Annotated in this window: 56 protein-coding genes, 1 pseudogene and 1 other annotated feature (1 of these 58 running past the window's edge); of the genes and pseudogenes, 24 read left to right on the forward strand and 33 right to left on the reverse strand. The window is 57.8% G+C overall.

Translation table 11 applies throughout. The annotated features are described in order from the left end of the window. From USF70_RS20010 to USF70_RS20030, 5 genes are all read right to left on the reverse strand, one after another. Positions 1–444, reverse strand: a 444-nt coding sequence (locus USF70_RS20010; protein WP_320735950.1) for a POTRA domain-containing protein, incomplete at its 3' end; no start/stop codon positions are given. 183 nt (positions 445–627) lie between these two features. After that, positions 628–1581: a GlxA family transcriptional regulator gene (locus tag USF70_RS20015; RefSeq protein ID WP_182072110.1), complete on the reverse strand. Its 954-nt coding sequence runs from the start codon at positions 1579–1581 to the stop codon at positions 628–630. Positions 1582–1607: 26 nt separating this feature from the next. Then, positions 1608–2387, reverse strand: coding sequence for an MBL fold metallo-hydrolase (locus tag USF70_RS20020; protein WP_320735951.1), 780 nt, complete (start codon positions 2385–2387; stop codon positions 1608–1610). Between the two features lie 123 nt (positions 2388–2510). Then, positions 2511–3311 (reverse strand): lipoprotein NlpA, encoded by an 801-nt coding sequence (gene nlpA / locus USF70_RS20025; RefSeq protein ID WP_320735952.1) that lies wholly within the window; start codon positions 3309–3311, stop codon positions 2511–2513. A 147-nt stretch (positions 3312–3458) separates the two neighbouring features. Further along, the gene (locus USF70_RS20030; RefSeq protein WP_320735953.1) at positions 3459–3878 is read right to left on the reverse strand and encodes a GNAT family N-acetyltransferase; all 420 of its coding nucleotides are present in this window, start codon (positions 3876–3878) and stop codon (positions 3459–3461) included. A 186-nt stretch (positions 3879–4064) separates the two neighbouring features. On the opposite strand from USF70_RS20030, the gene USF70_RS20035 reads away from it, so the two are divergent. From USF70_RS20035 to USF70_RS20055, 5 genes are all read left to right on the forward strand, one after another. After that, on the forward strand, positions 4065–4634 hold the full coding sequence (locus tag USF70_RS20035; RefSeq protein ID WP_033144322.1) for a TetR/AcrR family transcriptional regulator: 570 nt from the start codon (positions 4065–4067) through the stop codon (positions 4632–4634). A gap of 148 nt (positions 4635–4782) precedes the next feature. After that, positions 4783–5904 (forward strand): efflux RND transporter periplasmic adaptor subunit, encoded by a 1122-nt coding sequence (locus USF70_RS20040; RefSeq protein ID WP_320735954.1) that lies wholly within the window; start codon positions 4783–4785, stop codon positions 5902–5904. Next, positions 5904–9014: an efflux RND transporter permease subunit gene (locus USF70_RS20045; protein WP_320735955.1), complete on the forward strand. Its 3111-nt coding sequence runs from the start codon at positions 5904–5906 to the stop codon at positions 9012–9014. Before USF70_RS20040 ends, USF70_RS20045 begins: the two co-directional genes overlap by 1 nt. Beyond that, complete coding sequence (locus USF70_RS20050; RefSeq protein ID WP_320735956.1) at positions 9014–10378, forward strand: TolC family protein; 1365 nt, start codon at positions 9014–9016, stop codon at positions 10376–10378. The genes USF70_RS20045 and USF70_RS20050 overlap by 1 nt, the downstream gene beginning before the upstream one ends. Before the next feature lie 121 nt (positions 10379–10499). Then, complete coding sequence (locus USF70_RS20055) at positions 10500–10796, forward strand: YicS family protein (protein WP_023309843.1); 297 nt, start codon at positions 10500–10502, stop codon at positions 10794–10796. A 61-nt stretch (positions 10797–10857) separates the two neighbouring features. On the opposite strand, the gene USF70_RS20060 is transcribed toward USF70_RS20055, so the two are convergent. Beyond that, positions 10858–11808, reverse strand: a complete 951-nt coding sequence (locus tag USF70_RS20060; RefSeq protein WP_023293714.1) for a LacI family DNA-binding transcriptional regulator — start codon at positions 11806–11808, stop codon at positions 10858–10860. A gap of 293 nt (positions 11809–12101) precedes the next feature. Between USF70_RS20060 and USF70_RS20065 the strand changes: the two genes are divergently transcribed. The 6 genes from USF70_RS20065 to USF70_RS20090 all read left to right on the forward strand — a co-directional run bounded on the left by USF70_RS20065 (position 12102) and on the right by USF70_RS20090 (position 18025). Then, complete coding sequence (locus USF70_RS20065) at positions 12102–12416, forward strand: PTS sugar transporter subunit IIB (protein WP_039260376.1); 315 nt, start codon at positions 12102–12104, stop codon at positions 12414–12416. Between the two features lie 11 nt (positions 12417–12427). Beyond that, the gene (locus tag USF70_RS20070) at positions 12428–13753 is read left to right on the forward strand and encodes a PTS sugar transporter subunit IIC (protein WP_320735957.1); all 1326 of its coding nucleotides are present in this window, start codon (positions 12428–12430) and stop codon (positions 13751–13753) included. Between the two features lie 17 nt (positions 13754–13770). Continuing rightward, a complete protein-coding gene (locus USF70_RS20075; RefSeq protein ID WP_320735958.1) occupies positions 13771–15147 on the forward strand; it encodes a glycoside hydrolase family 1 protein in 1377 nt (458 codons plus the stop codon). Between the two features lie 5 nt (positions 15148–15152). After that, positions 15153–15455, forward strand: coding sequence for a PTS lactose/cellobiose transporter subunit IIA (locus tag USF70_RS20080; protein WP_029741865.1), 303 nt, complete (start codon positions 15153–15155; stop codon positions 15453–15455). Positions 15456–15591: 136 nt separating this feature from the next. Then, complete coding sequence (locus USF70_RS20085) at positions 15592–16971, forward strand: carbohydrate porin (RefSeq protein WP_033144328.1); 1380 nt, start codon at positions 15592–15594, stop codon at positions 16969–16971. Between the two features lie 148 nt (positions 16972–17119). Continuing rightward, positions 17120–18025, forward strand: a complete 906-nt coding sequence (locus USF70_RS20090; RefSeq protein ID WP_126797230.1) for an EamA family transporter — start codon at positions 17120–17122, stop codon at positions 18023–18025. Positions 18026–18136: 111 nt separating this feature from the next. On the opposite strand, the gene nepI is transcribed toward USF70_RS20090, so the two are convergent. The 11 genes and pseudogenes from nepI to USF70_RS20145 all read right to left on the reverse strand — a co-directional run bounded on the left by nepI (position 18137) and on the right by USF70_RS20145 (position 28711). Then, positions 18137–19327 carry a purine ribonucleoside efflux pump NepI gene (gene nepI / locus USF70_RS20095; protein WP_033144329.1) on the reverse strand — a complete coding sequence of 397 codons (1191 nt, stop codon included), beginning with the start codon at positions 19325–19327 and terminating at the stop codon, positions 18137–18139. Between the two features lie 102 nt (positions 19328–19429). Then, positions 19430–19882 carry a DUF1198 domain-containing protein gene (locus tag USF70_RS20100; RefSeq protein ID WP_320735959.1) on the reverse strand — a complete coding sequence of 151 codons (453 nt, stop codon included), beginning with the start codon at positions 19880–19882 and terminating at the stop codon, positions 19430–19432. Between the two features lie 110 nt (positions 19883–19992). Then, entirely contained in the window at positions 19993–21384 is a 1392-nt protein-coding gene (gene uhpT / locus USF70_RS20105; RefSeq protein WP_023333957.1) for a hexose-6-phosphate:phosphate antiporter, read from the reverse strand. A gap of 140 nt (positions 21385–21524) precedes the next feature. Then, positions 21525–22844 carry an MFS transporter gene (locus USF70_RS20110; protein ID WP_236902755.1) on the reverse strand — a complete coding sequence of 440 codons (1320 nt, stop codon included), beginning with the start codon at positions 22842–22844 and terminating at the stop codon, positions 21525–21527. After that, a pseudogene (uhpB, locus tag USF70_RS20115) lies at positions 22837–24341 on the reverse strand (signal transduction histidine-protein kinase/phosphatase UhpB). Before uhpB ends, USF70_RS20110 begins: the two are co-directional and overlap by 8 nt. Further along, positions 24338–24931, reverse strand: coding sequence for a transcriptional regulator UhpA (gene uhpA, locus USF70_RS20120; protein ID WP_022646555.1), 594 nt, complete (start codon positions 24929–24931; stop codon positions 24338–24340). Before uhpA ends, uhpB begins: the two are co-directional and overlap by 4 nt. A 98-nt stretch (positions 24932–25029) precedes the next feature. Further along, the gene (gene ilvN, locus USF70_RS20125; protein ID WP_033144334.1) at positions 25030–25317 is read right to left on the reverse strand and encodes an acetolactate synthase small subunit; all 288 of its coding nucleotides are present in this window, start codon (positions 25315–25317) and stop codon (positions 25030–25032) included. A gap of 3 nt (positions 25318–25320) precedes the next feature. Continuing rightward, a complete protein-coding gene (gene ilvB / locus USF70_RS20130; RefSeq protein ID WP_064673035.1) occupies positions 25321–27009 on the reverse strand; it encodes an acetolactate synthase large subunit in 1689 nt (562 codons plus the stop codon). Between the two features lie 106 nt (positions 27010–27115). Next, a complete protein-coding gene (gene ivbL / locus USF70_RS20135) occupies positions 27116–27214 on the reverse strand; it encodes an ilvB operon leader peptide IvbL (protein ID WP_057979964.1) in 99 nt (32 codons plus the stop codon). Positions 27215–27321: 107 nt separating this feature from the next. Next, positions 27322–27801 (reverse strand): Hcp family type VI secretion system effector, encoded by a 480-nt coding sequence (locus tag USF70_RS20140; protein WP_320735960.1) that lies wholly within the window; start codon positions 27799–27801, stop codon positions 27322–27324. 196 nt (positions 27802–27997) lie between these two features. After that, the gene (locus USF70_RS20145; RefSeq protein WP_221703318.1) at positions 27998–28711 is read right to left on the reverse strand and encodes a hypothetical protein; all 714 of its coding nucleotides are present in this window, start codon (positions 28709–28711) and stop codon (positions 27998–28000) included. 719 nt (positions 28712–29430) lie between these two features. Between USF70_RS20145 and tisB the strand changes: the two genes are divergently transcribed. The 4 genes from tisB (at position 29431) to emrD (ending at position 32287) form a co-directional block, all read left to right on the forward strand. Further along, positions 29431–29520 carry a type I toxin-antitoxin system toxin TisB gene (gene tisB / locus USF70_RS20150; RefSeq protein WP_023309830.1) on the forward strand — a complete coding sequence of 30 codons (90 nt, stop codon included), beginning with the start codon at positions 29431–29433 and terminating at the stop codon, positions 29518–29520. A 64-nt stretch (positions 29521–29584) separates the two neighbouring features. Next, on the forward strand, positions 29585–30031 hold the full coding sequence (locus USF70_RS20155; protein WP_214539129.1) for a GNAT family N-acetyltransferase: 447 nt from the start codon (positions 29585–29587) through the stop codon (positions 30029–30031). A 62-nt stretch (positions 30032–30093) separates the two neighbouring features. Then, on the forward strand, positions 30094–30927 hold the full coding sequence (locus USF70_RS20160) for an EamA family transporter (protein ID WP_045888268.1): 834 nt from the start codon (positions 30094–30096) through the stop codon (positions 30925–30927). 175 nt (positions 30928–31102) lie between these two features. Beyond that, positions 31103–32287, forward strand: coding sequence for a multidrug efflux MFS transporter EmrD (emrD, locus tag USF70_RS20165; protein ID WP_237845223.1), 1185 nt, complete (start codon positions 31103–31105; stop codon positions 32285–32287). Here emrD and USF70_RS20170 read toward each other — a convergent pair. Then, positions 32190–33278 (reverse strand): cellulase family glycosylhydrolase, encoded by a 1089-nt coding sequence (locus USF70_RS20170; RefSeq protein WP_023309826.1) that lies wholly within the window; start codon positions 33276–33278, stop codon positions 32190–32192. The two genes, emrD and USF70_RS20170, sit on opposite strands and share 98 nt — an antisense overlap. Positions 33279–33362: 84 nt before the next feature. After that, on the reverse strand, positions 33363–34289 hold the full coding sequence (gene dsdC / locus USF70_RS20175; protein ID WP_069303447.1) for a DNA-binding transcriptional regulator DsdC: 927 nt from the start codon (positions 34287–34289) through the stop codon (positions 33363–33365). 204 nt (positions 34290–34493) lie between these two features. Between dsdC and dsdX the strand changes: the two genes are divergently transcribed. Both dsdX and dsdA read left to right on the forward strand, forming a co-directional pair. Beyond that, complete coding sequence (dsdX, locus tag USF70_RS20180) at positions 34494–35831, forward strand: D-serine transporter DsdX (RefSeq protein ID WP_023309824.1); 1338 nt, start codon at positions 34494–34496, stop codon at positions 35829–35831. Positions 35832–35848: 17 nt separating this feature from the next. Continuing rightward, on the forward strand, positions 35849–37135 hold the full coding sequence (gene dsdA / locus USF70_RS20185) for a D-serine ammonia-lyase (RefSeq protein WP_196355195.1): 1287 nt from the start codon (positions 35849–35851) through the stop codon (positions 37133–37135). A gap of 34 nt (positions 37136–37169) precedes the next feature. On the opposite strand, the gene USF70_RS20190 is transcribed toward dsdA, so the two are convergent. The 4 genes from USF70_RS20190 to USF70_RS20205 form a co-directional block, all read right to left on the reverse strand. Next, a complete protein-coding gene (locus USF70_RS20190) occupies positions 37170–37517 on the reverse strand; it encodes a DUF202 domain-containing protein (RefSeq protein ID WP_047059222.1) in 348 nt (115 codons plus the stop codon). Continuing rightward, a complete protein-coding gene (locus tag USF70_RS20195; RefSeq protein WP_039260367.1) occupies positions 37507–37854 on the reverse strand; it encodes a YidH family protein in 348 nt (115 codons plus the stop codon). Before USF70_RS20195 ends, USF70_RS20190 begins: the two co-directional genes overlap by 11 nt. 92 nt (positions 37855–37946) lie before the next feature. After that, on the reverse strand, positions 37947–39269 hold the full coding sequence (locus tag USF70_RS20200) for a 6-phospho-alpha-glucosidase (protein WP_033144346.1): 1323 nt from the start codon (positions 39267–39269) through the stop codon (positions 37947–37949). Next, positions 39266–40888, reverse strand: a complete 1623-nt coding sequence (locus USF70_RS20205) for an alpha-glucoside-specific PTS transporter subunit IIBC (protein ID WP_045888265.1) — start codon at positions 40886–40888, stop codon at positions 39266–39268. The genes USF70_RS20200 and USF70_RS20205 overlap by 4 nt, the downstream gene beginning before the upstream one ends. Before the next feature lie 221 nt (positions 40889–41109). On the opposite strand from USF70_RS20205, the gene USF70_RS20210 reads away from it, so the two are divergent. Further along, positions 41110–41856 (forward strand): GntR family transcriptional regulator, encoded by a 747-nt coding sequence (locus tag USF70_RS20210; RefSeq protein ID WP_033144348.1) that lies wholly within the window; start codon positions 41110–41112, stop codon positions 41854–41856. On the opposite strand, the gene USF70_RS20215 is transcribed toward USF70_RS20210, so the two are convergent. From USF70_RS20215 to ibpA, 3 genes are all read right to left on the reverse strand, one after another. Then, on the reverse strand, positions 41824–43485 hold the full coding sequence (locus USF70_RS20215; RefSeq protein ID WP_039260365.1) for a putative transporter: 1662 nt from the start codon (positions 43483–43485) through the stop codon (positions 41824–41826). The two genes, USF70_RS20210 and USF70_RS20215, sit on opposite strands and share 33 nt — an antisense overlap. Before the next feature lie 165 nt (positions 43486–43650). Next, entirely contained in the window at positions 43651–44079 is a 429-nt protein-coding gene (gene ibpB, locus USF70_RS20220; RefSeq protein ID WP_032662053.1) for a small heat shock chaperone IbpB, read from the reverse strand. A 136-nt stretch (positions 44080–44215) separates the two neighbouring features. Then, positions 44216–44626 (reverse strand): small heat shock chaperone IbpA, encoded by a 411-nt coding sequence (gene ibpA / locus USF70_RS20225; protein WP_008500162.1) that lies wholly within the window; start codon positions 44624–44626, stop codon positions 44216–44218. Beyond that, positions 44620–44691, reverse strand: a sequence feature (ROSE (Repression Of Heat Shock gene Expression) occurs in the 5'-region of heat shock genes and acts as an RNA thermometer to modulate expression.). (Overlaps the previous gene by 7 nt.) 248 nt (positions 44692–44939) lie before the next feature. On the opposite strand from ibpA, the gene USF70_RS20230 reads away from it, so the two are divergent. Beyond that, positions 44940–45272 (forward strand): YceK/YidQ family lipoprotein, encoded by a 333-nt coding sequence (locus USF70_RS20230; RefSeq protein WP_033144351.1) that lies wholly within the window; start codon positions 44940–44942, stop codon positions 45270–45272. Here USF70_RS20230 and USF70_RS20235 read toward each other — a convergent pair. From USF70_RS20235 to USF70_RS20245, 3 genes are all read right to left on the reverse strand, one after another. Further along, positions 45269–46498: a DUF3748 domain-containing protein gene (locus tag USF70_RS20235; protein WP_320735961.1), complete on the reverse strand. Its 1230-nt coding sequence runs from the start codon at positions 46496–46498 to the stop codon at positions 45269–45271. The two genes, USF70_RS20230 and USF70_RS20235, sit on opposite strands and share 4 nt — an antisense overlap. 50 nt (positions 46499–46548) lie before the next feature. Beyond that, entirely contained in the window at positions 46549–47361 is an 813-nt protein-coding gene (gene yidA, locus USF70_RS20240; protein WP_033144353.1) for a sugar-phosphatase, read from the reverse strand. 115 nt (positions 47362–47476) lie between these two features. Then, positions 47477–48502: an NAD(P)-dependent alcohol dehydrogenase gene (locus USF70_RS20245; protein ID WP_320735962.1), complete on the reverse strand. Its 1026-nt coding sequence runs from the start codon at positions 48500–48502 to the stop codon at positions 47477–47479. A 110-nt stretch (positions 48503–48612) separates the two neighbouring features. Between USF70_RS20245 and USF70_RS20250 the strand changes: the two genes are divergently transcribed. Further along, complete coding sequence (locus tag USF70_RS20250; RefSeq protein WP_087822895.1) at positions 48613–49548, forward strand: LysR family transcriptional regulator; 936 nt, start codon at positions 48613–48615, stop codon at positions 49546–49548. Between the two features lie 34 nt (positions 49549–49582). Here the strand turns inward: USF70_RS20250 and gyrB are convergent, their stop codons facing one another. The 4 genes from gyrB to dnaA are packed head-to-tail and all read right to left on the reverse strand — an operon-like array spanning position 49583 to position 55595. Beyond that, complete coding sequence (gyrB, locus tag USF70_RS20255; RefSeq protein WP_087822896.1) at positions 49583–51994, reverse strand: DNA topoisomerase (ATP-hydrolyzing) subunit B; 2412 nt, start codon at positions 51992–51994, stop codon at positions 49583–49585. A 28-nt stretch (positions 51995–52022) separates the two neighbouring features. Further along, the gene (recF, locus tag USF70_RS20260; RefSeq protein ID WP_023309805.1) at positions 52023–53096 is read right to left on the reverse strand and encodes a DNA replication/repair protein RecF; all 1074 of its coding nucleotides are present in this window, start codon (positions 53094–53096) and stop codon (positions 52023–52025) included. Next, positions 53096–54196 (reverse strand): DNA polymerase III subunit beta, encoded by a 1101-nt coding sequence (gene dnaN, locus USF70_RS20265; protein WP_023309804.1) that lies wholly within the window; start codon positions 54194–54196, stop codon positions 53096–53098. The genes recF and dnaN overlap by 1 nt, the downstream gene beginning before the upstream one ends. 4 nt (positions 54197–54200) lie before the next feature. Then, on the reverse strand, positions 54201–55595 hold the full coding sequence (dnaA, locus tag USF70_RS20270; RefSeq protein WP_010426558.1) for a chromosomal replication initiator protein DnaA: 1395 nt from the start codon (positions 55593–55595) through the stop codon (positions 54201–54203). Positions 55596–56191: 596 nt separating this feature from the next. On the opposite strand from dnaA, the gene rpmH reads away from it, so the two are divergent. The 4 genes in view from rpmH to yidC are tightly spaced (at most 16 nt apart) and all read left to right on the forward strand, a layout consistent with a single transcriptional unit that may run on beyond the window. Then, positions 56192–56332 carry a 50S ribosomal protein L34 gene (gene rpmH / locus USF70_RS20275; protein WP_000831330.1) on the forward strand — a complete coding sequence of 47 codons (141 nt, stop codon included), beginning with the start codon at positions 56192–56194 and terminating at the stop codon, positions 56330–56332. A 16-nt stretch (positions 56333–56348) separates the two neighbouring features. After that, entirely contained in the window at positions 56349–56708 is a 360-nt protein-coding gene (gene rnpA, locus USF70_RS20280; protein ID WP_032640303.1) for a ribonuclease P protein component, read from the forward strand. Next, positions 56672–56929 carry a membrane protein insertion efficiency factor YidD gene (gene yidD, locus USF70_RS20285; protein ID WP_001307474.1) on the forward strand — a complete coding sequence of 86 codons (258 nt, stop codon included), beginning with the start codon at positions 56672–56674 and terminating at the stop codon, positions 56927–56929. Before rnpA ends, yidD begins: the two co-directional genes overlap by 37 nt. A gap of 2 nt (positions 56930–56931) precedes the next feature. Beyond that, a protein-coding gene (yidC, locus tag USF70_RS20290) for a membrane protein insertase YidC (RefSeq protein WP_033144356.1) crosses the window boundary here: on the forward strand, positions 56932–57029 show its start. Its footprint extends 1546 nt past the window's final position; only the first 98 of its 1644 coding nucleotides appear in the window; the start codon lies at positions 56932–56934; the stop codon falls past the right edge of the window.

Below are 57029 nucleotides of genomic sequence, written 5' to 3' on the forward strand. Positions count from 1 at the left end.
GCCGGAGAGATCCTGCTCGGTAAGAAAGGCGCGGCTGGTGATATATCCCCGGCTGATATACCAGTCAGAAATACGGGCGAGAAGCTCCGTTATTTTCGCCATATCCAGACACCGGCCCTGCCACGGCGCAACCAGGGCCTGCCGGGTTTTCGGGGAAATGAGGGTCGTGCCGGAAAGGGTAATGGTATCAATGGTGAAGCAGGGCCCGGCGCCGGCTGCAGGCAGAGGTCTGGCAGGCGCGGGGCGAGGGATACTCCGCTCCAGCTCTTCACGCTGTTGCTGGTTCTGTAATAAAAGCTGCTGCTGTTGCTGCTGAATAGTATCGCGATCGGCTGGCGACAAGGGCGCAGCGTTAATGCTTGCTGAAAAAAGCGCACCCGATAAGATAAAAATAATATAATTTGCTAATGAAATTATTCTTCTTTCTATTTTATTGCTATTCATCCATGCCACAAAATTTATTCGCAATTAATATTTTCGAAATATAAGAGCATTCTTAATGCGAGTATATCTAATTTACGTTAAGGCGAAGCAAATAAAATATTTTTTCAGAAAAATGAGAGGTGGATTAAGAAAAAATAAGAAGTGATTTAACTACCCCTTAAATCTTGAGTTAGCCGTAATACACTAGCTGTGAAGACGAAACGTTTTTCTCCATTCCGCAGGGCTCACCCCAAAACGCGCCTTAAACTGCTGTCGCCAGGTGACGGCGGAATTAAATCCCACCAGTTCGGCCACGCGCTCAATCGGCATATTTCCGGCTTCAAGCAGGAGCTGGCTGCGCCGCAGGCGTTCGGCGGTAAGCCAGTCGGCGACGCTCATCCCCGTGGCTTGAATAAAATGACGGGTCAGGGTGCGGCGGCTCATCGAAACCACCTCCGCCAGCGAGTCCAGGCTATGCGGTTCGGTGATGTGCTGCTGCAGATAGTCGATCAGGCAGTTAATGCGTCCGTCGCGGGTATCTTTGGGTACCGGCTGGGCGATGAACTGCGCCTGACCGCCCTCGCGGTGGGGCGGAACAATCATCCGACGGGCAATCTGGTTGGCGACCACGCTGCCAAAGCGCTGACGAATGATATACAGGCAGCAGTCCAGCGCCGCCGCGGTTCCGGCGGAGGTGATGATATTGCCGTCATCCACGTAGAGCGCATTGATATCCAGCTGAACGTGCGGGAAGAGCGACTGGAACTGATGTTCGAACTCCCAGTGGGTGGCCGCACGTTTGCCGTCGAGGAGCCCCGCCCAGGCCAGCACAAACGACCCCAGACACAGCCCGACGATTTCCGCGCCGTTGTCTCTCGCCTGCACCAGGCTGTCGAGCAGCGTCTGGGGCGGTCGTTCAAGGACGTGCTGCCAGTAGGGAACGACGACAATATCGGCCTGACCAATGGCGGTGTAGTCCTGCGTGGCGTTGAGGGCAAATCCGTCTTTTGAGGTGAGAAAACCCGGCATTTCGGCGCAGATCGTCACGCTAAAGCGCTTTTCGCCGGAGACCGAATCGCCAAACAGAATGCAGGGAACGGAGTAGTGGAACGGGCTGAACCCGTCTACCGCGACAATCGCGACGTTGATTAGCGACATCAGTTCCTCCTTTCCCTTTAACGCACTCAGAATATAACGGTTTCGCCATCCTGGGGAATGCTCACTGCGTCACTCACCTGATTGGCTTCAACGTACTCACGCAGCGCGCTGCGGGTCAACAGGCAGTGGTTAATCGCCTCCATATGGATCGCCACAATGCTGGCCTGCGGCAGCAGGAAATGAACGTTGAGCACGTCCTCCTGCCCCATAATAATGGGCCCAAAACCAATAACGTGGGCATAGCCCGCGTTCAGCACCACCACGTCCGGCTGGTGCTTTTGCAGATCGACCGCCACCTCGTCACGCCAGACGGTATCCCCGGCAAGATAGAGCGTCTTCTCATCGGGATGACGCAGCACCACGCCGCAGGCCTCGCCCAGCCGCTCCGCCAGCTCCGGCACGGCGTAAGCGCGATCGGTGCCGTGCTGCCCGCCGTGGGTTTTCGTAATCTGAATATCGCCGAAGAAGGTCGCGTCGGTCATGACCGTCAGGTTGCTGAATCCCTGGCTTCGCAGCAGCGCGGCGTCACGATCGTTTTGCACGTAGATCGGTTTGTCTTTGGCGATCAGCTCCGCCGCGGTGCGATCCCAGTGATCGTCATGGGTATGGGTGACGATCACCGCGTCGGTATCCAGCAGCGTGTTGACGTCAACGGGGAGTTCGACCGTCGGGTTACGACGTTCGGCATACGCCGTGCCGGGAAAGCCCGGATAAGCCCCCTTCGGGGCCAGCATCGGGTCGATTAAAAGACGTTTTCCGGCGTAGGAAATCAGCTGGGTGGCGTTGCGAATATGGGTAATGTTCATGGGCTATCCTCCGGTTGGTGTGATAAGGAGGATAGCCATCCGTCACTATTGGCGCTGTGGGCTAAAGGGCGATTACCGATGGAATCGGGCCAATTCAAGACACCGCGTTTTCTGCCGGTTCCCTTACCAGCCCGGCACTGCCCCGCCGTTAAAGATCGTCTCAGCCGCTTTTGCCACTTCAGGCGACTGATACGACTGGATAAACGTCTTCACGTTCTCCGCGTCCTTGTTGTCTTCGCGCGTCACCACGATGTTCACGTACGGCGAGTTTTTGTCTTCAATAAAGACGCTGTCATGCACCGGCGACAGCCCGGTTTGCTGAATATAGGTGGTGCTGATAATGGCGACATCCACTTTCGGGTCGTCCAGCACGCGCGGCAGCTGCGCCCCTTCCAGCTCCATAATTTTCAGCTGTTTAGGATTGGCGGTAATATCCAGCGCCGTCGGCAGCAGCCCGGTGCCCGGCTTCAGGGTAATGAGCTTCTCCTTTTGCAGCAGCAACAGCGCGCGGCCAAGGTTGGTCGGGTCGTTTGGAATGGCAATCGTCGCCCCGTCCTTCAGGTCAGAGACGGATTTAATTTTGCGGGAATAGCCGGCCATCGGAAAAACAAAAGTGTTCGCCACGGCCACCAGCTTGTAGCCATGCGCCTTGTTATCCTCAGCGAGGAACGGGCGATGCTGGAAGACGTTGGCATCCAGTTCTCCCTGGTTGGTGGCATCGTTGGGCAACAGCGAGCCGCTGAAGCCGACCAGCTCCACGTCCAGGCCATATTTCTCTTTTGCCACCTTTTTGGCGACTTCCGCCACGTCCTGTTCAGCGCCGTTGATGACGCCCACTTTAATGTGTTTGGCATCGCTGCCACTTTGATCGCACCCTGCCAGCAGCAGGCCAGCAAGTACCAGAGCACCCAATCGACGTTTCACAAGACAGTTCCTTTTGCTAAATGTTGTAGTGACTATATCGACAACGAGGCGGTGAAATAAAAACCGAAAAAGAATCAATAAGAAGGATAAGTTATATGCGGGTTTTGCCGGGTGGCGCTGCGCTTACCCGGCCTACAGATCCGGGGCTTAAAGCGCTTTCGCCAGATAATGCCGCTGCATGCCCGGATAAGGATAATCCTGCAAAGACATTTGCAGCTGGTACCCCTGTTTTTCATAGAACGGGCGCGCCTGGAAGCTGGCGGTATCGACCAGCGCGTGCTTGCAGCCTTTGCGTCTGGCTTCCTCTTCGGCCGTTTTGATGAGCTGGCTGCCCACGCCGGATCCGCGCACGGTCTCGCTGACCCAGAGATAGTCGATATTCAGCCAGTCGCCTTTACGCACCCCAATTAGCCCGCCGAGCATGATACCTTTATCGTCTCGTACGTAAACGCCAATGTCGCCGCTAAAGGTCGCCATATCCAAAAATTGCCCGTTATAGGCTCTTAACCCCACAAATAACTCTTCTTTTTCAGCGGGCGTTACATTATTTGTTATGCTCAGGTGCATTTTTCTCTCCTTATTTTCTATGCAATCTGAATATCTCACAGCTTAACCTCCACAAAAACTCCTCATTCCCTCCATTTTTTAAATACGGAAACATTCCCTCAATATCTAAATAAAAAAGGCCTTTCCAATACGCACCCAAAACGTATACTGAGAACGATCATTCTCACTTTTACACGGTAGCCGACGATGAGTACGAAACTGGAAGAACGACAAAAACAACGTCAGGACGAGATCATCACCGCCGCGCGTCGCTGCTTTCGCGCCAGCGGATTTCACGCCGCCAGCATGTCGCAGATAGCCAGCGAAGCGAAGCTCAGCGTCGGGCAAATTTACCGTTATTTCAGCAACAAAGACGCGATTATCGAAGAGATGATCCGCCGAATCATCGACTCACGCATTGAGGAGATGCAGGGTAAAACCCTGGTGGAAGGGATGCCGCAGGCGCTCGCCTGGCGACAGACCCTCAACGAAGATGATGATGCCCTGATGCTGGAAATGTCCGCTGAGGCCACGCGTAATCCGCAGGTGGCGACGATGCTGATCGAAGCCGAATCGCGCATGTTCGCCAACGCCTGCGCGCACCTGAAAAAGCAGTTTCCCCACCTGAGCGACGAGCATATTCGCTGCTGCGTGGAGATTACCGCCGTGATGATTGAGGGGACGATTTATCGTCGATTAACCCCCTTAAAAGTCCCGTCAGAACAATTAGAACCCCTTTATCAGGATATTTTAAATATGCTTTTCTCTGCGAAGTAATCGCATATGAATAATTAGCGGGAATAAGTAATTCCCCTTTTTTACATTTCTGGCTCAGCCAGAGATGCGGTATCGCTGTGCCTTTAAATAGCCCTCCTCCCCGTTAAGCCATTAACGGGGCTGGTGTCGTTCACCCTGGAAAAAGATTATGAAAAACATAACAACCTCCATCGCGGCATTATTTCTCCTGACCGGGTGCGATAATGCGCAAACATCTGCTCCCCAGCGTCCTCTTCCGGATGTGGGGATTGTCACCCTCATGAGCCAGCCGGTGTCCGTCGTCAGCGAGCTGACCGGCCGCACCACCGCCGCCATGAGCGCCGAAGTGCGCCCGCAGGTGGGCGGCATTATCCAGAAGCGGCTGTTCACCGAAGGCGATACCGTGAAAGCCGGGCAGGCGCTGTATCAAATTGACCCTTCCAGCTACCGCGCGGCGTTTGATGAAGCCGCCGCTGCGCTGAAGCAGGCTCAGGCGCTGGTAGCGGCCGACTGCCAGAAGGCCCGGCGCTATGCGCAGCTGGTGAAAGACGACGGCGTGTCGCGCCAGGACGCAGAGGACGCGAAGTCCACCTGCGCGCAGGACAAGGCCAGCGTCGAGTCAAAGAAGGCCGCGCAGGAGAGCGCGCGCATTAACCTCAACTGGACCACCGTTACCGCGCCGATTGCCGGACGCATCGGCATCTCCTCCGTCACGCCCGGCGCGCTGGTGACCGCCCAGCAGGATACCGCGCTCGCCACCGTTCGCGGGCTGGACAGCATGTACGTCGACTTAACCCGTTCCAGCACCGATCTGCTGCGTTTACGCAGGCAAACCCTCGCCACCAATAGCGATACGCTAAGCGTGTCCTTAATCCTCGAAGACGGCAGCACCTACAGCGAGAAAGGCCGTCTGGCGTTAACCGAAGTGGCGGTGGATGAATCAACCGGCTCGGTCACGCTGCGCGCCGTCTTCCCGAACCCGCAGCATCAGCTCCTGCCGGGGATGTTCGTTCGCGCCAGGGTGGATGAAGGCATCATGAACGACGCGATCCTCGCGCCGCAGCAGGGCATCACCCGCGACGCCAAAGGCACCGCCACCGCGCTGGTGGTGAATGCCAGCAATAAGGTCGAGCAGCGTCAGCTGGAGACGGGCGACACCTACGGCGACAAATGGCTGGTACTGAGCGGCCTCAAGGCGGGCGATAAGCTGATTGTGGAAGGCACCGACAAAGTGACCGCCGGGCAGGAAGTGAAGGCCGAAGAGATGAAAGCTGCGGGAGGACAAGCCTGATGTTTTCCCGCTTCTTCGTTCGTCGCCCGGTCTTTGCCTGGGTTATCGCCATTCTTATCATGCTCGCCGGGATGCTGGCGATCCGCACGCTGCCGGTGGCGCAGTACCCGGACGTCGCCCCGCCGTCGATCAAAATCTCCGCCACCTACACCGGTGCCTCCGCGCAGACGCTGGAAAACAGCGTGACGCAGGTGATCGAGCAGCAGCTCACCGGGCTGGATAACCTGCTCTACTTCACCTCCACCAGCAGCTCGGACGGGTCGGTAAGCATTACCGTCACCTTCGAGCAGGGAACCGACCCGGACACCGCGCAGGTACAGGTGCAGAACAAAGTTCAGCAGGCGGAATCGCGCCTGCCGACCGAGGTGCAGCAGTCCGGCATTACCGTCGAGAAATCGCAGAGCAACTTCCTGCTGATCATGGGCGTGTACGACAAAACCGACACCGCCAGCAGCTCGGATATCGCCGACTGGCTGGTGAGCAATATGCAGGACCCGCTGGCGCGCGTGGAGGGCGTCGGCAGCCTGCAGGTGTTCGGGGCGGAATACGCGATGCGCATCTGGCTTGACCCGGCGAAGCTGGCGTCCTACTCGCTAATGCCTTCCGACGTGCAGAGCGCGATTGAAGCCCAGAACGTGCAGGTCTCCGCCGGTAAAATCGGCGCGCTGCCCTCGTCGAACGCCCAGCAGCTGACCGCCACCGTCCGCGCCCAGTCGCGCCTGCAAACGGTCGATCAGTTTAAAAACATCATCGTGAAGAGCCAGTCCAGCGGCGCTATCGTGCGCATCAGCGACGTCGCCCGCGTGGAGATGGGCAGCGAAGATTATACCGCCACCGCGAAGCTCAACGGCCACCCGGCGGCGGGTATGGCGGTCATGCTCTCACCGGGTGCGAACGCGCTCAACACTGCGACGGCGGTAAAAGACAAGATCGCCGAGTTCAAAAAGTCGATGCCGGAAGGCTACGACGTGGCCTACCCGAAAGACAGCACCGAGTTCATCAAGATCTCCGTTGAGGACGTGATTCAGACCCTGTTCGAAGCCATTATCCTCGTGGTGGTGGTGATGTACCTGTTCCTGCAAAACATCCGCGCGACGCTGATCCCGGCGCTGGCGGTACCTGTCGTTCTGCTGGGCACGTTTGGCGTGCTGGCGCTGTTCGGCTACTCCATCAATACCCTGACGCTGTTTGCGATGGTGCTGGCGATCGGGCTCCTGGTGGATGACGCGATCGTGGTGGTGGAAAACGTCGAGCGTATTATGCGCGACGAAGGCCTGCCCGCGCGGGAAGCCACCGAAAAATCGATGGGCGAAATCTCCGGCGCGCTGGTTGCCATTGCGCTGGTGCTTTCTGCCGTATTCCTGCCGATGGCCTTCTTCGGCGGCTCCACCGGGGTGATTTACCGTCAGTTCTCGGTCACCATTATTTCGGCGATGTTCCTCTCCGTGGTGGTGGCGTTGACCCTGACGCCGGCACTCTGCGGCTCGATTCTGAGCCACACGGCGCCGCACAAAAAGGGCTTCTTCGGCGCGTTTAACCGCTTCTACAGCAGGACCGAGCGCGGCTATCAGAACAAGGTGCTGCGCGCCCTGCGCCGTTCCGGCGGCATGCTGGTTATCTATGCCCTGCTCTGCGGCGCGATGGGCTTCGCCATGCTTAAGCTGCCGGGCAGCTTCCTGCCAACGGAAGATCAGGGCGAAATCATGGTGCAGTACACCCTGCCAGCGGGCGCAACGACGGTACGTACCGCCGAAGTCAGCCGCCAGGTGCGCGAGTGGTTCCTCACGAAAGAAAAAGCCAATACCAACGTGATCTTCACCATTGAAGGCTTCAGCTTCAGCGGCAGCGGCCAGAACGCCGGGATGGCGTTTGTCTCCCTGAAAAACTGGTCCGAACGTAAAGGCGATGAGAATACCGCGCAGGCCATCGCCCTGCGCGCCACGCAGGAGCTGAGCACCATCCGCGATGCGACGATCTTTGCCATGACGCCGCCCGCGGTTGACGGTCTGGGCCAGAGCAACGGCTTTACCTTTGAGCTGATGGCAAGCGGCGGCACCGACCGCGACGCGCTGCTGAAGCTGCGTAACCAGCTGATTGGCGAGGCCAATCAGGACAGCTCGCTGCACGCCGTGCGCGCCAACGATCTGCCGCAGATGCCGCAGCTTCAGGTGGATATCGATAACAACAAGGCCGTGTCGCTGGGGCTGTCCCTGAGCGACGTTACCAACACCCTCTCCAGCGCCTGGGGCGGGACCTACGTGAACGATTTTATCGACCGCGGCCGCGTGAAAAAGGTCTACATCCAGGGCGACAGCGACACCCGCGCCGTGCCGTCGGATCTCAACAAATGGTTTGTGCGCGGCAGTGACAGCACCATGACCCCGTTCTCCGCCTTTGCCACCACCCGCTGGGAGTACGGCCCGGAAAGCCTGGTGCGCTACAACGGCTCGGCGGCGTATGAGATTCAGGGTGAAAACGCCAGCGGCGCCAGCTCCGGCACGGCGATGGGCAAAATGGAGCAGCTGGCAAACAGCCTACCGTCCGGCAGCACCTGGGCGTGGAGCGGTTTGTCGTTGCAGGAAAAACTGGCGAGCGGTCAGGCGATGAGCCTGTATGCCCTCTCCATCCTGGTGGTGTTCCTGTGCCTGGCAGCGCTGTATGAGAGCTGGTCGGTGCCGATTTCGGTCATCCTGGTGATCCCGCTTGGCGTGCTGGGCGCGGCCATGGCCGCCTCGCTGCGCGGCCTGAACAACGACGTTTACTTCCAGGTGGCGCTGCTCACCACTATCGGCCTGTCGTCGAAGAACGCGATCCTGATTGTCGAGTTTGCCGAAGCCAAAGTCGCTGAAGGGTACTCTCTGACGCGCGCCGCACTGCGTGCCGCCCAGACGCGTCTGCGGCCGATCATCATGACCTCGCTGGCGTTTATCGCAGGGGTTACGCCGTTGGCCGTGGCAACCGGTGCAGGCGCCAACAGCCGCGTGGCAATTGGTACCGGCATTATCGGCGGGACGCTGGCCGCGACGCTGCTGGCGATCTTCTTCGTCCCCTTATTCTTTGTACTGGTGAAACGACTGTTCTCCGGTAAACACGCGAACCGGAGGTCATAATGTTTCGTGTATCTGTTTTAGCGCTAGCCCTGCTGAGCGCGGGTTGTGTATCGTTAGATCCAACGTATCAACGCCCGGACGCGCCCGTCCCGGCAACCTTGCCCGGCGCGCACGGCGAAGCCACCGCCATGGTGAGCCAGTGGCAGCAGGTAATGAACGATGCGCGGCTGAAAAGCGTGGTGACGATGGCGCTTAACAGCAACCGCGACGTGCAAAAAGCGATTGCCGATATCGACGCCGCCCGCGCACAGTACGGTGAAACGCGCTCGTCCCTGTTCCCGACGGTGGACGCCGAGCTGAGCCACACCCGCAGCCGCACGCTGGCAAGCGGCGTCGCGACAAGCGATGAAGCCAACGGCGCGGTCTCCAGCTTCGAGCTGGATCTGTTTGGCCGCAACCAGAGCCTCTCCCGCGCCGCGCGTGAAACCTGGCTTGCCAGCGAGTTCACCGCGCAGAACACGCGCCTGACGATGGTCAGCGAGCTGACCACGGCCTGGGTGACGCTGGCGGCGGATAACAGCAACCTGGCGCTGGCAAAATCCACGATGGAGAGCGCGGCAAACTCGCTGAAGATTGTGAAGCGCCAGCAGGAAGTGGGCGTGGCGGCCGCCACGGACGTCAGCGAAGCGATGGCGGTGTATCAGCAGGCGCGCGCCAGCGTCGCGAGCTACCGGACGCTGGTGATGCAGGACAAAAATGCCCTTAATCTGCTGGCGGGCGATACGGTGCCGGACAACCTACTCCCCGGCACGCTGGAGAGCCTGAGCGACAACGCCATCACGCTGATCCCGGCGGGCGTCAGCTCCAGCACCCTGCTGCGTCGCCCGGATATTCAGGAGGCCGAGCATAATCTGCTGAGCGCCAACGCCAACATCGGCGCGGCGCGGGCCAACTTCTTCCCGACGATTTCGCTGACCGCCAGCGCGGGCGTCGGCAGCGATTCGCTCTCCTCCCTGTTCAGCCACGGGATGAAGGTCTGGTCGTTCGCGCCGTCCATCACCCTGCCGCTGTTCAGCGGCGGGAACAACCTGGCGCAGCTGCGCTACGCGGAAGCGGAGAAGAAAGGGCTGATCGCCACCTATGAGAAAGCCATCCAGAGCGCGTTTAAGGACGTGGCCGACGCGCTGGCGCGACGAGAAACCCTGAGCGAACAGCTCGACGCCCAGCGCGAATACGTCGCGGCGGAGCAAAAAACGCTGGACGTGGCAACGCGCAGCTATAAGGCGGGCGCGGGGGATTATCTGACGGTACTGACCGCGCAGCGGTCGCTGTGGTCGGCGCAGGAATCGCTGATCGCGCTGCAGCAAACCGACCTGGAAAACCGCATCACGCTGTGGCAGTCGCTGGGGGGCGGTATTCAGTAGCGCTTGCCGGGAAGTTCATGACAGGCGGTGAAGAGAAAATTCATACTTTCGGCTGGCGTCGCTACACTGAATGTAACGATATATTTCATGGGAAGCATGTGACTTCTAAAGGGGGTTGTTGATGAAAGCTGCGCACCTGGTCTGCCTGCTGGTTTGTCTGCTCTTCGCCGCGTTTGTCCATGCTCAGGAAAAGGATGACCCCGCGAAAGAGGCGCAAATAAAGCAGCAGGTCCTTAAAGATATTAAGAAAACCTGTACGCCACAGAAAAAGCAGAGCGATAAAGCCTGGCAGGAGATGATTTTGTCGTCCGAGGCCAATCAGCTGCTGATTAAAAATGCCATCACCGCCGTGAAGCGCGACAACCTGGATGCCTACTGGGGGGCGATTGGTCAGGTGGATTGTATGGAAGATTATTGAGAGCTGGAAACGTGCTTCTCGCCGGGTGGCGGCTGCGCCTTACCCGGCCTACACAACATTTTTAACGCTTACGCACGTCTGGAATGATCAAATCCCCGCGCAAAACATAGGACCCGAGCATCTGCGTTTTCTCCGTCAGCCAGCTCACAATGCGCGCCGCCATCGCGTCCATGGAATATTCAATCGCCGGGATCACCGGAATACCCGGCAGGTGCAGCGATCCGGCAAGGCTGAAGACCATAATGTCGTCCGGCACCGATTTATTAAACGCCTGCAGCTGCGGGATCACCCGCTGGGCTTCCTGCTCGTCCGCCACCAGCAGCGCGTTGAAGTTCAGGGTGCTGGCGTTGTTAAGCAGCTCCTGCAGCGCAACGGATGAAGAAGTCGCGTCCATAAAGACCAGGTTGCGATTAAAAGGCAGGAAATTTTTCTCCAGCGCGTGCTTGTAGCCGAGCAGCACCTGGTCGGCAAAACCGCTGCCGTGGGGGTGGATCAGCGCAATCTGGCGACGCCCCTGGCTGGTGAGGTAGTTACAGGCGGTTTCGGCGGCAAAGGCGTGATCGAACTGGATGCTGTTGGAATTATCAGATTCCATGCAGTCCACCAGAATGACGTTGTCCATATCCACGTCCAGCGGGAAACGGGCGCCAATCACCAGGATATCATCGCAGAGTCCGCAGGAGAGTTCTTCAAGGGCGTGCATCACTTCCGCTTTGCTGTGCGCGAAGCGCAGCAGGAGGTGTTTTTGATGCTGGCTGAGCTGTTTTTCCAGCGCGTAGAGATATCCGGTGGTCTGGTTAATATTTTCCTGCGCGCAAATGACTCCAATGCAGCCCGTCGACTGGCTCAGCAGCGACTGGGCAATCACGTTGGGACGATAGTTCAGCTCATCCACGGCCTTCAGAACGGCCTGACGGCTGGCTTCCTTAACGCCACGCGACCCGCTCAACACTCGCGATACCGTGGCTTTAGACACCCCGGCAAGACGTGATACATCATTGATTGTCGACATCTCTTTCCCCTGGCAGGCTTACCTCGCGCCTGCAAATTCCATCACCGCTTCGGCTCACATTATAGCCAGAACGGAGTATATCCGTTTCCGTTTTCCATGGAAACCGATTTTCCGCTTCCACTCAAAATGATGTAAAAACAGCCAAATTATGTGACCCACATCCGGTTAATTAGCCTCATAAGTAAGGGATCTTGATGGTTGTCACACTTCTGTCTTTTATGAATGGAAACCGGTTTCCGTATAATGTCCAATCATCCTCGCAATAACTTTTTACATTTAGAGGATGGTTGTCGATGTTCAAGATTATGCTGTGCTGCTCTGCCGGGATGTCCACCAGCCTGTTGGTCAGCAAAATGGTCGATGTCGCGAAAGAGCGTGGTTTGCCGGTGAAGATTGATGCGTACGGTGTTTCCGAATTTGATACGCAGTTTCCGCAATACCAGGTTGTCCTTCTCGGACCGCAAGTGAAATACATGTTAAAGACACTCTCAGACAAGGCGGCTACGAAAGGCATTCCGGTGCAGCCCATCGATATGATGGACTACGGCATGCAGCGTGGCGATAAAGTACTGGACTATGCTCTGTCGCTCATCGAAGCGGCACACTAAAAGGTGTTCACATGAGTTCGTTATATCAATCCATGGTCGCGGTGATTGAGCAGTCAATTACCCCGCTGGCCGCCAAGCTGGGCCAGCAAAAGTATGTGATTGCCATCCGCGACGGCTTTACCGCCGCGCTGCCGTTTATGATCATCGGCTCGTTTATGCTGGTGTTCATCTTCCCGCCTTTCTCGGGGGATACCACCAACAGCTTTGCCCGCGGCTGGCTGGATTTCTCCCAGACCTATCGCGAACAGCTGATGCTGCCGTTTAACCTCAGCATGGGCGTGATGACCTTCTTCATTTCGGTGGGAATTGGGGCAAGCCTGGGGCGTCAGTTTAACCTCGACCCGGTGATGTCCGGCCTGCTGGCCTTTATGGCCTTCCTGCTGGTCGCCGCGCCGTATGCCGACGGCAAGATCTCGACCCAGTATCTCTCCGGTCAGGGCATCTTCACCGCGCTGATCACCGCCATTTACGCCACCCGCGTCTACGCGTGGCTGAAGCAGAACAACGTGACCATTCGCCTGCCGAAGGAAGTGCCAACCGGCGTGGCGCGCTCGTTTGAGATCCTGATCCCGGTGATGGTGGTGATCGGCACGCTGCATCCGCTGAACCTGTTCATCGAAGCGCAGACCGGGATGATTATCCCGCAGGCGATCATGCACCTGCTGGAGCCGCTGGTGTCCGCGTCTGACTCCCTGCCCGCCATTCTGCTCTCCGTGCTGCTGTGTCAGATCTTCTGGTTCGCCGGTATTCACGGCTCGCTGATCGTCACCGGCATCATGAACCCGTTCTGGATGGCGAACCTCTCGGCAAACCAGGCGGCGCTGGCGGCCGGCGCGGCGCTGCCGCACGTTTACCTCCAGGGCTTCTGGGATCACTACCTGCTGATTGGCGGCGTAGGCTCTACCCTGCCGCTGGCGTTCCTGCTGCTGCGCAGCCGCGTTACCCACCTGCGCACCATCGGCAAAATGGGCGTGGTGCCAAGCTTCTTCAACATCAACGAACCGATCCTGTTCGGCGCGCCGATCATCATGAACCCGATGCTGTTTATCCCGTTCGTGTTCGTTCCGCTGGTCAACGCCTGCCTGGCGTACGCGGCAACCAAACTCGGCTGGCTGGCGCAGGTCGTCTCGTTAACCCCGTGGACCACCCCTGCACCGATTGGCGCCTCGTGGGCGGCAAACTGGGCGCTCAGCCCGGTGGTGATGTGCCTGGTCTGTATGGTGATGTCCGCGCTGATGTACCTGCCGTTCCTGCGCGCCTATGAGCGTACGCTCATCAAAAACGAAGAGCAGAAAGCCCAGGCAACCGTCGGCGCCGCCGAGACCGCCAGCAATTAAGTCAAAGAGGAAGAGTCATGAAATACGCATTTCCCGATAATTTCTGGTGGGGCAGCGCAAGCTCCGCTCTCCAGACCGAAGGGGCAAGAGAGGGGGAAACCACGTGGGATTACTGGTTTGCCCGCGAGCCGAACCGTTTTCACAGCGGCGTGGGGCCGCAGCAGACCTCCACGTTTTATCAGCACTGGAAGACGGACATTCAGCTGTTAAAGCAGCTGAACCACAACAGCTTTCGCACCTCGATTAGCTGGGCGCGCCTGATCCCCGACGGTATCGGTGAAGTGAACCCGGAAGCGGTCGATTTTTACAATCAGGTCATTGATGAGCTGAATGAACAGGGCATCACGCCGTTTATGACCCTGTTCCATTTCGACATGCCGATGGCGATGCAGGAGATCGGCGGCTGGGAAAACCGCGACGTGGTGGAGGCCTACGCCCGCTATGCGCAGATTTGCTTTGAGCTGTTCGGCGATCGCGTGCTGCACTGGTTTACCTTCAACGAGCCGATCGTGCCGGTGGAAGGCGGTTATCTGTACGATTTCCACTACCCGAACGTGGTGGATTTTCGTCGGGCAGCCACCGTGGCGTATCACACCGTGCTGGCCCATGCGAAGGCGGTTCAGGCCTACCGCGCCGGGCATTACGCGGGGGAGATTGGCATCGTGCTGAACCTGACGCCGTCGTACCCGCGTTCGCAGAACCCGGCAGACGTGAAGGCGGCGCACATCGCGGATCTGATGTTTAACCGCAGCTTCCTTGACCCAGTCCTGCGCGGCGAATACCCGGCAGATCTCGTAGCGCTGCTGAAATCCTGCGATCAATTACCCGCCTGTAAACCGGAAGACGGTTTCCTGATAGCGGAAGGGAAAATCGACCTGCTCGGCGTGAACTACTATCAGCCGCGTCGCGTGAAGTGTCGCGACAGCGCGGTGAACCCGCAGGCGCCGTTTATGCCGGAGTGGTTCTTCGATAATTACGAGATGCCGGGCCGCAAGATGAACCCGTACCGCGGCTGGGAAATCTACGAGCCGGGTATTTACGATATTCTGGTCAACCTGCGCGACAATTACGGCAACCCACGCTGCTTTATTTCTGAAAACGGCATGGGCGTCGAAAACGAGCAGCGTTTTATTGAAAATGGCCAGATTAACGATCAATACCGCATCGAGTTTATTTCCGAACATTTAGCCTGGCTGCATAAGGGTATTAGCGAAGGGTGCAATTGTCTCGGCTACCATATGTGGACGTTTATTGATAACTGGTCGTGGTGCAACGCGTATAAAAATCGCTACGGATTTATCCAGCTCGATTTAGAGACGCAGAAACGCACCATTAAGAAAAGCGGAGAGTGGTTTGCCGCTACCGCGTTAAATAATAGTTTTGAAAAAGAGTAATGATGATGATCGCATTAGAAGAAGCCGTAATGGAAATTATCGTCAATGCCGGACAGTCCCGCAGCCTGTGCTTTGAAGCGCTGCACGCGGCGCGTCAGGGCAACATTGACGAAGCCAAAAGCCTGCTGCGCGAAGCCGACGGCTACGCGCGCCAGGCGCACAAGATGCAGACCAAACTGATCGAGCAGGATGCGGGCGAAGGCCGCCAGCCGATGACGTTAATTATGGTGCACGCGCAGGATCATTTAATGAACTCCTTATTAGCGCGTGAACTGTCCGAAGAAATTATTCATTTATATCAGAGATAGTCTATGGCGAAATAATTATTGTAATACCTCTGTACCCTAAATAGAGATCCACTTGTTCTGATGATAGCGACATACTCTGTCAGATCGGAGCGGGATGGTTATTGTCTGAATAAAATTAAACTATATTGAGATAACCATGAATACGATTAAAAAACTTCCATTAACCATGGCGGTTATCGCCGCGCTTTGCCCAATTTCCGTGCTCGCGCAGGAATTCACGCAGGAGCAAATCGACGCCATTGTGGCGAAAGCGGTGGATAAAGCCCTGGCCGAACGTCAGGCTAAAATGGATGCGGCGGTCGCGAAAAAAGCGGACGTGGTGACCGAGCCGCAAAGCGCGGCGCAATCTCCGGATATGGCGATCCCGTTCGGAATTAAATTTACCGGCTACGCCCGCTACGGCGCGCACTTCCAGGCCGCCGATCAGAAATACGTCGCGGTGGACGGTTCATACAACGGCGCGTCCGCCATTGGTCGTCTGGGCAACGAAGGCAACGGCGGGGAATTCCAGCTCTCCAAGGCCTTCAAGGGTGAAAACGGCGCCATCTGGGACGTTAACGTGATGATCGACCACTGGGGCGACGAAGTTAACCTGAAAAAAGCCTACGCGGGGGTGACCAACATTATGGCCTCCAACCCGAACGCCTATTTCTGGGCAGGCCGTGACTTCCACCAGCGTCCGCAGCAGGGCATCAACGACTACTTCTGGATGAACCACGACGGCCAGGGCGCCGGGGTGAAGAACTTCGACATCGGCGGCGTGCAGTTTGACGTCGCCGCCGTGGCGGCGGTGGAATCCTGTAGCCCGGAAGTGATGGAAGATGAAGCCAACCCGTCGCGCATCACCTGTACCGGCGGTTCCGGCACGGGCGACAAAGGCAACTACGCCGCGACCTCAAAAATCCACGGCATGAAGCTCGGCCCGATCGACATGGAGCTGTACGCCAACTACGGCTTTGACTCCAAGGCGGTGGAGAGCGACGAGCGTCTGAACGCGTGGCAGGGCGGCGTGGTGCTGAGCCACACCAACGACAGCGGCGTGAACAAGGTGATCGCCCGCTACTCCGATAACGCGGACAACAGCGTGTTCAACAAAACCGAGGATCTGACCACGGTCTACGCCAGCTTCGAAGGGCTGTACAAATTCACCCAGGCGACGCAGGTGGAGTACATCCTCGCCTTCCACGACTACGACAACAGCCGCGATAAGACCGACAACCGTAAGAACTACAACGCCATCGTGCGACCGATGCACTGGTGGAACGACGTTCACTCCACCTGGCTGGAAGCAGGCTGGCAGCATGTGGATTACGACAACGGCGGCGACAACAAGGGCTGGAAGCTGACCCTGTCCCAGAACATGTCTATCGCCATGGGGCCGGAGTTCCGCCCGATGCTGCGCTTCTACGTGACCGGCGGCAAAGTGGATAACGAACGCACCGCGCGCGTGAACAATACCAAAGACGAAACGCTCGACGACTTCAACGTCGGCGCGATGTGGGAGGCGTGGTTCTAGGCAAGGTAGAAGCAAAACGGCAACGAGAGTTGCCGTTTTTAGTGTTTGCTCCCTCTCCACGTGGGAGAGGGCCGGGGTGAGGGCATCAGGCCGCACACAACCATGCTATGCTGTTGACCGAATTAACGACAACATCGCAGGGGAGAACATGGGTTCCACACGTAAAGGGATGCTAAACGTCCTGATCGCCGCCGTTTTATGGGGCAGTTCCGGCGTTTGCGCGCAGTACATCATGGAGAAAAGCCACATTTCTTCGCCTTACCTGACCATGGTTCGCCTGCTGTTTACCGGCGTGATCCTGCTGACGCTTTCTTTCGTTCACGGCGACAAGATTTTCTCGGTAATCAAGCATCGCAAAGACGCCCTCAGCCTGCTGATTTTCTCGCTGGTCGGCGCGCTCACCGTGCAGCTCACCTTCCTGCTGACGATTGAAAAATCCAACGCAGCTACCGCTACCGTGCTGCAGTTTCTGTCACCGACCATCATTGTGGCGTGGTTCGCCCTGGCGCGGAAAAAGCGTCCCGGCCTGTTTGTACTGTCGGCCATCATGACGTCGCTTGTCGGCACCTTCCTGCTGGTCACTCACGGCGACCCGACATCGCTCTCCATCTCGCCTGCCGCGCTGTTCTTCGGCATCGCCTCGGCGTTTGCCGCCGCGTTTTACACCACCTATCCGTCAACGCTGATCGCCCGCTACGGCACGCTGCCGATTGTCGGCTGGAGCATGCTGATCGCCGGGCTAATGCTGACGCCGTTCTACGCCGGACGCGGGACCACCTTTGTGATTGACGGCAGCCTGCTGCTGGCGTTTTTCTACCTGGTGGTGATTGGCACGGCGCTGACGTTCAGCCTGTATCTGAAAGGCGCACAGATGATCGGCGGGCCGAAGGCGAGCATTCTGAGCTGCGCCGAGCCGCTAAGCAGCGCGCTGCTGTCGGTGATTTTGCTGGGGGTGGCGTTCACCCTGCCGGACTGGCTGGGAACGCTATTGATCGTGTCGTCGGTGGTGTTGATTTCAATGGATTCGAGAAGACGGGTTCAGACATCGGCGTAGCCTGATGCCCTCACCCTAACCCTCTCCCCACAGGGGAGAGGGGACGGCTCGGTGCTGTCTTTTCACCCTCGCCCCTTTGGGGAGAGGGCCGGGGTGAGGGGGGAAATTGACTTACTTCGCCTTAACCTTCCCCGCCACCAGCAGCGCGGTCAGCAGCATCAGCGTGCCGGAGATCACCAGCGGTGACGTCAGCCCCAAATGGTCGAGCGCCACGCCGCCAATGGCAGCGCCGCAGGTATTTGCCAGCTGGATCACCGCCACCTGAATCGACCCGGCTTTTTCCGCCTGATCGGCAAGCGTGCGGGTGATCCACGTCGACCAGCCCACCGGCACCAGGGCAAAGGCCAACCCCCAGATAATCGCGATGGCAGACGCCACCCACTTATCGCTGCCCCACAGCACCAGCACCGCTGCGCTCGCTGCCAGCACCAGCGGCGCACCCGCCAGCGCCACCTTCAGGGAGCGTTTCAGGAACTGGGAAGACAGCGAGGTGCCGACAAAGCTGGCGATACCAAAGCTCAGCAGCACCAGCGTCAGGCCGTCCACGTCAAAGCCCGCCATGGTCATAAACACCGGGCGGATATAGGTAAAGAAGGCAAACTGCCCGGCAAAGGACATAAAGATGGCGGTCATCCCCGCCAGCACGCCGGGGCGCTTCAGCAGCGCGAACATGTTCTGTTTGTGGTGCGCCGCTTCGCCCGGCAGGGACGGCAGCGCTTTCCACACCCAAATGATGCAGAGCAGGCCCATCACCGCCGCGGCGTTGAAGACGTTACGCCAGCCGATAATCCCGCCGAGGAAGCTGCCGAGCGGCGCGGCAATCACCAGCGCGATAGAGACCGCACCGAAGATAACGGAAAGCGCTTTTGGCACCGTCCGCGCGGGCACCAGTCGCATCGTGAGCGAGGCCGACATCGCCCAGAAACCGCCTAATCCCAGCCCCAGGCAGGCGCGCCCCAGCAGCAGCAGGGTGAAGCTTTCCGCGAAGGAGACCAGCAGGCAGGAGAGCGTCAGCAGCACGCTGAACAGAATGACCACCTTGCGGCGGTCGATGGTGCCAATCACCTGGGTGATAAACAGGCTGGCGAACATCGCCACGAAGGCGGTAACGGTGACGGACTGCCCCGCCACGCCCTCGGAAATGCCCAAATCCTGCGCCATCGGCGTCAGCAGGCTCACCGGCAGAAACTCAACGGTAATCAGGCAGGCGACGCAGAACGCCACGGCGAAAACGGCCGACCAGTTGGGGCGAGAAACCTCTTTGGTCTGCGGTCTGGTCGTGGGCTGGATATGTTCTGTCATGGCGTCACCTGAAGATAAAAACGTGCGGAAAAGTCGCGCAGTTTATCATCAAAAGTGTGACGGATTTAACGATTTGACAACTTTTGTCGTTTTTACAGGGGATCAGTGCAGGTAAAACACGCCCTCTTCCGGCAGGAAGAGCTGGTTATAGCGAAGCTGGAAAGCGTTTAGCTCCTGCGGATCGGGCACCATCTCGCGCATGAAGCCAAGCGCCAGACGAATTTGCGCATCGGTAATGGGTGCGGCAAGGCGGGCTTTACGCAGAATGCGGTGCCAGGCGTGCAGGTTCTCCTCGCTGCCGTCGACAATGCAAACCTGCCAGATCAGCAGCATCTGCGCAGCGTTTTGCAGATGCGCCTCGTCGGGTCGCTCAAGGTAGCGGATAAACTCATTGCCGGGCGTTTTACCGAACTGGTCGATCATCGACTCGACCGGCATCGGGGTGATCCCCAGACGCTCGCTCAAACGTTTGATGGCGCGGCGGGAATCTGAGGTCAGGACGCGAAATCCCACCACAAACACCACGGCAAGCGTTGCCAGCATTATCCAGACCATGCGTTCTCCTATGAATTGCCGCTCATCATAGCGGGAAACGCAGGACGTCGACAGCGACAGGCATAAAAAAGCCCGGCATCACACACCGGGCAAAGAAGTTACCTGCACACTCAGGCTGTTTTTAATTTCTGCGCGCGATTTTCACGGCGAATCTTACGTTCTTCCAGCACCGCGACCATCGCCATCAGGACGATACAGCCGATGGCCGCCGCATCCAGCGCCGCGAAGGTGCCCGCCCAGCCGGTGAGGCCGAAAATTGGCGTGCCGTCGGCGATCATCCCCAGACCCAGCTTGGCGAAGCTGTCGCCGATCAGGTAGGCGAAGGTGCCTTTAATCCCATCGGCGGCGCCGATCGCTTTTTTCGGTACGAAGCCGACTGCCGCCACGCCGATCAGCAGCTGTGGACCAAACACCAGGAAGCCGAGCGCGAACAGGGACGCCAGGTAAACGTACTGGTTGCTGGCATGCTGGTAGACGCCGAGCGTGGCGATAATCAGCGCCAGCGCGACGCAGGCCACCAGCGCACGACGGCCGTTGGCGAGATCCGAGAGCCAGCCCCACAGCAGGGTGCCGACCAGGGCGCCCACTTCGAACAGGGTAAAGCCCTGAATCGCCACTTCTTTAGAGAGCTTCAGCTCCTGGAAGGCATACACGGTCGACCACTGGTCAATACCGATACGCACCACGTAGAGGAAGATGTTTGAGAAGCACAGCAGCCAGATCACTTTGTTTTTCAGCACGTACTCAACAAAGATCTGCCATTTGGACATCTCGTTTTCTTCGGTCTCTTTGTCCTCTTCGCTGATCTCCTCGCCGAACAGCTCTTCGGCTTTGCCGAGGCCGTAAGATTCCGGGGAGTCGCTGCCGTAGCGCAGGCCGATAAAGCCGACAATCAGGGCAATAATCGACGGGAAGATAAACATGCCGATCACGTGGCCGTCGAACAGGTAGTTTGCGCCAAACAGCGCCACGCCTGCCGCACCCGCCCCGCCTAGGTTGTGGGAGATGTTCCACATGCCGAGGTACGAACCACGCTTGCGGCGCGGGGTCCATTTGGTGATGGTGGAATAGCTGCACGACCCGCCGGTACTCTGGAAGAAGCCGCTCAGGGCGTAGAAGGCGATCATCATGAACAGGCTGACGGAGCCCGCGCCCATGCTGGCGCTGAAGCCGAGCATACAGATGGCGGAGAGGATCAGCATAAACGGCAGGAACTGCTTGGTGTTTTTGCCGTCCGCGTAGTAGGAAACGACGGTTTTACCCACGCCGTAGGTGATGGAGAAGCCCAGGCCAATCATCCCCAGCTGCGTCATGCTCAGCCCGTAGGTTGAGATCATGTCGTTCTGCGCGATGTTAAAGTTTTTGCGGATCAGGTACATGGTCAGGTAGCCGATGAAGACCACCAGATAGGACTGCATGAACGGTTTGAACCACATCTTGCGCCGCACGTCGAGCGGCAGATCCAGGGTCGGCTTGCGCACCTGGTTGAGGAAGGCCAGCATGGTTTGCTCCTGAGCTGATTTTTACCTGCGAATGGCAGGCATTGTAAAAATCAGCCGGGAGAGATGCCTGAGACAGCGTCCAGGTAAAACCGAGAAAATTTCCTGGTTTTGCGCCACTCGGGGCGAAAAGGTGAGACGCATCACGCTTCGCTCACCTCGCGCGGCGCCTGCGCATGCAGGAAGGGCAGCAGCAGCAGCGCGGAAATCCCCGCCGCGATGGCGATCACCGCAAAGAATCCGCTCCAGTGCCAGACGTCGATCACCCGCGCCAGCGGCCAGCCGGAGAGCGATGCGCCGAGGTAGGCAAACAGCCCGACAAAGCCCGTCGCCGCGCCTGCCGCCTCTTTGTGGGAACACTCCGCCGCCGCCATGCCGATCAGCATCTGCGGGCCAAACACGAAGAATCCGGTGGTGAAGAAGCACGCCGCCTGCATCACGTAGCTGGCGAACGGCATCAGCCACAGCGAGCCGACGGAGAGCAAAATCCCGGCGGCGAAAATCAGGTTCATCGGTCCACGATTGCCGTTGAACAGCTTGTCCGATCCCCAGCCCGCCACCAGCGCGCCGATAAACCCGCCCAGCTCGAACATCGTCACCGCCGAGTTGGCGGTCACCAGATCCACGCCGAGCGTCTCGGACATGTACAGGTTGCCCCAGTCGTTGATCGCCGCGCGCACCACGTAGACCAGCACGTAGCAGAGCGACAGCAGCCAGATGTAAGGGTTTTTCAGCACGTACTTGGTGAGGATCTCCCTGCGGGTCAGCCCCGCGCCCTCCTGCTGCTGGGCAATCTCCATTTCGTCGTGCCGCCAGTCGCCCACCGCAGGCAGGCCGACGGTTTGCGGCCGGTCGCGCAGGCGCCAGCAGAGAAACAGCCCGGCAATTATCGCCAGGCCACCGGCAATCATCATCCCCGCGCGCCAGCCGTAGTGCAGCGCCGCCGCCCCCACCACCATCGGAATCAGCGCCCCGCCGACGTTATGCGCGGTGTTCCAGATTGCCCACCAGCCGCCGCGCTCGTTGCGCGAATACCAGGCGGTGAGCAGGCGGGCGCAGACCGGCGCGCCCCAGCCCTGGAAAAAGGCGTTCAGCGCCCACAGCAGGGCAAAGGCCCAAAGCGACGTCGAGAAGCCAAACAGGATATTCACCACCCCGGTGGCGATCAGCCCAACGCCCATGAAATAGCGCGCGTTGGAGCGGTCGCTGACGATGCCGGAGACGAACTTCGACAGGCCGTAGGTGATGTAAAACAGCGTCGCCAGCAGGCCGATATCGGTGCGCGTCATCACGCCGCTGGCGAGGATTTCCGGCGCGGCGGCGTTGAAGCTTTTGCGGGTGAAGTAGAACAGCGCGTAGCCGAGCCAGATGGTCATCAGGATATGGCGACGCCAGTAGCGGTAGCGGGCGTCGATTTCCGCTTTATCGCCAATCGGCGCGGCGCTGGCAGGGGTTTTAAACATGGTAACTCCGTAGCGGCAGGCTGACGCTGACGCGCGTCCCGTGGGTGCAGGAGAGGTTCAGCGTGCCGCCCAGCGCCTTCACGCGCTCGCGCATGCCCGCCAGGCCAAAGCCCTGCTGGCCGGAACCCGGCGGCAGGCCGCAGCCGTCGTCTTCAATTATCAGCTTCAGGCTGTCGTCCTGCTGCCAGCCCTGGATCGTGACCGCGCTGGCGCTGGCGTGCTTGACGATGTTGTTCAGCCCCTCCTGACAGACGCGGAACAGCGTCACGCGCTGGCCTTCGCTGAGCGTAGATTCGTTAATGCGCCAGTCGAGATGGCTGACTATTCCGCGGCTTTCCAGCTCCATCTCGCGCATCAGGGAACGCACCGCCTGCTCCAGCGTAAGGTCGTCAAGCTGGCGCGGGCGCAGCCGTCCTAACAGGCGTCGAACGGAATCATAGACGCCCAGAGAAAGCTGTTCGATATGCGCCCCGCCCTGCTTCACGCCTGCGTTTTCTGCCGCCAGGCGCTGGACAATGCCCGCCTGGGTGCGGATAGCGGTGATGGTCTGGCCGATATCGTCGTGCAGCTCGCGGGCGACCTCCTGCCGCACGCTCTCTTCCGTCTCCAGCAGACGCTCCGCCAGGCGGCGGTTGCGCGCCAGCTCGGTTTGCAGGGACTGGTTCAGCTCGCGCAGGCGCTGAATGCCCGCGCCGAGCAGCAGCCCGGTCAGGCTCTGAGCCAGCAGAGAAAGCAGTAAATCAACAGGATGATCGTGCCAGGTCTGGCTGGCGATCAGCGCGATGGCGTTCATCAGCGTGGCGATCAGCGCCCCCTGCCAGCCGTAGTGCCAGGCCAGGGCGATAATCGGCAGCGCCAGACAAAACGGCGTGAAGCGAGAAAGCTCGGCGGGCAGGCCAAGCTGGAGCCACAGGCTCACCACAAACAGCAGCAGATACCAGATGAGGTGCCGGGCGCGCCAGTTCACCGGCTGGGAAACCAGCGCCGGGCCGAGCGGCTGCCAGACGGTGCTGGTGAGGTAGTGCCAGATCACCAGACAGGTTGGCGCGAGCGTCAGGCCGCCGGTCAGGGTCAGCAGCAGGGCGTTGAGCATCTCCTTCTCGCCGATCCACGGAAGCGACTGCAGCAGCGCGGCGGCCATCAGCGCCGCCCCCTGACGCAGCAGCGTGCGCCAGTCGCGCTGGTGGCGGTAGCGGGAAATGAGGGCAACCGGGAGAAGCGTCAGCAGGCTTCCGGTCATCAATAAGGGCAGGTGCGCGAGGGCAACCTCCTGCGCCAGCCAGACCAGCATCAGCCATTCAGCACCGAGCAAAACGGGCCAGTAGGCACGCGGACACTGGAGCATTAACCCCAGACGCAGGCGAAGGGAAACAGCAGCACCGCCAGCTCCGGGCGTTCCACCAGGTGCAGGCTGATGCTCCACAGGCAAAACCAGGCGGCGGAGAAGATAAAAAAGCTGGCGACGACGGCGATCAGCCGTGAAAAAGCGGAACTCATTGCCAGCTGTCAAACATGCGGCGCGCCAGCTCGACGTCGTTGCTGACGTTGAGTTTTTCCATCAGGTTGGCGCGGTGGACATGCACGGTTTTCGGGGACAGATCCAGCTCGGCGGCAATCTCTTTTACCGACATCCCCTGCGCGAGCTTCTCAGCCACCTGGCGCTCGCGCCGGGTGAGCGGATCCTGACGTCCGGCCGCCAGCTTGATGGCGATATCCGGCGTTAAATAGCAGCCGCCGGTGGAGACGGTGCGCACGGCGGCGATCAGTTCGTCGGGGCTACAGCGCTTGGAGAGAAAGCCGCGCGCGCCCGCGTTGAGGGCCTGCTCGACCAGCGCCGGGCTGTCGTGGACCGACAGCATGATCGTCGCCATCCCTTTCGGCAGCTGGCTTAGCAGCTCCAGCCCGGAGAGATCCGGCATCGAGATGTCGCAGATACAGACCTGCACCCCGCGCCCCGGCAGGCCCGCCAGCGCCTCGCGACCGGAGCCAAACTCGGCCACAACCTGAAAATCCGGTTCGAGGTTTAAAAGCTGGGCAAAGCCGGAGCGGACGATAAGGTGGTCGTCGATGAGAGCGATGGTGGTCATGTGTCTTCCTGCGGTCTGAAAACGCCGGATGGCGCTGCGCTTATCCGGCCTGCAAGCGCGACGCCTGCAGGCCGACCAAGGCGCTTACCTTAAGCGATTTATTCGAAAAACACCGCAATTTTGTTAAACATGGTGGGATCGGACTGGTTGCGCGCCACTCTGGTGACGTCTTCCAGCTTGTCGATCTGCGCCATCATCTGCTCCAGACGCTGGTCGTCGTTGACCAGCAGCCAGATGCGGCTGTGCTCGCTGCCCTGAATCGGCAGACAGAGAATGCCTTCCACGTTAAACGCCCGGCGGGCAAAGAGCCCGCAGACGTGGGTCATGACGCCAGGGTGGTTGCGGACGGTGAGTTCCAGAATGACGTTATCATGTTGTTTCTGCATGGCTTATTCTCCCACCATCTCGGTATTTGCCGCTCCCGGCGGCACCATCGGATACACTTTTTGTTCAGGGTCGATACGCACGTGGATCAGCGCCGGGCCGGGGCGAGAAATCGCGTCCTGCAGCGCCGCGTGGGCATCCTCTTCGGCGTTCAGATCGCAGGTGTGCAGGCCAAAGCCGGCGGCAATCTGCATGAAGTTAATCATCCCCGGGTAGGTCGCGGCAAACACGCCCTGCTTGTAGAACAGGCTCTGCTGCTGGTGCACCAGCCCCAGCGCCTCGTTGTTCATCAGGATGATTTTCACGTCTAACTGGTTTTCGGCCGCGGTGGCCATTTCCTGAATGTTCATCATCAGGCTGCCGTCGCCGGAGAAGCAGATGACCTTGCGGTCCGGGTTGGCGAGCGCCGCACCCACGGCTGCGGGCAGGCCGAAGCCCATGGTTCCCAGACCGCCGGAGGTCAGCCACTGGCGCGGACGGTTCAGCGGATAGGCCTGGGCGGTCCACATCTGATGCTGGCCCACGTCGGTGGTGATGATTGCGCTGTCGTCCACGCAGGCTGCCACGGCGTTGATCAGTCCGTAGTGGCTCAGCGGGTCGCCTTCGGTTGGGATGGCGCCCGGGAACTCGCGCTGCAGATCGGCCACCAGCTGGCGCCAGTCGGCGCGGTCGGCTGCGTCCGTCTGCGGGATCAGCTGCGCCAGAACCTCGGCCACGTCGCCCTGAATCGCCACGTGCGGCTGCTTGATTTTACCCAGCTCGGCGCGGTCGATATCCACGTGAATGATTTTGGCGTTCGGGCAGAACTGCTCGGTTTTGCCGATCGCCCGGTCATCAAAACGCGCGCCCATAACAATCAGCAAATCAGCCTCTTGCAGGATGTAGTTGGTGCTGCGCGCGCCGTGCATACCCAGCATGCCGAGAGAGAGCGGGTGCGCTTTAGGCAGCATGCCCAGCGCCATCAGGGTCATGGTGGTCGGCAGGTTGGCTTTCTCTGCAAACTGGCGGATTTCATCCGCAGCGTTAATCGCTCCGCCGCCCAGATAGAGCACCGGGCGTTTGGCGGCGTTAATCATGTCGGCGGCATCGCGCACGCTCTCAGCGCTGAATTCCGGCGCGGGGGCACGCTCGCCCGGCTCCGGCAGGACGTCGATCTCGATCTCAGCGGTCTGGACATCCTTAGGAATGTCTATCCACACCGGGCCCGGACGGCCAGACTGCGCAATGCGGAACGCATCGCTGATAACCTGAGGCAGCTCGCTGATGTCGCGAACTAAATAGTTATGTTTGGTGATGGGGATAGAGATGCCGTAGGTGTCCACTTCCTGGAACGCATCGGTGCCGATCATCGAGGACGGTACCTGGCCGGTAATGCAGATCAGCGGAATGGAGTCGAGGCGCGCGTCGGCGATGGCGGTGACCAGGTTGGTTGCGCCCGGGCCGCTGCAGGCCATACAGACCGCGGGTTTACCCTGCGTACGCGCCATGCCCTGAGCAATAAAGCCTGCCCCCTGCTCGTGGCGCGCCAGCACGTGGCGGATCTGCGTGCTTTGGCTTAACGCATCGTACAGCGGCAGTACCGTGCCGCCAGGGATACCCGCAACCGTGGTGATGCCCTGCCGTTCCAGCAGATGAACGATCAGCTGCGCGCCAGTAAAACGCGTCGTGGTGGATGTTGTGCCCGAACTTGCCATGCTCCAGTCCTTTTCTTCTGGGCCGACGTTCCGGGGAGGGTCCTAAACGAAAAACCCCGCCCGGTTTGCGCCGGCGGGGTTTTGGATTCGTGTGTTGATCCAGTCCCTACGGCGCATTGCCGACGACCACCACCACACGCACGACGACCACTGCGGCTGGTTGCGCAGTTTTTAGTAGGGTCGAAGTGAAGATGGATGAAGTCATTGGGGACCTGTGTTTGGAATCATTGATGGAATTTATACAAACACAGGTTTTCGGGCGTGACAATGGAAATATTTTCATCTGCGCAAAAATGCGCCAGGGATCACGTTTCAGTAAGTTGCTCGCTCATTCCAGGAGTCACTATAGATGACATTGCCGTCGCAATGCTTCCAGGTGATTTTCTCGTAGCGGATGAGAACCGTCTCAAGGTGTGTTCCGGTGTTTGCGCCTGGGTACAGGTCTGGTGTGATTGAGGTGATTTTCACATTCTCGAGGAGGATATTAAAATATTCCTGTTCAAAACCCGCCTCATTAATCTGGTACATCTTAATGGTGGCTGACTGGAGCGTTCTTCCTGTACTCAGCGCCCGAAATAAAATCGGGGTTACCCGATCAAATTCCTTCTGAAACATGACGGGCATGTGTATGCGCGTCCCCGTCAATTTTCCGGTATTCCCGTCGACTGGAATGTTAACATTATGAGTGAACGATTTGAGTTCAATTGCACCTTCACGCCCTGACACAAGGCAAGGTCCAACCATGGGAGAACCTTGTTCATCTGTTAGAAACAAATAAGCTGGGTTTGACATATAAAATCCTTTTTATAAAATTTAATCGTACTTATCAAAGCGGCCGAAAATTATCGGATGCACAATAATAAATACAACAATAGAAATGAATGTTAGTAATACCCAGTGGTCAGGCATCAACCACAGGAACAAAGAGGCGCACGCAAAAATATAAACGGGGAATAAAACATCCGAAAACAGAATTGATAGCAGACTCTTAAACATGCTCCTTGTCCTTTAAGTCGTCATAAATTGCATCGAAATCCTTATAGAATCCCATTTGCACCTTCTTAATGAGTTCAGACAGGAAAGGCTCAAAAAAGTAGTAAAGCATCTCCAGTTGTGCGGCATACAGGGTCGCGTAATACCTGGAGTCCAACGTTTTCAGGCGACGGGCAGCAAAAGCGCACTTCTGTTCCGTTCCAATTAATTGAAGCGCCATGACAACGTTAGGTACGCGGCGTGCAAGCCGTTCGACGACGATTTCAGAGAGCAGGCCAGATTCGGAAAGGGATTTGGCCAGCCCCAATGCTATCGCTAAACGCGCGGCCTTGTTTGTTGGTATGTTTTTAACAAGCCCGGTGACTTTTGAATCCATCTTACGAACGCGATTTTGTTCATTTCCATTTTCAGAATCGGTAATAACACGTTCAAAATAAAGATAGAGCATGTGTTCTATTACATCGCGATAACGGTAAAGCGAGAGAATTGAGAGATACATCCTCTTTTCTTCTGAGAGAAGCTCATCACACACATCGTGATAGCTGGGGATTAAGCATGATGAGTACCAGCTTACACGCTCGATTCCTGAGTAAATATCAGAACCGATCCCCTTTAATGCTCTCCATGTCCCTGCAACGCCTTGCTGTCCATAAATAGCCAACTGCCTGTCACTCTGGAACTTCATCTTTAAATAATCAGATGCTTGCATAATGTATCCATACAATATTTGCGACTCCTGGAATATACATTGAAAAGCGCTGAGTTTCAAACAAGTGAAATTATTTCAACTAAACATTCACGTAAAAAATAAGTTGGCTCACTTTTATTTATTAGTGTTATACGCGAAGTAATTAAATTACTTGAGAGGTATTAGTAAGTTATATTAGTTTACATATTAAGTGGTGTTATCTTACAAAATGAATCTAATACCTCTCCATTAAACAGAGCGGCTTAAGCGATCCGGCTAGCCCACATCGAAGCCAAACAGCAGAACCCTCGCTCATCCAGCAGTTTTTTATGAGGCACATCAGAAAACAAAAAACCCCGCCGGAGCGAGGTTTTTATCAGGGTTTTGCGGTTGGTCGCCGCAGAACACACTGTGTTACGTCAACGCAAAAAGTATACGCGATCGAAGACGAACGCGCAATTCCGGCACGGATTTTGACGTTTTTGAGTATGGATCGCCTTCCGGATTTTGTCCAAAAAATACTGTTCATACATACAGTATTTATCTATACTGAGGGTGTTCGCAGTGAGCGAGGGGGCCGCAGTTTTACCGGCGCAAAGAAGTCCTGGCTGAAACGGGTGGTGCCGTCAGTGCCTTAACCCCTGAAGTGAGCACACTGTGTTACGTCAATCCAGGTGCTGGCAACAGGCGGCGGAAAGGTACGCCAGCATCGTGCTCCTTTTAACCAAAAGGAGACGCGTATGAGCGTAGTGGATATGGTGATACTTATCCTCAAACTCATTGTTGCTGTACTGCAACTGCTTGATGCTGTCCTGAAATTCCTTCGGTAATTCAGGTTCAAGTCGCACCTGAGAGGGGCGGGAAACCGCCCCTCTTTAATAACGAGGGAATGCTATGTCGCGTCTGTTAATTGAGCCCGTCACACCGGATGAACCGGGGTATATCGCCCTGAAGGCTGAAAGTATCGCACTGAATTTCAACATGCTCCGCAGGCTCGAAGAGAACTGGCAGCGCGGCGAGAACCGCTTTAACGCGCCAGGAGAAAAGCTGCTGGGCGCGTTTCTCAACGGCAGGCTGGTCGGCGTGTGCGGCCTCAACCGCGATCCGTTCAGCCAGCAGCCGCGCGCCGGACGTATTCGCCATCTCTACGTCAGCGAGAAGTGCCGCGGGCTGGGCATTGGCAAACAGCTTTTAACCGTGGTGATGGCCGATGCCAGCATCTGGTTTGATTTTCTGAATACCCACGCGCCGGACACCGCGTATGGCTTCTATCGCCAGGCGGGTTTTACGCTGGTCTCGGACGAGCCGCGGGTGACGCACCGTCTTTTTTGTGCCCTGTAACCGGCTGGCAGCATCAGGGTGTGAATGTTACAGTTGAGTGACAATTCATCACCCGATACGCCATGACCACCACCGTTTTCTGCATTTTGCTCTTCGCCGCGCTGCTGCATGCCAGCTGGAACGCCATCGTTAAGGCCGGAACGGACAAGCTCTATTCCGCGATAAGCGTCAGCGGATCCGCCACGCTTATCGCTCTGGTCTTACTGCCGTTTTCCCCACAGCCATCTGCTGCAAGCTGGCCGTTTTTGATCGTCTCCTGCGCCTTACAGGTGGTGTACACCGTGCTGGTAGCGAAGACCTATCAGGTCTCCGATATGAGCCAGACCTATCCCCTGATGCGCGGCACCGCCCCGCTGCTGGTGGCGCTGATCGGCGTGCTGGCGCTCGGCGATCGTCTCTCCTGGCTCGCCTGGTCCGGCATCGGGGTAATTTGCCTTTCGATTCTGGCGATGGCGATGCATGGCCGCATGCAGTCACGCAAAGGGATCTGGCTGGCGCTGCTGAACGCCTGCTTCATTGCCGGGTATACGCTGGTGGACGGCACCGGCGTGCGGCTGTCGGACACCGCGCTGGGCTACACGCTGTGGACCTTCTTTATGAATGGCTTCTGCCTGCTGAGCTGGGCGATGGTGGCGCGTCGGCGCGAGGCGTCCGGCTACCTGCGCCTGCACTGGAAAAAGGGGTTACTCGGCGGGGTGGGCACCATGGGCTCTTACGGTCTGGCGCTTTGGGCCATGACGCAGGCACCGCTGGCGGTGGTCGCGGCGCTGCGTGAAACCTCGATTCTTTTCGGGGCGCTGATCGCGTTTGTCCTTTTAAAAGAGAAGGTTGCGGGCCTGCGCATCGCGGCGGCGCTGGGTATTGCTGGCGGCGCCATTCTGCTGCGCCTGGCGTAAATCACTGGCAACATTAGTTGCCGTTCTTGTTTACAAATCCTGCCTTTCCCGGTTTTTTCATTCACCACGACAATGCTTAAATTGTCATCTCTCTGTGGTAGATTCCTCGCGCATTTATGGGAATGCGCAGTCACTTATTCTTCCTTTTTCTCTTTTGGCAAAAGTATTCAGCGACATGAAAAAACAAAGGAACGTTAACTTATTGTTGATGCTGGTGTTACTGGTGGCCGTCGGTCAGATGGCGCAAACCATCTACATTCCAGCGATTGCCGACATGGCAAAGGAATTGAACGTCCGCGAGGGCGCGGTGCAGAGCGTGATGGCAGCCTACCTGCTGACCTATGGCGTTTCGCAGCTCTTCTACGGCCCGCTGTCTGACCGCGTCGGGCGTCGCCCGGTGATCCTGGTGGGCATGAGCATTTTCATGGTGGCGACGGTGATTGCCATTACCACGCACAGCCTGACCGTACTGATTGCCGCCAGCGCCCTGCAGGGCGTCGGGACCGGCGTCGGTGGGGTGATGGCGCGAACCTTACCGCGCGATATGTATCAGGGCACCCAGCTCCGTCATGCCAACAGCTTGTTGAATATGGGTATTCTGGTCAGCCCGCTTCTCGCCCCGCTGATTGGCGGCCTGCTGGACACGATGTGGTCCTGGCGCGCCTGCTACGCCTTCCTGCTGGTGCTGTGCGTCATTGTCACCTTCAGCATGGCGCGCTGGATGCCGGAAACGCGCCCGCAGGACGCGCCGCGCACGAAGCTTATCACCAGCTATAAAACGCTGTTCGGCAACGGGGCGTTTACCTGCTACCTGCTGATGCTGATCGGCGGCCTGGCGGGCATTGCGGTGTTTGAAGCCTGTTCCGGCGTGCTGCTGGGCGCGGGGCTGGGCCTGAGCAGCATGGTGGTGAGTATTCTGTTTATTCTGCCGATCCCGGCGGCGTTCTTCGGCGCGTGGTTTGCCGGACGCCCAAATAAACGCTTCTCCACCCTGATGTGGCAGTCGGTGATCAGCTGTCTGCTGGCGGGTCTGATGATGTGGATACCGGGGCTGTTTGGCGTGATGACGGTCTGGACGCTGCTCATCCCGGCAGCGCTGTTCTTCTTCGGCGCGGGGATGCTGTTCCCGCTAGCGACCAGCGGCGCGATGGAGCCGTTCCCGTTTCTCGCAGGCACGGCTGGCGCGCTGGTAGGCGGTTTGCAGAATATCGGCTCCGGCGCGCTGGCCTGGCTCTCGGCGATGATGCCGCAGACCGGGCAGGCTAGTTTGGGCCTGCTGATGACGCTGATGGGGCTGCTGATTTTACTGTGCTGGCTGCCGCTGGCGTCGCGTGTTCCGCATCACGAGCAGCCGGTTTAACCGCATGATGGCCCGGCTTCTCGCCGGGCTTTTCACAAACGGGCGCAATCATCGCCTGCAACAACGGCTCCGGCGCGGGCCGCCAGGCCCCCTCTTCCCCGTCGTAAAACTGGAAATCCGCGTTCAGCGCATACGGGATTTTCGCCTTTTGCAGCTCGCAGGCCATAAAGGTGGAGAACGCCATTTGCGAAGCGGTTGGCGTAAGGTGGTTTGACTCTCCCACGCCCCAGCCCCCGACCCAGCTCACGTGCCCGGTTTTTTGCTGCCAGCGCAGCGCGGTATTGATACGATTATGGATAGCCGCTTTCTCCGCCGCCGTGCCGGACGTCCACGGGTATTTACCGCTATTTTTCAGCGGCCCCCACGGGAAAATATGCCACTCCGCCAGCAGGTAGTTTTGACTGTGCGCGGGCAGCTTCAGGCTGGATAAATCCTCCGGCGCGGCGCGCAGGCGTGGCGCAACAAAGATCATGCGCTGCGGGTCCATGTCGTGGATCGCTTTAATGGTTTTTTCATACACGCGGTTTAGCGACGCGAGGTTGTGGTTAAGCTTGTCGGCCGGCTCATAGATGAGATCAAAACCCAGCAGCGGATAGCTCTGACCGAAATAGTGCGCCACGGCAATCCACCAGTTGATCGTCTCTTTCTCGTTATCGGCTTTCGGGTCGTTTTTATACTCATCAGCCTGATAAGCGATAATCGGGATCACGCCATACTGCTCGCAGGCTTCTACCAGCTTGCGCAGGTGAATTAGCCGCGCTTCCGTCGGCTCATCGGCGACGCGAATGCGCACGTGGGTAATGCCTTTTGCACGAAAATCGCGCACCACCAGCGGGTCGAATTCGCGTATGCCGCGCTCGGTGCGCGCCCAGTCCACATCCATCCCGACGCCCAGCTGCTGCGCATAACGGGCAGCCGTCAGCGGCGGCTCAGCGGCAATCGCCCAGCCGGAAGAGATCAGTAATGCACAGGCAATAAAAGGCTTTAACACGGTTTACCCTGGATAAATCGAAAGCATTACCTGTATTTAGCACGCTTTTTCACATTTCGTGTAGAGCGAAAGCGTAATAATTCTTCAACCTGCCAGTTCTCTCAGCCAGCCGATAAAGGCGTCTATTTTCGGCCACTGTCGGCCAGAGAGCGTCGAGATATAGTAGTGCTGATGGCATTTCAGGGTCTTTTCACCAAACGGGGCGATAAGCTCGCCCCGTTCGAGCCGTTTCTGCACCAGCCGCTTTCTGCCCATCGCGACGCCGACGTGGTTGATGGCCGCAATAATCGCTAAATCTGAGCGATCGAAACCAATGCCCGACGATGGCGGCATATTCACCGCAAAATGTTGCGCCCAGCTCAGCCACTCATCCGTGCCGGAATCGTTGCTCCAGGCCTGACGGTCGTGCAGCAGCGTGCAGTGGCTGAGGTTATCGGGGTTTTTCAGCAGCTCATGCTCGCGGGCATACTGCGGCGAGCAGACGGGCAAAATCTCCTCGTCCATCAGGAAGTGATGAGAGAGGTGGTTTGGCGGCGTATCGTCGAAATAGAGCGCCAGATCGACGCCCGTTCGCTGCATATTAACGTAATCATTGCCGGTCAGGATGGTGAGTGAAATCGACGGATAGCGGCGGGTAAAGTCCCCCAGCATGGGCACCAGCCAGCACTGAGCGATCGACGGCCGGGAGTAGACCGTCAGCGTGCCGGACAGCGCCTGGTTTTTGATGTCCAGGATCTCCTGATTCAGGGTGTCGAGGGACGACTTAAGCGTCCAGTAAACGCGCTTTCCCTCCTGCGTCAGCTCAACTTTACGGTGCGAGCGGACAAACAGCTGAATACCCAGCTCCTCTTCCAGCAGGTTGATGCGGTGGCTCACCGCGCTTGGGCTGAGCGACAGCTCCTCCGCCGCCAGGGCGAAAGACTCATGCCGGGCGGCCACTTCAAAGGTGTACATTTTCGACAGCTGCCAGCCGTTTAACAGGCGGTTTCTGGCTTCATTCGCATCGGTCATCACAATTCTCACGCGAGTTTTCTGCGCTCAGCATACCGCTCAAGGGTGAATTTATGTGAACCTAATACGAATTAAGTGCGCTTTTTAGACCGCAGTCACTCAGTTGATCCAATCTGGCTCACCTGAACGCCAATTTATATCGTTTGTCAGCCCACGCCGTTTTTTCGTCCAATACCCACAGATGACATAAGGGTGAGGTGAGATATGGGATCTCAGGTCTGGGTTGTGGCAACGCTGCTGGTCAGCATTGTGTTAATTGTTTTAACCATCGTTAAGCTGAAGTTTCACCCGTTCCTCGCGCTGCTGCTGGCGAGCTTTTTCGTCGGCGCGATGATGGGGATGAGCCCGCTGGATATGGTGAATGCCATTGAGAGCGGAATTGGCGGTACGCTGGGCTTCCTGGCGGCGGTGATTGGTCTGGGCACCATTCTCGGCAAGATGATGGAAGTCTCCGGCGCGGCAGAGCGCATCGGGATCGCGTTGCAGCGCTGCCGCTGGCTGTCGGCGGACGTGATTATGGTGCTGGTGGGTCTTATCTGCGGGATCACGCTGTTCGTGGAAGTGGGTGTGGTACTGCTGATCCCGCTGGCGTTTTCCATCGCCAAAAAGACCAACACGTCGCTGCTCAAGCTGGCCATTCCGCTCTGTACCGCGCTGATGGCGGTGCACTGCGTGGTGCCGCCGCATCCGGCCGCGCTGTTTGTGACCAATAAATTAGGCGCGGACGTCGGAACGGTCATTGTCTACGGTTTGATGGTGGGCCTGATGGCCTCGCTGGTCGGCGGCCCGCTGTTCCTGAAACTGCTCGGCAACCGTCTGCCGTTTAAACCGGTTCCGGCGGAATTTTCAGACCTGAAGGTGCGGGAAGAGCACACCCTGCCGTCGCTGGGCGCCACGCTGTTCACGGTGCTGCTGCCGATTGCCCTGATGCTGGTGAAAACCATTGCCGAGCTGAATATGGCAAAAGAAGGCACGCTGTATACGCTGCTGGAGTTTATCGGCAACCCGATCACCGCGATGTTTATCGCCGTGTTTGTCGCCTACTACCTGCTGGGGATACGCCAGCATATGGGCATGGGCACGATGCTGACGCATACCGAGCACGGCTTCGGCTCTATTGCCAACATTTTGCTGATTATCGGCGCGGGCGGCGCGTTTAACGCCATCCTGAAAACCAGCGGGCTGGCGGATTCGCTGGCGCATATTCTCTCGAACCTGCACATGCACCCTATCCTGCTCGCCTGGCTGGTGGCGCTGGTGCTGCATGCCGCCGTAGGCTCCGCGACGGTGGCGATGATGGGCGCCACGGCGATCGTCGCGCCGATGCTGCCGCTCTATCCAAACGTGAGCCCGGAAATCATCACCATTGCCATCGGTTCCGGCGCCATTGGCTGCACGATCGTGACCGATTCCCTCTTCTGGCTGGTGAAGCAATACTGCGGCGCGACCCTGAATGAGACCTTCAAATACTATACGACGGCGACGTTTATCGCCTCGGTGCTTGCACTTGGCGGCACATTCCTGCTTTCCTTCATTATCTGAGCGCGAAGAGACGTATTATGGAAAACGCAACTATCACTACTTTAACCGCACAGTTTCCTCTGGTTGAGGATCTGATCGCCCTGAAAGAAACTACCTGGCTTAACCCGCGCACCACGACGCTTGCAGAAGGGTTGCCCTATGTCGGGCTGACCAAAGCCGACGTGGACGACGCGCACGCGCGCCTCAACCGCTTCGCGCCGTATCTGGCGAAAGCCTTCCCGGAAACGGCGGTAACGGGCGGGATTATCGAATCCGAGCTGGTCGCGATCCCGGCGATGCAAAAGCGGCTGGAGAGAGAATCTGGTAAGCCTATTCCCGGCACGCTGCTGCTGAAAAAAGACAGCCATCTGCCGATTTCCGGCTCGATTAAAGCGCGCGGCGGCATCTATGAGGTGCTGACCCATGCGGAAAAACTGGCGCTGGAAGCCGGGTTGCTGAGCATCGACGACGACTACAGCATTCTGCTGGAGCCGCGCTTTAAGGACTTCTTCAGCCAGTACAGCATTGCGGTAGGCTCAACCGGCAACCTCGGGATGTCCATCGGCATTATGAGCGCACGCATCGGCTTTAAGGTGACGGTGCATATGTCCGCCGACGCCCGAGAGTGGAAGAAAGCCAAACTGCGCAGCCACGGCGTCATCGTCGTGGAATATGAGCAGGATTACGGCGTGGCGGTGGAGCAGGGACGAAAAGCGGCGGAAAGCGATCCGAACTGCTTCTTCATTGACGATGAAAACTCCCGCACCCTTTTCCTGGGCTATGCGGTGGCGGGCGAGCGGCTGAAGGCGCAGTTTGCCGAACAGGGCCGCGTGGTGGATGCGGACCATCCTCTGTACGTTTACCTGCCGTGCGGTGTCGGCGGCGGCCCCGGCGGCGTGGCATTTGGCCTGAAGCTGGCCTTTGGCGATAACGTCCACTGCTTCTTCGCGGAGCCAACGCACTCCCCGTGCATGCTGCTGGGCGTCTACACCGGCCTGCACGATGAGATCGCGGTGCAGGACCTGGGCATTGATAACGTCACGGCGGCGGACGGGCTGGCGGTAGGACGCGCCTCCGGCTTCGTGGGCCGCGCGATGGAGCGCCTGCTCGACGGGTTCTACACCCTTTCCGACCAGAGCATGTATGACATGCTCGGCTGGCTCGCGCAGGAGGAAGGGATCCGCCTGGAGCCGTCGGCGCTGGCGGGCATGGCCGGGCCGGTGCGCGTTCATTCGCATACCAACGTTACCCACCTGGTGTGGGCAACCGGCGGCGGAATGGTGCCGGAAGACGAGATGGCGAAGTATTTAGCAAAAGGCCGTTAATCGTAGGCCCGGTAAGGCGTAGCCGCCACCGGGCTTACAGGCTCAAAATTTGCTGAATATGGGTTACCGCAAACAGCAGCGACAGCGAGAGAACAGCGAGCGCGATCAGGAACTTATCCCGCACCGCTTTCGGCTGTACAAAATCGTTCTGCGCCACGTCCATCAGGTTACGGCTGCGGGTATAGCGCCATAAAATAATGGCCACCAGCGCCAGCACGACAATAGAAATCCAGAAGGGCACCCCGGTGCGGTGCCAGTTGTGCTTGATCGCCAGGGCAATCAAAGCGCCATACCCCAGCAGCGTGCGCAGCCAGGCCAGCGACGTCCGCTCCGGCTGCAGGCCGGGGTCCGCTTCGCGCCGCGCTTTGCGGCTATCCGCCATAGAACACCAGCACCATCACCACGCCCGCCACCGTCAGCAGAATCGTGCTGACGATCAGCAGCCCGCGCGTATAGGGCAAATCCTGCTTCAGGCGCATCGCCTTCTCATTGCGCAGCCAGCGCAGGTAGCCGTAAATCGCCAGCACGCCCGCGCACAGGCACAGCAGCAGCGCCAGCACTTCGCGAATCAGCGGCGTGGCGAAATCTGGCGCGAGCTGGTCGAGGCCGACGCCGGCGGCAAGAAAGCCCAGCGCGGTACGGATCCACGCTAAAAAAGTGCGCTCATTGGCCAGAGAGAAGCGGTAGTCCGGCGCTTCGCCGAGGCGGGAAATTTTCATGAGGGTTCCTTGTCGTGCTCCAGGCAGGCTTCAGCATAGCGTAAATCGACAAGGACAAGGAGACCGGCATCGGGCGATGCCGGTCAGGACGATTAGTGCAGCGCTGGCCAGAAGTCCTTATTGGCCTCGATCAGGTCATCCAGAATCGCTTTCGCGACGGACGCGCTCGGCACGGTTTTCGACAGGGTGATCGCCTGCCAGAGTTTCTGGTACGAGCGCTGCTCCCAGGCATCCACCACCAGTTTTTCCACCGCCACCTGCTGGCTCATCAGCCCTTTCTGGAAGTGTGGAATATCGCCCACCGTAAGCGGCTCTGGGCCGTTATGGCCTACCAGGCAAGGGATCTCCACCATCGCGTCGGCATCAAAGTTATGGATGGCCCCGTTGTTTGGCACAATCAGCAGCATCCGCTCCTGGGTGTTGAAGGCAATCGCCGTCGCCAGATCGACGATGTACGACGCATGTTCGTCGATTTCCAGCTCACCGGCGGCGGAGTGACCGGCTTCAATAATCGCCCGGCAGGCGCTGAACACGTGCTTTTCACGGTGATCCATGACCTCATTGGCGCGGGTGCGTTCCGGGTTGGAGTGGGCGACCACGTAGTCCGGGAACAGGTAATACTTCAGGTAGGTGTTTGGCATGGTATCCGGATCAAGCGCCTGTACGTCTCTGGCTTTGGCAAAGGTATCGTTCCAGCTCGCTTCGGTATGCGCATCTTCCGAAGGCGGCACATAACCGTTTTTCGCCACGTATTCGCGCAGTTTCGGCATCAGATCGTTGCCGTTGAGATCTTCAATCGACGTCCACCAGCCGAAGTGGTTCAGGCCGTAGTAGCGCACGCGCATCTCTTTGCGGTTTTTCAGGCCGACAATCTGCGCCATGCGCCCTTCAATGCCGATCGGCATATCGCAGATGTTGAGGATTTTGGCGTTCGGACGCAGGCGGCGCGTGGCTTCCGCGACAATCGCCGCCGGGTTGGAATAGTTCAGCATCCACGCGTTCGGGGAGTACTGCTGCATATAATCCACCAGCTCCAGCACGCCGCCGATAGAGCGCATGCCGTAGGAGATGCCGCCCGGTCCGCAGGTTTCCTGGCCCAGCACGCCATGGCGCAGCGGAATTTTTTCATCTTTTTCACGCATCGGGTATTTGCCCACGCGGATATGCGCCATCACAAAATCCACATCGGTAAACGCCGCTTTAGGGTCGGTGGTGTAGCTGAATTCAATCTCCGGCGCCTGCTCCCTGAGGATGATTTTGCACGCTTCGGCGATGGTTTCCTGACGCGCGCCGTCGTTGTCATAGAACTTCAGCGCGCGCAGCGGGAAACGGTCGCGGTTGGCTAACAGCATCAGGACGATACCAGGCGTAAAGGTACTGCCGCCGCCTGCAATAACAACTGAGAATTTTTTCATGATATAGCCTCTGTCAGGGTGGTTTGTTCATTCGTTAAAGGGGTTTTCATCAGCGATTCCAGCTGGTCGCGCACCTGAGGAACGTGCAGGCCGACAATCACCTGAATGCCGTTGCCGCGTCGCACCACGCCGTGGGCGCCGAGGGCTTTGAAGACGTCATCGCTTTGGGTTTTCGCCATATCCACCAGCGCAATGCGCAAGCGGGTGGCGCAGTTGTTGATGCTTTCGATGTTGGCCGCGCCGCCGAGCGCCTGCAGGAATCCGGCGGCCTGCCCTACCTGCTGGCTGGCCGCCGCCGGGGCGGTGGTTTGCCCGCGCGCCGCCTTATAGTCGGCCTTGCTGTAGAGTTTGATTTCGCTCTCTTCCCGGCCCGGCGTTTTCAGGTTCAGACGTTCGATCAGCGTTTTGAAGACCACGAAGTAAACCCCGGTGAAGCAGACGCCGATTCCGATCTGGGTGAATACCGTCGAGGCGTGGTTGTGGAACATTGGGATCCAGTTTTGCGGCAGGAACTGGTCCAGCAGGCCGCCGCCCATGTTCCCGACCACGCCAAAGGCGTACATCACCGTTGCCATGGTGGCCGCCAGCACGGCGTGCACGGCAAACAGCAGCGGCGAGATAAACAGGAAGGTGAACTCAAGCGGTTCAGTGATGCCCACCAGCACGGCGGTGAGCGTGGCCGGGACCAGCAGCCCCGCCACCTTGACGCGGTTTTCCGGCGACGCGGTGTACCAGATCGCCAGCGCAATCCCGACCGAGCCAAACACTTTTGAGTTGCCGTGCAGCGCGAATCCGCCTTCCGGGAAGAGGGTTTTCAGCGGCAGGGTGCTCTGGCTGAATTCCTGCAGGTGCTGTGCCCAGTAGACCTGAATGCCGCCTTCCACCGCCGCCGGGCCGAAGATGAACGGACCGTAGACGAAGTGGTGCAATCCGGTTGGGATCAGAATGCGTTCCAGGAAGGTATACACCCACACGCCCAGCGCACCGGCGGAGCGCAGGAACGCCTGCAGGGACTCGATGCCCATCTGCACTTTCGGCCAGCCCAGCAGCGTCAGCCAGGCGCAGGGGATCATGACGAAGAACGCGAGGATAACGACAAACGAGCTGCCCTGGAAAATCCCCAGAAACACCGGCAGCGGCTTGTCGAAATAGCGGTTGTGGATGGCGGTGACGATGCCTGAAATCACAATGGCACCGATGATGCTGGTATCGAGCGTTTTGATCCCGGCAATCATCGCCAGCCCGCTTCCGGCCGTCGGTTCGGCGGAGAAGTCGACGCCGAAGAAGTGGCCCCAGGTCATCCCCATCGCGTTGATGAAGTAGTTCCAGGTCAGGAAGCTAATCAGCACCGCAAGACAGGCGCGGCCCTGCGCCTGCTTCGCCAGGCCAATCGGTAAGCCAACGGCAAAAATCAGCGGCATATTGCGAAACACCGCCCAGCCGCCCTCTTCAATGATGTGGACAATCTGCGCGAAAAGATGATCGGGGGCCGTTAAGGCTTCGCCGACAAACAGCGGGTTGCGAAGCATGATGGCGATTCCCACCACGATCCCGGCGAACGGAAACAGCAACACCGGGGTAAACATGGCACCGCCAAAACGTTGTATTTGACTGAGCATTTTTAAATCCTCATGAAACAACCTGTAGGGGTAGAGGCCTTTATGGTTTTTTGCTGGCCTGAGGTGAGCATAAGAAGTTACTGATGCGCGAACATGGCGTGCCGCTGCGATTCGTGATCGCATTCATGGTTTTATTTTGACCAATCAGGTCTACTTTTTGACGTAAATATGGACATGTCAGAACGCAATCCACGCCCTGATAACGGCAGAGAGGTCTACTGGTGATCTACAAATCCATTGCTGACAGATTGCGGCTGCGGCTGAATTCGTCGGACTACAACGTCGGCAGCCCGCTGCCCGGCGAAAAAGCGCTGGCGCAGGAGTTCGGCGTGGCGCGAATGACCATCCGCAAGGCGCTGGATCTGCTGGTGAGCTGGGGGCTGGTTGAGCGTCGGCACGGCAGCGGAACCTTTGTCTCACGCAAAGACGTTCACCACGAAACCACCAACCTGACCGGGCTGGTGGAGGTGCTGCGTCAGCAGGGAAAAGAGGTGCAGAGTAAGGTCTTACAGTTTGAAGTGATGCCCGCCCCGCCCGCCATCGCAAGCCAGCTGCGGATTCAGGTGGATGAGCGGATCTACTTTTCCCGACGGGTGCGCTACGTGGACGGGAAGCCGCTGATGCTGGAGGACAGCTTTATGCCGGTGAAGCTGTTCCGCAATCTGTCGCTGGCGCATCTTGAGGGGTCTAAGTTTGATTACATCGAGAAGGAGTGCGGGATCACCATCAGCGGCAACTACGAGAGCCTGACGCCGGTGCTGGCAGATAAAACGCTGGCCGGTTATATGAACCTGCCGGAACAGACGCCGCTGCTGCGAATTACCTCTCTCTCCTACAGCGACAGCGGCGAGTTCCTCAATTATTCCGTGATGTTCCGAAATACCAGTGATTACCAGGTGGACTACCATCTGCGGCGCATCCACCCGGATGACCTGCTAGCTCATCCCCCAGAACAGCACCGCCAGTAGCTGCGGGGTGATGATGCGCAGGAACATCACCAGCGGATAGACGGTGGCATAGGAGAGCGCGGCCGCACCGCTGGTGGCGTGCAGGTTGTTGGCAAAAGCCAGCGCGGGCGGATCGGTCATGGAGCCCGCCAGCATCCCGCACAGCGTCAGGTAGTTCATTTTGGCGAACATCCGCGCCAGTATTCCCACCGTCAACAACGGGATCGCCGTGATAAAGATGCCGTATCCGACCCAGCTCATCCCTTCGCCCTTGACCAGGGTATCGACAAAATCACCGCCGGATTTCAGGCCGACCACCGCCAGGAACAGCACGATACCCAGCTCGCGCAGCGCCAGGTTGGCGCTCGGCGGCATAAACCAGTAGAGCTTCCCGATACAGCCGATACGCCCGAGGATCAGCGCCATAATCAGCGGCCCGCCCGCCAGGCCCAGCTTGAGCGCCACCGGGAAGCCCGGCACGTACACAGGAATAGAACCGAGCAGCACGCCGAGCCCGATACCGATAAACACCGGCAGCATCTGCACCTGCTGCAGTTTTTGCTGGGCGTTACCCACCATATCCGCCACGGCGTCGATGGACGACGGGCGCCCGACCAGGTTGAGGATATCCCCGAACTGCAGGCTGGCCTCCGGGCTGGCGACCAGTTCAACACCCGCACGGTTAAGGCGAGAGATCACCACGTCATAGCGCTCTTTTACCTGCAGATCGCGTATTTTCTTGCCAAGAACGTGTTCGTTAGTCACCACAACGCGTTCCACGCGCATATCGGTGCCGCGGGTTGAGAGTGAAGTATCCACTTCCTGGCCAATCACCAGCCGCGCGTTGTTTAAATCCCCGGGCTGCCCGACCAGGTGCAGCAGATCGCCCTGCCGAATGACGGTGCCGGGCGCGGGCACCATCAGCATATCGTCACGCTTGAGGCGGGAGCAGATGATATTGGCGCTGTTGAGGATCGGCACGTCCTGAATCGCCATATTGTTCAGGTTGGGGTTATCGACCCGAATGTTGATGGTTTTGATCGGCATATGGCCGTTGGTGAGCGTGGTTTCGTGGTCCTTTGCCTCTTTGTCGACGTTAATGCGAAACAGGACGCGTACCAGCCACATGGAAAGCAGAATGCCGCAAATCCCAAACGGGTAGGCCATGGCGTAGCTCATCCCCATCTGGTCGACGATGCCGGGTTCGATACCCAAATCGCGCAGGATTTGCTGCCCGGCGCCGAGCGCAGGCGTGTTGGTAACCGCCCCGGAGAAAATGCCCAGCACCACGGGAAGCGGGATATCGAAGATTTTGTGCAGAATTGCGGTGACCAGCCCGCCCATCACCACTATGCCGAGGGCAAACAGGTTGAGCCGTAATCCGGAGACCCGAAGTGAGGCGAAAAAGCCCGGTCCCACCTGAATACCGATGGTATAAACGAAGAGGATCAGGCCGAACTCCTGAGTGAAGTGGAGCATTTCGGCGCTGAGGACCAGCCCGAGCTTGTCGGCGAAGTGCCCGACAAAAATGCCGCCAAACAGCACCCCGCCTATCCCAAACCCGACGCCACGGATTTTGATATTCCCTATCCACAGGCCAACAACAGCGACCAGGGCCAACACGCTTACGGTTAACGCGATATCACTCATGATCCACTTCCTGTGCATAACCTTAGTTATGCTAAGGATTCTCTCAGAGCCGGATGCGATTGTATGGGCGATGGCGCACAAAAAAGCCCTGCCGGGGCAGGGCTTTATCTTTTCACCCTCTCCCTACAGGAGAGGGCCGGGGTGATGGCATCAGCCCGCACGCTATTAGCTATTCAACGCAGGCCGCTCGCTAATGGCGATACGCTGCGGCGCGATGGCTTCCGGCACGTTGCGGATCAGGTCGATATGCAGCAGACCGTTGGTAAACGTTGCGCCGGACACTTCCATATGGTCTGCCAGGGTAAAGCTCAGGCTAAACGGCTGATTAACCAGCCCCTGATGCAGCCATTTGGTCTCGGTCTCTTGTTTTTCCGGCGTACCTTTCACGGTCAGGCGAGTGCCTTCAAGCTGGATGTCCAGATCGTCCTGGCGGAAACCGGCAAGCGCAAGGGTGATGCGATAGTGGTTATCGTCGCTTTTTTCGATGTTGTACGGCGGAAACGTCTGTTGCTCGGTGGTGCTTTGCAGGGCGTTAGCCAGTTTGTCAAAACCAATCCACTGACGCAGCAGAGGGGATAAATCATAGTTACGCATACTAAATCTCCTTCTGAGAAGCGAGTTCGGCACAGTCTAATTTTGTGCGCAGTTGTTCCTGCAAATCCTGATGGATTCGCATATGCTCCCGTTACGGCAAGCACGTCTGGATGGGCCGCTTACGCGACCCGCGTAATTAGTTAATTTCGATACGACGCGGTTTTTTCTCTTCCGGAATCACACGTTCCAGTTCGATAAACAGCAGGCCGTTAACCAGGTTCGCGCCTTTAACATGAATGTTCTCGGCTAACTGGAACTTGCGTTCAAAGTTGCGCTCGGCGATGCCCTGATAAAGATAGGTACGTTCTTTCTGCTCGGCCGTATGGGAACCTTTCACCACCAGCAGGTTGTCCTGCGCGGTGATCTCCAGTTCGTTTTCTGCAAAACCGGCGACGGCAATAGCGATGCGGTAGTGATTTTCGTCAACCAGCTCAACATTGTATGGAGGGTAGCCGTTGCTCTGGCTTTGGTTATTTTCTAAATGATTAAACAGGCGGTCAAAACCAATTGCAGAACGGTATAGCGGAGAAAGATCGAAGTTACGCATAAATAAAACTCCTGAAATCAGCGAGAAATTGTAGCCTTCCACCATGGACAGGCCTTTGCGCCCCCGAACACCCATCAGGCGAGTTCGTTATCGGGCCACATTCTTAAAATGGGTCTGCAATCGGGCTTTTCAAGAACGACAGCTGCACTTTTTTTTGCACTTTCCTGCATCTCGCATAGACTGGGACAACAGCACAAAGGGTTAAATTGCGATGGCTGCCACAGTGCGGGGTTATAGGGCTATCCATTTTGGATAAGGCTCGCTATAACCCTGAGTTGCAGGTCTATGCAGTGCCATTAACGATGACTGAGTGATGATGAAAAATGTTCTGATAAAGCTGACGACGTTCAGCGGGGTAGTTTTACTTTGCGGGTGTTCGAGCGTGATGTCTCACACCGGCGGTAAAGAAGGAACATATCCGGGGACGCGCGCCAGCGCGGCGATGCTCTCCGATGACGATACAAACTGGGGCACCAAATCCCTGGTTATCCTCGATATGCCGTTTACGGCCGTGGCGGATACGCTTCTGCTGCCGTGGGATATGTTTCGTAAGGACAACTCCGTACGCTCGCGGGTAGAGAAAAGCGAGCAGGAAAATCTGGCGACAAACGCCGTCATCCCGCCCGCTGAAATGCCTCCACGCTAGTACTGCGCGGTTTCCGTTACCCAAAGCTGACGGAAACCGGCTGTCTCCTCCATCCACGCAATAACGCGCCCGTCCGGGGAAAACACGACCGCATCAGCATACGGTGGGTTGCCATGATCGGACGTCAAAAACGTCACCTCTCCAGTCAGGGCGTCGCAGCAGGCGATCCGATTTTCGAGCACAAACCCCAGACTGTCGCCCGCAGGATGCCAGTTAAATGCTGACTGAATATCGCTCCCGGTACGCGTCAACTGGCGCGGCTCGCCGCCTTCAGGAGAGATCAGCCACAGCTGCACAATGCCGTTATCATCCCGCATCAGAAACGCAATCTGCGTCCCCTGCGGGTTACTGCGAACCCAGTGACGCGGCACGTTCACCAGGCCCGGGTACGCCCTCTGATGCGTAAAGGTCAAACGACGCTGGTTCACACCCGCAGGCGGCGCAGGCAGGGTCTCCGTCGTGCCCTGTAGCGGCGCATCGCCCGCACGCTTCCAGCCCTGCTCGTCTTCCGGCAAATTTGCAATAAACAGTTCGGGTACTTTTTCGCCCTGCGCGGAGAGGGTATCGCCGATAAACGCCAGCCTGCCGTTGCCCACCCAGCCCTCTTCGTAAGCGCGGTTGATTTCATCGCTGCCCGGCCGTGGGTTGGGCGTGGTGCGGCTAACCAGTACGCTCCAGAAGGTTCCCGAATATTCACGGGGGTGGTTCCCCTGCGGGTTCACCGGGCCGTAAGGCGCAGCCACGCCGACGTTGCGTAAATCGAGTTTAGGATCGCGCTCGTGCAGGACATGGTCGTTATAGGTAAAGCTGACGAGCTGCCCGTTCGGGCTGAAGACATGGACGTGGCTACCCCCGCGCAGCGCGCCTGCGGTGTAAGGCGCGGTGATATCCATCGCGTCCAGGTTGCTCACCTGACCGTTTTGCGCAATCACTCCCTGGCGATGATGAAAATCGTAGCGCCAGTCGGCATCCGGGTTTTTCGGGCCGTGGATAAAGACATATTTATCTTCTGCAGGATGAACGGTCACCACGCCGACATGCGCGCCGTCAGTGGCGCGATATACCACCTCTACCTCACCCGTCGCGACATTGACCCGCTCGATGGTTTCACCGGTGAACGACGCACCGGACGGGCGCACGTCGTAGACCAGCCACTGGCTGTCCGGCGTCCAGGTATTGATGTTGGTCAGCTGGTGGTTGCGGGAAGCGAAGGTGATTTGTTTCATGAGGATACCCTGATGCGCAGTTATCGCATCAGGGTATCGCAAGCGGGTTTTTAGTTCAGCACAAACTTCTCGATGGCATAAGCCACGCCGTCTTCGAGGTTGGATTTGGTCACGAAGTTAGCCACTTCTTTCACCGATGGGATCGCGTTATCCATCGCCACGCCCATACCGGCGAATTCAATCATCGCGATGTCATTTTCCTGGTCGCCCAGCGCCATGATCTCGTCCTGTTTAATGCCCAGCGCATCGGCCAGTGATTTGACACCGGTGCCTTTATTGACGCGTTTATCGAGGATTTCGAGGAAGTACGGTGCACTTTTCAGCACGGTGTACTTCTCTTTTACCTCCGCCGGAATGCGCGCAATCGCTTTATCCAGGATCTCCGGCTCGTCGATCATCATCACTTTCAGGAACTGCGTCGCCGGGTCCATTTTCTCCGCTTCACAGAACACCAGCGGAATGGTCGCAACGTAGGATTCATGTACCGTGTAGTAGCTAATATCGCGGTTGGCGGTATAGAGCGTATTGCGATCGAGCGCGTGGAAGTGGGAACCCACTTCACGGGACAGTTTTTCCAGGAACAGATAGTCATCGTAGCTCAGCGCGGTTTGCGCAACCGTACTGCCATCTGCGGCTTTCTGCACCAGCGCGCCGTTATAGGTGATGCAGTAGTCGCCCGGCTGATTCATGTGCAGCTCTTTCAGGTAGCTGTGTACACCCGCATACGGACGCCCCGTGGTCAGGACCACATTCACGCCCTTAGCGCGCGCCGCGGCGATCGCGTTTTTAACGGCTGGAGAGATGGTGTGGTCTGGCAGCAGCAGCGTGCCGTCCATGTCGATTGCAATGAGTTTGATAGCCATGAGTTCCCCGGAATAAATGAGTGCTGCCTCATGCTAACGCGATTAAGCACACAAAAATAGAGCTATATTGCGCAACAGGAATGCCCCTTTTACGCTTATTCCGGGGAACGAAGGCTTACTCGCGGGTGAGCACAATTTTACCGAACGCGCCGCGATCCAGATGTTCAAGCGCCTGTTCAAGCTCGTTAAAACGGTAGCGATGCTCAATCACCGGCTTCAGCCCCGTGACGTCAACAGCGCGGACAAAATCTTCCAGCGCCCGGCGGTGCCCCACGCCAATCCCCTGAATGACGGGGGATTTCAGCAGCAGTTCGCCAGCAGAGAGGGTAATCTCCGTCCCGGCGAGCACGCCAATGACGGAGATACGTCCGTGAACGGCAACGGCGCGCAGGGAATGCTTCAGGTTCTCTCCACCGACGGTTTCGATAATATGGTCGATACCGCGATCCTGCGTGAGCGCCAGCGTATTTTCAGCCCAGTCGCTTTTCAGGCGGTTGATGCCGTGGCTGGCCCCCAGCGTTTTGGCCAGCGCCAGTTTCTCATCGCTCCCCGAGGTGACAAACACCTCCGCGCCGTGCGCTTTTGCAATCTGAAGGGCGAAGATCGCCACGCCGCCCGTGCCCTGCACCAGCACCGATTGCCCGGCGCGCAGCTGGCCGCGCTCCACCAGCGCAAACCAGGCGGTAAGCCCTGCGCAGGGTAAGGTGCTGGCCTCGGCGTCATCCAGGGTCTCCGGAGAGGCCACCAGCGCGTCTTCCTTCAAAATCACATACTCGGACAGCATGCCCTGGAAGTATCCACCGGACGTTTTATAGGGCAGATTGCGCGCGTCCGCCTGCGGCTTACCGTCGATCCACTCCGGGAAGAAGGTTGAGATGACGCGGGCACCGGGCTGGAAACGCGTGACGCCTTCACCAATGCTGTCCACCACGCCCGCCATGTCAGACGCCGGGGTAAACGGGAAGGAAAGCGGGATCGGCATTGTGCCTTCAACAACCATTTTATCGCGATAGTTAAGCGCAACGGCATTTACCCTTACGCGCACTTCACCCGGGCCTGGCTGTAGGACGGGCGCCTGAGTCAGCTTGAGGTTCTCGCGCCCGAGGGTATCCATGGACCAGCGTTGCATTGTCTCTGTCATTTTATTTCTCCTGCCATCAGATGAGCTTTAGTCCTGACAGTCTACCGTTGACTAAAGGTCGCCAGTGGCGATAAGTTTTCTCTTTATTGACGCCAGAATAGATACAATCCATGACCGATACGCTGAAGGATATTCCTGTTTTCGTGGCCGCCGTTGAGGCGGGAAGTTTCGCGCAGGCCGCGATTCGCCTGCATTTGTCACGTTCGGCGGTCGGAAAAAGCATCGCTCGCCTCGAACAGCGGCTGGGGGTACGTCTTTTTCAGCGCACCACCCGCAGCCAGAGTCTGACCGATAACGGCGCCCTTTTTTATGAACGCTGTCTGCGCGCGCTGGAGGAGATTCGGGGTGCGGAATCGCTGCTTGAAACGGGGAAACAGCAGGTCAGTGGTCGCCTGCGCGTTGCCATGCCGGTGCTGTTTGGTCGCCAGTGCGTCGCCCCCTTGCTGATAGCGCTGGCGCAGGAACACCCCGGGCTTGAACTGGAAATGTCATTCAGCGACCGCGTGGTGGATCTCGTCGAGGAAGGGTTTGATATGGCGGTGCGTAACGGCACGCTTCAGGACAGCAGCGTGCTGGTCGCCAGAAAGCTGGGAGAACACCGCATGGTGCTGTGCGCCGCGCCGGAGTATCTGCTGAAGAAAGGCCAGCCACAAAGCGTTAATGATTTATCCCAGCATACGGCCATCAACTATTTGAGCGCAGGCAGAGTGTTGTCCTGGCAGCTGATGGATAACGAAGGAATGTCGCACACCTTTACACCCCGATCGTCGCTCAATATGGATGATTTGCAGGCGATCTGCGACGCCGCGCTGGCCGGACACGGCATTGCATGGCTGCCCTGCTGGATGGTCGTCAAAGATATTCACCAGGGTAAACTCGTCCCGCTCCTGAAGCAGGCACCGGATGTGCATTTCAACGTTCATGCCGTATGGCAGCAGACGCCGCATCTGCCGCTGAGGGTAAGAATAGCGATAGATACGCTGGCGAGCCGTTTACCGGCAGCGATGTCACTGGACCTTCCAGCGTCCATAAAAAAGCCGCGCTAAAAGCGCGGCCAGTTATCGTGCGGTATAACGACAATTAAATATCGATATTTGCCGCTTTCAGGGCGTTCTCTTCGATGAAGGCACGACGTGGTTCAACCGCATCGCCCATCAGGGTCGTGAACAGCTGGTCCGCAGCAATCGCGTCCTTAACGGTCACGCGCAGCATGCGGCGGCTTTCCGGATCCATGGTGGTTTCCCACAGCTGGTCCGGGTTCATTTCGCCCAGACCTTTATAGCGCTGGATCGCGAGGCCACGACGGGACTCTTTCACCAGCCAGTCCAGCGCCTGCTCGAAGCTGGTTACCGGCTGACGACGTTCGCCACGTTCGATGAACGCATCGTCTTCGATCAGGCCACGCAGCGTCTCGCCGAGCGTGCAGATACGACGGTATTCCGGACCGGTCACAAACTCGTGCTCCAGCGGATAGTCGGTGTCAACGCCGTGGGTACGCACGCGAATAATAGGCTCGAACTGCTTATCGGCGTTCTGCTGGATATCGCATTTCCACATGCTGCCGTGCTGCTCTTTCTCGTTGAGATCGGTCACCAGGGCATTCACCCAGCGGGTCACGGTCTGCTCGTCGCTCAGATCGGCTTCGGTCAGGGTTGGCTGATAAACCAGCTCCTTCAGCAGCGTTTTCGGATAACGGCGTTCCATACGCGTAATCATTTTCTGCGTGGCGTTGAACTCGGACACCAGACGCTCCAGCGGCTCACCGGCCAGTGCAGGGGCGTGCGAGTTCGCGTGCAGGGTCGCGCCATCAAGGGCGATCGCGATTTGGTACTGATCCATCGCTTCGTCGTCTTTAATGTACTGTTCCTGCTTGCCTTTCTTCACCTTGTACAGCGGCGGCTGTGCAATGTAGACGTGACCACGCTCAACGATTTCAGGCATCTGACGATAGAAGAAGGTCAACAGCAGCGTACGAATGTGCGAGCCGTCGACGTCCGCATCGGTCATGATGATGATGCTGTGGTAGCGCAGTTTGTCCGGGTTGTACTCATCACGGCCGATGCCGCAGCCCAGCGCGGTAATGAGCGTCGCCACTTCCTGAGAAGAGAGCATCTTGTCGAAACGGGCTTTCTCAACGTTGAGGATTTTACCCTTCAGCGGCAGGATAGCCTGGTTCTTACGGTTACGGCCCTGCTTCGCAGAACCGCCCGCGGAGTCCCCTTCCACGAGGTACAGTTCGGACAGCGCCGGGTCACGTTCCTGGCAGTCAGCCAGTTTGCCCGGCAGGCCTGCTAAGTCCAGCGCGCCTTTACGACGGGTCATTTCACGGGCTTTACGCGCCGCTTCACGGGCACGCGCCGCATCAATAATTTTACCCACCACGATTTTCGCGTCGGACGGGTTTTCCAGCAGGTATTCGCTCAGCAGTTCGTTCATCTGCTGTTCAACCGCCGATTTCACCTCGGAAGAGACCAGCTTGTCTTTGGTCTGTGAGGAGAACTTCGGATCCGGCACCTTCACGGAGACAACGGCAATCAGGCCTTCACGGGCGTCATCACCGGTGGCGCTGACTTTTGCTTTCTTGCTGTAGCCTTCTTTGTCCATGTAGGCGTTCAGGGTACGGGTCATCGCCGCACGGAAGCCTGCAAGGTGCGTACCGCCGTCACGCTGTGGAATATTATTGGTGAAGCAGTAGATGTTTTCCTGGAAACCGTCGTTCCACTGCAGCGCCACTTCCACACCGATACCGTCTTTTTCGGTGGAGAAGTAGAAGATATTCGGGTGAATAGGCGTTTTGTTCTTGTTCAGATACTCAACGAACGCCTTGATACCGCCTTCGTAGTGGAAGTGGTCTTCTTTGCCGTCACGCTTGTCGCGCAGGCGAATAGAGACGCCGGAGTTCAGGAACGACAGTTCACGCAGGCGTTTCGCCAGGATGTCGTACTCGAATTCGGTGACGTTGGTGAAGGTTTCATGGCTCGGCCAGAAACGCACCATGGTACCGGTTTTGTCGGTATCGCCGGTAACGGCCAGCGGTGCCTGCGGCACGCCGTGCGTATAGAGCTGACGGTGAATTTTGCCTTCTCGCTGGATAACCAGCTCCAGCTTCTGCGACAGGGCGTTAACCACGGAGACGCCTACGCCGTGCAGGCCGCCGGAAACTTTATAGGAGTTATCGTCAAACTTACCGCCTGCGTGCAGCACGGTCATGATCACTTCCGCGGCAGAGACGCCCTCTTCCGGGTGAATACCGGTTGGGATGCCACGACCATCATCGGTGACGGAGACGGAGTTGTCCGCATGGATGGTGACCACGATGTCTTTACAGTGACCCGCGAGCGCTTCGTCGATAGCGTTATCTACCACCTCGAATACCATGTGGTGCAGACCGGTGCCGTCATCCGTGTCGCCGATATACATACCCGGGCGCTTACGCACCGCATCCAGCCCTTTCAGGACTTTGATACTGGAGGAGTCATAAGAATTCGACATCAACGTTTCTCGCTCATTTCAACTTGGGTTAATCCGTTATTTTACCCTTTTCCACGGTAAACATCTTCGAATTTTCGTCCGACATGTCTATAACGTGTTCAGCGCTAATGGCGCTGACGAAAACCTGCGACTGAGTGGCTTTTAAGCGGCTGGCAAGCAGCCCGCGCCGCGCGTCGTCAAGTTCCGAGGCAAAATCATCTATCAGGTACAGGCAGCGTCTTCCGCTCTCGCGTGTGAGAAACTCTCCCTGTGCCAGGCGCAGCGCACACATCAGGAGCTTGAGCTGCCCGCGCGACAGCGTGTCTTCCACCGGTGCACCGTCGGCACGAATGCGGAAATCCGCCTTGTGCGGGCCGTGCGCGGTGTAGGTCAACATGCGGTCACGCTCGAAGCTTCTCTCTAACACCTCGGCATAATCCGTCTCTTTCTCCCAGCCGCGCTGGAAAGAGAAGGTGAGAGAGAATTCGGGTAAAAACTGTTTGCAGGTGTCGGCCATGTCTTCGGCGATACCTGCGCTGTATTCGGCACGCCAGTTGCTGATTTGTTCCGCGAGAGGGATTAACTCCATGTCCCACGGACGCAGCTGGGCGTAACGGGTAACCTGGCGCAGGGCAGCGTTACGCTGCTTGAGCAGACGCTTCAGGTTGCTCCAGGCGTTAAAGAAACCGGCTTCGTTGTGAAAGCATCCCCAGTCGAGGAATGCTCTTCTGTATTTGGGGCCGCCGTTGAGTAAAGTAAACCCCTCCGGCGTAATCAGCTGCATTGGCATCAGCAGCGCCAGCTCCGCCACTTTATGGCCGTCGGTGCCGTCGATGCGCACCTTGCTGTCGCCCTGCTTGTCTTTGGTCAGGCCGATCGCGGTTTCCCGCTCCGCCCCCTGCAAACGCCCGTGCAGAACAAAGGATTCCTGCTCGTGGCGAATGACGCGACCAATCTGCAAACTGCGAAACGCCCGACCGTGGCCGAGCGTATAGATGGCCTCAAGCACGCTGGTTTTGCCGCTGCCGTTTGCGCCAACCAGGAAGTTAAAGCCAGGGGATAAAGCGAGATCCGCGCTTTCAATATTGCGAAAGTCGCGGATCAACAGACGGGTGAGCGACATTACAGTCTCATTGGCATAACAACATAGGCAGCCGACTGTGATGCGGCATCTTCAATCTGTACGCTTGAAACGGAGTCGGTCAGCAGAATGCGCACGTTTTCGCATTTCAGCGCATTCAGCACATCCAGTACGTAGCTGACGTTAAAGCCGATTTCCATCTCGGTTCCGGCGTAGGTGACGTCCAGAATCTCTTCTGCCTCTTCCTGCTCCGGGTTGTTAGCGGTGATTTTGATCTGGTTTTCACTCACGTACAGGCGCACGCCGCGGAATTTCTCGTTGGAGAGAATGGCTGCACGGGCAAAGGCCTGCTTGAGGCTATCGCAGCCCGCTTCCAGCGTTTTGTCCGGGTTCTTCGGCAATACGCGGCGATAATCCGGGAAACGACCGTCAACCAGCTTAGACGTGAAGACAAAATCGCCCACGTGTGCGCGGATGTTGTTGCTGCCGATCTGCACGCGCAGCGGCGTGTCGCCGCCGTCGAGCATACGCATCAGCTCAATCACCCCTTTACGCGGCACGATCACCGAATGGTTTGGCAGCGCGTCGCCAATCGGCATAGAACAGACCGCCAGACGGTGGCCGTCGGTGGCTACGGTACGCAGCTCTTCACCTTCGGTTTCGAACAGCATGCCGTTTAAGTAGTAACGGACGTCCTGATGCGCCATGGAGAACTGCGTGGCTTCAATCAGACGCTTCATCGTCGCCTGCGGCAGGGTGAATTCAACTTCGCTCTGCCAGTCGTCCAGGTTCGGGAAGTCCGCAGCAGGCAGCGTGGAGAGCGAGAAACGGCTGCGGCCAGAGCGCACCAGCATACGGTCGCCTTCCAGCTGCACGGCGATTTCAGCGCCTTCCGGCAGCCCGCGGCAGATATCAAAGAATTTACGTGCCGGAACCGTGGTCGCGCCCGCGTCGTGCGGCTGCGTCAGCGTAACGCGCGCGATCATTTCCATTTCCAGATCTGTACCGGTCAGCGACAGCGTACCGTCCGCGACCTGAAGCAGCAGGTTTCCGAGAATAGGCAGCGTTGGGCGGCCACCTAATGGGCCACTCACCTGTTGCAGCGGTTTTAATAAATGTTCACGTTCAACGGTAAATTTCATAGCGTCACGATGATAATGTTCTGATTAAATTGGAAAAATCTTCTTTTATGTCGTGGCTTTCTTCGCGTAACTGCTCAATCTTACGACAAGCGTGCAGCACGGTCGTATGGTCACGGCCACCAAACGCATCTCCGATTTCCGGCAGACTGTGGTTGGTTAACTCCTTTGCCAGCGCCATCGCCATCTGACGCGGACGCGCCACCGAGCGGGAACGACGTTTAGACAGTAAATCTGCCACTTTGATCTTGTAGTACTCAGCCACCGTCTTTTGAATATTGTCGATAGTGACCAGTTTTTCCTGCAATGCCAGCAAATCGCGCAGCGCTTCACGCACAAAATCGATGGTGATCGCACGACCGGTGAAGTTGGCATTGGCGATAACGCGGTTCAGCGCTCCTTCCAGCTCACGCACGTTGGAGCGCAGACGCTTGGCAATGAAGAACGCCACTTCGCCCGGCAGGCGAATGTCGTTTTCATCGGCTTTCTTCATCAGGATCGCGACGCGGGTTTCCAGCTCCGGTGGCTCGATCGCCACGGTCAGGCCCCAGCCGAAGCGGGATTTCAGACGATCTTCAACACCGTTGATCTCTTTTGGATAACGATCCGAGGTCAAAATGATCTGCTGATTGCCTTCCAGCAGGGCATTAAAGGTGTGGAAAAACTCTTCCTGCGATCGTTCTTTATTGGCAAAGAACTGGATGTCATCGATGAGCAGCGCGTCAACAGAACGATAGTAGCGTTTAAACTCTTCGATCGCATTGTTTTGCAGGGCTTTTACCATGTCCTGAACGAAGCGTTCGGAGTGCATATACACCACTTTGGCATTGGGCTTGCGCGCCATAATGCCGTTACCCACCGCATGCAGCAGGTGCGTTTTACCCAGACCCGTGCCGCCATAAAGGAACAGCGGGTTGTAGGCCCCACCGGGGTTATCAGCAACCTGACGAGCCGCCGCGCGCGCCAGCTGGTTCGACTTACCTTCAACGAAGTTATCGAACGTGTGTTTCACGTTAACGTTAGAGCGGTAGGTTGGCTCAGCCGGTGCAGGGACATTATCCCAGCCCTGACGAGCGGGTGCGACGCGAGGGGCCGGAGCAGGCGCGGCCTGAGCAGGCGCTGCTACGTTCACGGTTTCACGGACGGTTTGGGTGACCGGCTTTGTGCCCACTTCAAAGCGCAGCTGCGGGGCATCTGACCCGCAGAAATCGTTCAGCAGTCCATTGATGTTATTAAGGTACTTGTCCCTTACCCAATCGAGCACAAAACGGTTTGGCGCATACAAAGCCAGCGTGTTATCGCTCAGTTCCGCCTGCAACGGGCGGATCCACATACTGAATTCTGTGGCTGGTAACTCATCCTGCAATCGGGCAAGACACTGCTGCCAAAGCGAAAGTGACACGGCGGACTCCACTCGAACAATAAAAGAAAACTATTGAATATTCATGATTGTTGGCGCACATCGACATGACCCAATGAGGGTGATGTGCGAACCGCTATCTGCGGTTATACCCGGCCAGGATCGCTGGATCCCGATCGGGACCGCGGATCATAGCCTAAACTGAGCCAGAGATCTTCTGTTTCTCACAGATTCTTCCCGATTTATCCACAGGAAGATCCGGAACCGGATAAGTGTAAACGATCCTGGCGCCAGTGCCCCACGATTTAGTCCGCATATTGGAAAAATTAATGAGCACAGACAATTTATTGCTTAAATGATCTAACGAAGATCCGGGACGATCCTTGCGCTTTGTTGGCGAGGCCGTATAATCCTCGACCCGGCGCGTGATGCTCATCTTCCTGCGTCGTCCGTTGCTCATTTTCCACGCGAAAACGTGCGGAAATACGCGGGAAATAAGGAAAGAGAATTGACTCCGGAGTGTACAATTATTACAATCCGGCCTCTTTAATCACCCACGCTGAGGCGTTAGTCGTTCGAAACTCGTTCGGGTATACGCAAAAGTCAGTGAATTTATTCAAGTTTAGGTAGAAATCGCCATGAAACGCACTTTTCAACCGTCTGTACTGAAGCGCAACCGTTCTCACGGCTTCCGTGCTCGTATGGCTACTAAAAATGGTCGTCAGGTTCTGGCACGTCGTCGTGCTAAAGGCCGCGCTCGTCTGACCGTTTCCAAGTAATAAAGCTAACCCCTGAGTGGTTAAGCTAGCATTTCCCAGGGAGTTACGTTTGTTAACTCCCGCTCATTTCACTTTCGTCTTCCAGCAGCCACTACGGGCTGGCACGCCGCAAATCACCATCCTCGGCCGCCAAAATTCGCTGGGGCATCCCCGCATCGGTCTCACAGTCGCCAAGAAAAATGTTAAGCGTGCGCATGAACGCAATCGGATTAAACGTCTGACGCGTGAAAGCTTCCGTTTACGTCAGCACGAACTGCCTTCAATGGATTTCGTGGTGGTGGCGAAGAAAGGGGTTGCCGACCTCGATAACCGTGCTCTCTCGGAAGCGTTGGAAAAATTATGGCGCCGCCACTGTCGCCTGGCTCACGGGTCCTGATAGCCCTCATTCGGGTCTATCAACGCCTGATTAGTCCGCTACTCGGGCCGCACTGCCGTTTCACACCAACATGCTCAAGCTACGGAATTGAGGCATTGCGCAGGTTTGGAGTGATAAAAGGCAGTTGGTTGACGGTGAAACGCGTATTAAAATGCCACCCTTTACACCCCGGTGGAGACGACCCCGTCCCCCCAGGACCCTTTGATACCAGAGAACACTAACGATGGATTCGCAACGCAATCTTCTTATCATCGCTTTGTTGTTCGTGTCTTTCATGATCTGGCAGGCATGGGAGCAGGATAAAAATCCTCAACCCCAGCA

The sequence above is a fragment of the Enterobacter sp. 237C8 genome (assembly GCF_034106865.1).
Lineage (GTDB): Bacteria > Pseudomonadota > Gammaproteobacteria > Enterobacterales > Enterobacteriaceae > Enterobacter > Enterobacter asburiae_B.

Bases quoted from the DNA above. Each gene is read 5' to 3' on its own strand.
- ilvN (WP_033144334.1), bottom strand. From the start codon at position 25,317: ATGCAGAAACAACATGATAACGTCATTCTGGAACTCACCGTCCGCAAC.
- USF70_RS20230 (WP_033144351.1), top strand. From the start codon at position 44,940: ATGATGAAAAATGTTCTGATAAAGCTGACGACGTTCAGCGGGGTAGTT.
- USF70_RS20110 (WP_236902755.1), bottom strand. From the start codon at position 22,844: ATGTTTAAAACCCCTGCCAGCGCCGCGCCGATTGGCGATAAAGCGGAA.
- USF70_RS20160 (WP_045888268.1), top strand. From the start codon at position 30,094: ATGACCACCACCGTTTTCTGCATTTTGCTCTTCGCCGCGCTGCTGCAT.
- USF70_RS20065 (WP_039260376.1), top strand. From the start codon at position 12,102: ATGTTCAAGATTATGCTGTGCTGCTCTGCCGGGATGTCCACCAGCCTG.
- ivbL (WP_057979964.1), bottom strand. From the start codon at position 27,214: ATGACTTCATCCATCTTCACTTCGACCCTACTAAAAACTGCGCAACCA.
- ilvB (WP_064673035.1), bottom strand. From the start codon at position 27,009: ATGGCAAGTTCGGGCACAACATCCACCACGACGCGTTTTACTGGCGCG.
- USF70_RS20075 (WP_320735958.1), top strand. From the start codon at position 13,771: ATGAAATACGCATTTCCCGATAATTTCTGGTGGGGCAGCGCAAGCTCC.
- yidD (WP_001307474.1), top strand. From the start codon at position 56,672: ATGGCGCCGCCACTGTCGCCTGGCTCACGGGTCCTGATAGCCCTCATT.
- nepI (WP_033144329.1), bottom strand. From the start codon at position 19,327: ATGACAGAACATATCCAGCCCACGACCAGACCGCAGACCAAAGAGGTT.
- ibpB (WP_032662053.1), bottom strand. From the start codon at position 44,079: ATGCGTAACTATGATTTATCCCCTCTGCTGCGTCAGTGGATTGGTTTT.
- USF70_RS20045 (WP_320735955.1), top strand. From the start codon at position 5,904: ATGTTTTCCCGCTTCTTCGTTCGTCGCCCGGTCTTTGCCTGGGTTATC.
- USF70_RS20070 (WP_320735957.1), top strand. From the start codon at position 12,428: ATGAGTTCGTTATATCAATCCATGGTCGCGGTGATTGAGCAGTCAATT.
- USF70_RS20140 (WP_320735960.1), bottom strand. From the start codon at position 27,801: ATGTCAAACCCAGCTTATTTGTTTCTAACAGATGAACAAGGTTCTCCC.
- USF70_RS20235 (WP_320735961.1), bottom strand. From the start codon at position 46,498: ATGAAACAAATCACCTTCGCTTCCCGCAACCACCAGCTGACCAACATC.
- USF70_RS20085 (WP_033144328.1), top strand. From the start codon at position 15,592: ATGAATACGATTAAAAAACTTCCATTAACCATGGCGGTTATCGCCGCG.
- dsdX (WP_023309824.1), top strand. From the start codon at position 34,494: ATGGGATCTCAGGTCTGGGTTGTGGCAACGCTGCTGGTCAGCATTGTG.
- USF70_RS20090 (WP_126797230.1), top strand. From the start codon at position 17,120: ATGGGTTCCACACGTAAAGGGATGCTAAACGTCCTGATCGCCGCCGTT.
- USF70_RS20060 (WP_023293714.1), bottom strand. From the start codon at position 11,808: ATGTCGACAATCAATGATGTATCACGTCTTGCCGGGGTGTCTAAAGCC.
- USF70_RS20200 (WP_033144346.1), bottom strand. From the start codon at position 39,269: ATGAAAAAATTCTCAGTTGTTATTGCAGGCGGCGGCAGTACCTTTACG.
- USF70_RS20100 (WP_320735959.1), bottom strand. From the start codon at position 19,882: ATGGTCTGGATAATGCTGGCAACGCTTGCCGTGGTGTTTGTGGTGGGA.
- uhpT (WP_023333957.1), bottom strand. From the start codon at position 21,384: ATGCTGGCCTTCCTCAACCAGGTGCGCAAGCCGACCCTGGATCTGCCG.
- gyrB (WP_087822896.1), bottom strand. From the start codon at position 51,994: ATGTCGAATTCTTATGACTCCTCCAGTATCAAAGTCCTGAAAGGGCTG.
- USF70_RS20030 (WP_320735953.1), bottom strand. From the start codon at position 3,878: ATGCACCTGAGCATAACAAATAATGTAACGCCCGCTGAAAAAGAAGAG.
- uhpA (WP_022646555.1), bottom strand. From the start codon at position 24,931: ATGACCACCATCGCTCTCATCGACGACCACCTTATCGTCCGCTCCGGC.
- USF70_RS20050 (WP_320735956.1), top strand. From the start codon at position 9,014: ATGTTTCGTGTATCTGTTTTAGCGCTAGCCCTGCTGAGCGCGGGTTGT.
- yidA (WP_033144353.1), bottom strand. From the start codon at position 47,361: ATGGCTATCAAACTCATTGCAATCGACATGGACGGCACGCTGCTGCTG.
- dsdA (WP_196355195.1), top strand. From the start codon at position 35,849: ATGGAAAACGCAACTATCACTACTTTAACCGCACAGTTTCCTCTGGTT.
- emrD (WP_237845223.1), top strand. From the start codon at position 31,103: ATGAAAAAACAAAGGAACGTTAACTTATTGTTGATGCTGGTGTTACTG.
- USF70_RS20055 (WP_023309843.1), top strand. From the start codon at position 10,500: ATGAAAGCTGCGCACCTGGTCTGCCTGCTGGTTTGTCTGCTCTTCGCC.
- USF70_RS20190 (WP_047059222.1), bottom strand. From the start codon at position 37,517: ATGGCGGATAGCCGCAAAGCGCGGCGCGAAGCGGACCCCGGCCTGCAG.
- USF70_RS20080 (WP_029741865.1), top strand. From the start codon at position 15,153: ATGATCGCATTAGAAGAAGCCGTAATGGAAATTATCGTCAATGCCGGA.
- tisB (WP_023309830.1), top strand. From the start codon at position 29,431: ATGAGCGTAGTGGATATGGTGATACTTATCCTCAAACTCATTGTTGCT.
- USF70_RS20155 (WP_214539129.1), top strand. From the start codon at position 29,585: ATGTCGCGTCTGTTAATTGAGCCCGTCACACCGGATGAACCGGGGTAT.
- USF70_RS20215 (WP_039260365.1), bottom strand. From the start codon at position 43,485: ATGAGTGATATCGCGTTAACCGTAAGCGTGTTGGCCCTGGTCGCTGTT.
- USF70_RS20250 (WP_087822895.1), top strand. From the start codon at position 48,613: ATGACCGATACGCTGAAGGATATTCCTGTTTTCGTGGCCGCCGTTGAG.
- dsdC (WP_069303447.1), bottom strand. From the start codon at position 34,289: ATGACCGATGCGAATGAAGCCAGAAACCGCCTGTTAAACGGCTGGCAG.
- USF70_RS20195 (WP_039260367.1), bottom strand. From the start codon at position 37,854: ATGAAAATTTCCCGCCTCGGCGAAGCGCCGGACTACCGCTTCTCTCTG.
- rpmH (WP_000831330.1), top strand. From the start codon at position 56,192: ATGAAACGCACTTTTCAACCGTCTGTACTGAAGCGCAACCGTTCTCAC.
- USF70_RS20020 (WP_320735951.1), bottom strand. From the start codon at position 2,387: ATGAACATTACCCATATTCGCAACGCCACCCAGCTGATTTCCTACGCC.
- USF70_RS20035 (WP_033144322.1), top strand. From the start codon at position 4,065: ATGAGTACGAAACTGGAAGAACGACAAAAACAACGTCAGGACGAGATC.
- dnaN (WP_023309804.1), bottom strand. From the start codon at position 54,196: ATGAAATTTACCGTTGAACGTGAACATTTATTAAAACCGCTGCAACAG.
- USF70_RS20040 (WP_320735954.1), top strand. From the start codon at position 4,783: ATGAAAAACATAACAACCTCCATCGCGGCATTATTTCTCCTGACCGGG.
- USF70_RS20205 (WP_045888265.1), bottom strand. From the start codon at position 40,888: ATGCTCAGTCAAATACAACGTTTTGGCGGTGCCATGTTTACCCCGGTG.
- USF70_RS20015 (WP_182072110.1), bottom strand. From the start codon at position 1,581: ATGTCGCTAATCAACGTCGCGATTGTCGCGGTAGACGGGTTCAGCCCG.
- USF70_RS20245 (WP_320735962.1), bottom strand. From the start codon at position 48,502: ATGACAGAGACAATGCAACGCTGGTCCATGGATACCCTCGGGCGCGAG.
- ibpA (WP_008500162.1), bottom strand. From the start codon at position 44,626: ATGCGTAACTTCGATCTTTCTCCGCTATACCGTTCTGCAATTGGTTTT.
- recF (WP_023309805.1), bottom strand. From the start codon at position 53,096: ATGTCGCTCACCCGTCTGTTGATCCGCGACTTTCGCAATATTGAAAGC.
- USF70_RS20145 (WP_221703318.1), bottom strand. From the start codon at position 28,711: ATGCAAGCATCTGATTATTTAAAGATGAAGTTCCAGAGTGACAGGCAG.